The sequence below is a fragment of the Lichenibacterium ramalinae genome (genome assembly GCF_004137085.1).
Taxonomy (GTDB): domain Bacteria; phylum Pseudomonadota; class Alphaproteobacteria; order Rhizobiales; family Beijerinckiaceae; genus Lichenihabitans; species Lichenihabitans ramalinae.
On sequence record NZ_QYBC01000009.1, the window covers coordinates 56,806 to 111,893 of the forward strand.

Sequence of the window (55,088 nt, forward strand, 5' to 3'; positions counted from 1 at the left end):
GAAGGAGCCGATCGGCGTCTGCGGCCTCATCACGCCCTGGAACTGGCCGCTCTACCAGATCACCGCCAAGGTGGCGCCGGCGCTCGCGGCGGGCTGCACGATCGTGCTGAAGCCGAGCGAGCTGTCGCCGTTCAGCGCCCTGCTGTTCGCCGAACTCATGCACGACGCCGGCGTGCCGCCCGGCGTCTTCAACCTCGTCAACGGCACCGGCGAGACCGTCGGGGCGGCGCTGTCGGCCCATCCGGGCGTCGACATGGTGTCCATCACGGGGTCGACCCGGGCGGGGGTGCTGGTCGCGCAGGCGGCGGCGCCGACCGTCAAGCGGGTCGTGCAGGAGCTCGGCGGCAAGTCGCCCAACGTCATCCTCGACGACGCCGACCTCGCGCGATGCATCGGGCCGGGCGTGCTGGCGGCGTTCCGCAACGTCGGCCAGTCCTGCAGCGCGCCGACCCGCATGCTCGTGCCCGCCGGGCGGCTCGCCGAGGTCGAGGCCCTGGCGGCCGAGGCCTGCGCGGCGATCCGGGTCGGCGACCCGCGCCACGAGGCCACCACCATGGGGCCGATCGCCAACGGCGCGCAGTACCGGCGCGTGCAGGAGATGATCGCGGCCGGCATCGCGGACGGCGCGACGCTGGTGGCGGGCGGGCTCGGCCGGCCGGCGCCGCTCGAGCGTGGCTTCTTCGCCAGGCCGACGATCTTCTCGGATGTGACGCCGGGGATGCGGATCGCCCGCGAGGAGATCTTCGGCCCGGTGCTGTCGATCATGCCCTACCGCGACGACGCGGAAGCGCTGCGGCTCGCCAACGACACCGTCTACGGGCTCGGCGCCCACGTGCAGTCGGGCGACCTCGGCCGCGCCCGGCGCTTCGCCGCCGGCATCAGGGCCGGCCAGGTCCTCATCAACAACCCGGTCTGGGACGGCGAGGCGGCCTTCGGGGGCTACAAGCGCTCGGGGAACGGCCGCGAATTCGGCGTGGCGGGCCTGGAGGAATATCTCGAGACCAAGGCCATCGTGGGCTACGGCCCGGCCTGAGCCGACCCCGCGGACCAGGACATCGACCCTGGCGACCCGAGTCCGGAGCCCTGCGCGGTTCCCACCGGGAGTCGACAGGCATCCGCAGTCTCTGTCCCATGGATCGTTGCGGTCGGGCCGCGCACGCGCGCCCCACCGGCGACACCTTCGCCGTCACGGTGCAGAAGCCGTTCCAGGCCGGCGCCATCCCGGCCGCCATGCTGCGCCACGCCAATGCGCTGAGGCCGCACCTCGCCCGTTCCATCCTGTTCTCGGCCCGCATCGGCCTCGACCGCGCCCGCGCCGCCGCCGACGCGCCCGAGGTCGTCGGGCTGCCGGCCGCCGTGCTGGGGGCGAACGGCCGTCCGCTCGCCGCCAACGCCCTGTTCGAGGCCCTGATGCCGGCGGTCGCGGTCGAGCGCCGGACGCGCATCGGGCTGGCCGACCGGCGGGCCGACAGCGGCACGCGATCGGTCCCGGTGCGATCGACGGAAGGCGCGGCCGCGGTGATCGCCCACCTCATCCCGGTGCGCCGCTCCGCCTTCGACGTCTTCGTCGGGGCCGCATCGGTGCTGCTGCTCGCCCCGGTGGCGGCGCGCGGGCCGGTGGATGCCCGCGTGCTCGAAGGTCTCTTCGACCTGACGCCGGCTGAAACCCAGCTGTGCCGGGTCATCGGCGACGGCCGGCTGACCCTGCCGGAGACGGCCCGCACCTTGAGCATCTCCTACATAACCGCAAGGGTCCACCTGCGGGCCATCTTCGACAAGACCGGCACGGCGCGCCAGGCCGAACTGGTCGGCCTGCTGTCCGCCATGCTGCCTTGAAGCGCCTTCACCTTCGGCGCATGCGCTTCAGCTCCGCGTCGAGCGCGGTCCCGTCGGCTTGCGACGGCCGAGCCGATGCCGGGACAGCCGACACCGGCTACCGCACGCGAGCCTGTTCCAAGCTGAAGACGAAGCGCCGGTTCGACGACAGCGCGACAGGTCCTTGGGGGATGTGACCGGGTCTGTGCGCGATGTCAGATTGCGTAAACCAGTTATCTTTGGCCCTCCGTCAACCAAAAGCAACTTTTGTGATTGCCGCCGAGGTCGAGCCTGCCTTACAGCAATATGGGTTTCCTGGGGTCGCCTCGGCGGTTCCAAGTCGATGACACTGCTCCCGGTTCCAGGCTGGAGCGAGGTCGCCGCTGGCGAAAGCGCTCCGGCCATCGTGCAGGACAGGAGGTGGCGGATGTCCCTGGTTTGGACTGTCGTCGGGCTCAACCTCGGGGCCCTCGGTGCGCTGGCCTGGCTGCTCTGGGGCCGTTGATCCGCGGCGGCCCGCGAGGGCCGCGGTCGCGCGGTCGGACCCGGCACCGCCCAGGCGCGCATCAGGCCTCGGCCATCAGGCGCTCGTATTCACGCTCCGCGCTGCCGTAGCCGTCCCCCGCGAGGTCCAGCAGCTTGTCGCGGTCCCGGATTTCGATGTGGCCGCGCTTGTTGCGGATCGCCCCCGTCCCTTCCAGGACATGGCTGGCGACGGTCACGCCGGGGCGGCGGACGCCCAGCATGGCGGACAGGAACTCGTGGGTCAGGTACAGGTCCTGGCCGCCCATGCGATCCTGCATCATCAGGAGCCAGCGGGCGAGCCGGGCCTCGATGTCGAACAGGGCGTTGACATAGGCGGTCTGGGCGATCTGGACCATCAGCGCCTGGGTGTAGAGCCCCAGCGGCCTGAAGATCGACGGCCGCTGCGCCAGCGCGGCCCGGAGGTCGCGGGCGGCGATGCTCAGGCCTTCGCCGGCGCCCTGGACCAGGAACGTGCAGGGGATGCGGTCGGTGCCGAGCACGACGGGGAGGCCGACGAGCCCCTCCCGGCCGATGAGCCCGATCTCGATGCGGCCCTCCTCGCTGTCGACGATGGTCGAGACGACGCCGCTTTCGGGGAAGACGACGTCGCGGATCGGCTCGTTCGCCGGGATCAACAGCGACTGGAACCTCAGGGGCACGCGCTCCAGCATCGGCTCGAGCAGGGCGTAATCGTCGGGCGCGAGGGCCGCGAGCAGGCGATTGCGACGGGGAGGCCGACCTGGATGCACGCTTCGATCCCCCGGACGGGAGAGCGCGGGCCTCTCTCGGGCGCCGGCCTCCGTTGGTCCAACCGACGATGGCGGAAGTCTATGGCGGCGGAACCCGTCCCGCACTCACTTAAAGCAGTCTCGCGGGAAAGGGACGGCAGCCGCGGCGCTGCCGGCCCGTCCGGCGGCTTGCCGCGCCCGGACGATGAAACTGCTCTCGACGCGAGAGCGCGAGCGAATTCGCGCGAAGGCGAAGGCGTTCTAGCGGCAGGTAGGCCCGCCGCAGGCCTCGATGCGCATCCATTCGTCGGCGATGCGGTCCGGCAGCAGGAAGCTGCGCTCGTCGATCCGGTCGAGGTGGCGCCGCATCAGCGCGGCGCTGCGCTCGTCGCGGGACAGGCCGCCGGGGCGGAAGTGGCGCTCGTCCTCGGCGGCCGCATAGGCCTCCTCGGTCATGGCGTGGTAGAGGATCGCGCAATCGGACCGCGACAGCCGGCACGCCGCGTCGGCGGCCTGCCCGAGGGACGGGACCGCCGCGAGCGCGGCAGCGGCCAGCACGGCGCGCGCGACGCAGGCCGGCCTGACGAATGTTCGCGCGTCGATGGATCGCATCCTGAAACTCCCCGCCCCGTCACTGTCGAGCGGTCCGTCCGCACTGTGTCGTGGAAGACTCACCCGAGATGGAACGCGGACGAATGCGGGGTTCATCCTGGCACCAGTCCGATGAGACGGCATGAGTTCAGGCTAGCGCATCTCGGAACAACATTCGATGGCCTGCTCCGATCTCGACAAGCCGGAAGCCGTTCCGGTGCCGGTGTCGCCGGACTGGATCCGGTGGATCCGCCTGGCTTCGGCCCGGCCGGCCCGGCCCTGTCGCGACGCGCCGGCCCGGCCCGCGCCTCGGCTGCTCCCGGCCTTCCCGGGCACCGGCGGCGCCAAGAGCCTCTGACGGGGCGGGCCAGGGAACGGCGGGCGGCCACGGCATGGGCGGGCGGCCGCGAGGCCGACCGTCACGGCGCGCCGAGCCCGTCGAGGTTGGCGAGCGCCAACGGGCGGCGGCCCTCCTCGATGGCGTGGATGCGCCCCACGATGGCGGCCGTGACGGGCGTCGGCAGGCCGTGCCGCGCCCCGATCGTCACGACGGGCCCGAGCTGCGCGTCGACCTCGGTGCGGCGCTTGCGCACCGCGAGGTCGCGCCAGATGCCCGAATGGGATTTCAGCGAGCGCCGGTTGTGCGCCACCATGTCGTCGAAGGAGCGGGCCGTGCGCTCGGGCGGCGCTTCGGGCGCGAAGGCCGACGGGTCGAAGCCGTCGAAACCCTCGAGGCTCACGCCCTCGGCCCGCGCCACCGCCACGACCTCGTGGGCGAGGCGGGTCAGCGTCGGGCGGTGCTCCGGCATGGCGAGGACGTCGGCGATGGAGGCGTCCGTCAGCGCGGTGGCGAAGAGCATGCCGCCGTAGATCAGCTTGGCCCACAGGTATCCCCAGATGTTGGGGGTGGCGATGGCGGCGGGGTCGAAATGCCGGAACAGGCCGTGCAGCTCGCGCAGCCGCGGCGTGTCGGCCCCGTCGATCTCGCCCAGCACCACGGCGCCGCGGCCGCCGTAGAGCACGGTGCCGGGCGCCAGGGTGTCGGCGCCGAAATTGACGAAGCAGCCCATCGTGCGGGCGGGGCCGACCCGCGCCGCGATGACGGTCTCGTTGAGCCCGTTCTGCGCCGACACCACGAAGCCGTCCTCGGCCACATGCGGCGCCAGGGCCGCGACGGCCTCCTCCGTGTGATGCGCCTTCACGGCGAGGATGCAGCGCCGGAACGTGCCGGCGAGGCCGTCGGGCGTGACGGCGGGCGCCCGGACGCGCCCCGGCGCCACCGGCCCGGTGATCTCGAGGCCCGCCGACGCGATGGCGGCGACGTGGTCGGCCGCCGTGTCGACGAAGACCACCGCCTCGCCGGCGCGCAGGAAGGCGGCGCCGAGCGCCCCGCCGATGGCGCCCGCGCCCCATACGAGGATCGGGTCGCGGCCGATGCCGGTCGCGGCGTCGCCCACGGCATGGCTCATGACCAGGGCCCTTCCAGCACGGCGCGGGTTTCGGCCACCGCCACGTCCCAGATGGCCAGCATGTCGGCGTCGGGCCGCGCGTAGAGCCCGCCGAAATTGCCGTCGCCGAGCAGCGCGCGGACCCCCTCCGGCGCCATCACCCGCATGCGGTCGAAGTCCACCATGGGCTTTTGCGTCTCGGGCTGGACCACGCCCGGCAGGCGCGTCCAGGGGAAGTTCTCCATCCAGGAGGCGTGGCTGGCGACGGGGTCGATCTCCTGCACCTTGGCGAAGGTCTTCGGCGCGCTCCACCAATTGTGGAACTTGACGGCCGTGCCGGGATGGTCGGCCATCCATTCGGTGGCGAGCGCGCCGGCCGGGGCGTTGCCGCCGTGGCCGTTGACCAGGAGGATGCGGCGGAAGCCCTGGCCGTGCAGGCTGTCGAGCACGTCGCGCACCAGCGCGAGGTAGGTCGAGACCCGCAGGCTGACCGAGCCCGGATAGGCCAGGAAATAGGGCGTGACGCCGTAGGGCTGGGCCGGGAAGACCGGCACGCCCAGGGGCGCCGCGGCCTCGGTGGCGACCCGCTCCGACAGGATGGAATCGACCGACAGACTCAGGCCGGCATGCTGCTCGGTGGAGCCCAGCGGCAGCACGGCGCGGTCGTCCCCGGCGAGGTAGCCTTCCACCTGGGACCAGTTCATGGCGCTGATCGTCACGCGACATCCTCCTGTGCGGCCGCGGCCTCGGCGAGCAGCGGCCGCACGATGCGGTCGATGTCGCCGGGGTCCGGGCTGTGGCGGTATTCGATGGCGGCGGCGCCGCGCGGCAGCCGGTCCAGCACGGCTTCGGCGCCGGTGGCGTAGACCACCACGTCCGAGGCCCCGAGCCGCGCGTCGAGGTCCGGGTCGTCGAGGAGCGCGACCGCGACGCGCGCCACATGCGGGGCGAAGCGCCCGACGCCCGGGCGCATCAGGGGCAGGAACTCGGGAAAGCGCGACACGGCCAGCACCCGGGCGCGGGGGTCGAGCGAGGCGAGGGCGCGGCGCGTCGCCTCGGCCGGGATGAAGCTGATCGTGGCGAGCCGGCTGCGCGGCAGCAGCGCCGCCACGTCCCGCCGGCGGTGCGCCATGACGAGCACGAGGTCGGCGGCCCCGGCGCGCCGCAGCGCGGCGGGGTCGCGGGCGAGTTCGTCGAGCGTGACGCCCTCCACGGTCGCGGCCGGCCCCAGGGCCTCGGCCACGGCGCGGGCATAGGCGGCGGTGGCGGAGGGGAAGATGCCCACGAGGGCGAGGCGCCGGCCGGCGCGGCCGGACCGGCGCGCCGACAGCCGGGCCGCCACCAGCCCGGCGATGTCGCCCGCCGCCATGCCGAGCCCGAGGCCGTCGTCGATCAGCCGGTCGACCCGGCGGTGGAAGGCCAGCAGCCGCTCGCCCGGGCCTTCGAGGCCGCCGCGCCGCGCCACGAAGGTGCCGGAGCCCGCCCGGCCCTCGATCAGCCCGGCATGCTTCAGGTCGCGGTAGACCTGGCTCACCGTCATGGGGGCGACGCCCGCCTCCCCGGCGAGATCCCGCACCGAGGGCAGCCGGTCCCCGACCCGGAACTCGCCGCAGGCGATGCCGTAGGCGATGAGGCCGCGCAACTGCAGGCCGAGCGGCACCGGCAGGCTGCGATCGAGGGTGAGGCGGATGAAGGCGGAGGTCATCTGTGCTGAAAGGCTAGCACGGTGGCGCGACGCTCCACAATCGGCTCTCCTGCATGAAATAGCGGCGTTGTTGCCGCTAATCTATGCGGGGATCGACATTGACGCGAGAGAAACGTCACGGTTATTCTGCGTCGGCAGTATCGGGGCCGGACGGGATCGTCACTGCGACGACATCCTGCCGAAGCCGCTCGGCTTTCGAACCGCAGGCGCCGTCGCCGGAGGCGAAAGCGCTCTAGCGCCGTAGAACACACCACCACGGGAACGATGCCGATGACGATGCGCCCCCGCTTCAGGACGGTCCTGGCCCTCTCGACCTGCCTGGGGGCCTCGCTGGCCGGCGCCGCGGGGGCCGGCGCCGTGACCCGCGGCGGCATCATGACCTACGGGCGCTACGCCGACAGCCTGTTCCTCGATCCCGTCCTCAACGACGCCAACGTCGACATCTGGATCCTGTCGAACCTTTACGACACGCTGCTGCTGCCGACCGACGACGGCAAGGGCGTGCAGCCCGGCCTCGCCTCGGCCTATGCGGTGGCGGCGGACGGCAAGTCGATCACGCTGACGCTGCGCGACGGCATCATGTTCTCGGACGGCTCGCCCATCACGGCCGAGGACGTGAAATGGTCGCTCGACCGGGCCCGCGACCCCAAGGAGGGCATCTGGAACTTCATCGACGAGTCGATCGGCTCCGTCGACGTCAAGGATCCCAAGACCGTGGTGCTGACGCTGAAGCACCCCGACCCCGCCATCGTGGCGGGCCTCAGCGTCTTCAACAACGGCATCATGCCGAAGAAGCTCGTCGAGGCCATGCCGGGCGCGACGCTCGACGACAAGGCCAAGGCCTTCGCCGAGCACCCCGTCGGCTCCGGCCCCTTCGCCTTCGCGTCGTGGAGCCGCGGCCAGACGATGAAGCTCGTCAAGAACCAGCACTATTGGCGCCCGGGTGCCGACGGCAAGCCGCTGCCCTACCTCGACGGCGTCACCTTCGAGGTCCTGCCCGACGACGCGACGCGGCTGCTCAAGGTGCAGTCGGGCGAACTCGACGGCGCGGAATTCGTGCCCTTCAGCCGCGTCGAGGAGCTCAAGGCCGACCCCAAGCTCGACATGGCGCTGTTCCCCTCCACCAAGGTGGCCTACGGCACGTTCAACGTGCGGCCCAAGCTGAAGAGCGGCGCCGACAACCCGCTCGCCAACGTCAAGGTCCGCCAGGCGCTCAACGTCGCCGCCGACAAGGACGCCATCATCGCCATCGTGACCCATGGCGTCGGCACGCCCATGTCGAGCTTCATGTCGAGCGCGACGCCGCTCCACGCCGGCACCGGCACGGAATTCCCGGCCGACCCCGCCAAGGCCAAGGCGTTGATGAAGGAGGCGGGCTTCGAGAAGGGCTTCGGCTTCCCCGTCCTGGTCCTGGCCGGCAACGTCGACGAGATCGGCATCGCCACGGCGCTTCAGCAGATGTGGGCGGACCTCGGCGTGACGCTGGAGATCCAGCAGGTCGACAATGCCACGCTGACGGCGCGCTTCCGCGAGGGCGACTTCTCGATGCGGCTCGGCTACTGGACGGACGACATCGCCGATCCGAGCGAGATCGCCTCCTACTTCGGCTACTACCCCAACATCCAGGCCCAGCATTCGGGCTGGAACGACCCGGCCTTCAACACGCTGTTCGAGGCCTCGCAGCAGGAACTCGACCCCGCCAAGCGCGCCGACCAATATGCCAGGATGCAGGCCATCTACCGCGACGGCCCGACCCTGCCGCTCTACGAATCGCCCTATCCCGTTGTGCTGAAGAAGAGCGTGCACGGCTTCCTGCAGATCCCGCTCGGCAACAACATCTTCTCGGGCGCGTCGCTCGAGAAGTGAGCCCGCGCGTCCCGCATCCCCCGGCCCGCGCGGTCCCCCGCGCGGCGCCCCGCACCGGCCTCGCCCCGTGCTGAGCGCCGGCTACGTCCTGCGCCGCGTCCTCCAGATGGTGCCGACGCTCGTCTTCATCCTGGTCGTCACCTTCGTGCTGGTGCGGCTGCTGCCGGGCGACCCGCTGAGCGCCATCGGGGGCGATCACGTCACGGACGCCCAGGTGGCGCAGGCCCGGGCCGCCTACGGGCTCGACCAGCCGCTTTTCGCCCAGTTCCTGCTCTACGTCCGCCGCGTCGTCACCGGGGACCTCGGCCGGTCCATCGTGGTGCAGGTGCCGGTGTGGTCGCTGGTGGGCGAGCGCCTGCCCCCCACCATGCTGCTGTCCGGCATGGCGGTCGCCATCGGGGTCGGCCTCGCGGTGCCGCTCGCCTTCGCGTCGGCGCTGCGGCGCGGCCGTGCCACGGACCTCGCCATCCGGGCGGGCGCCCAGGTGGGCCTGTCCATGCCGGTCTTCTACATCGGCCTCGTGCTGCTCACGGTCTTCTCGGCGCATCTGCGCTGGTTCCCGGTGGGGGGCTACGGCGACGGCTGGGGCGACCGCGTCTACCACCTGTTCCTGCCGGCGCTGACGCTGGGCGTCAGCCTCGCCGCCGTGCTGATGCGCAGCCTGCGCGCCGCCATCGTCGACGTGCTGGGCGCCGAATACGTGGATTTCGCCCGCGCCAAGGGGCTCCCGACGCGCGTCATCCTGCTGCGCCACGTGCTGCGCAACGCCCTCATCTCGACGCTGGCGCTGCTCGGCCCCACGGTGGGCTCGCTGCTCGGCGGCGCCGTCATCACGGAATCGGTCTTCGCCATCCCCGGCGTCGGCCGGCTGATGATCGAGAGCATCTACGGGCGCGACTACCCGGTGATCCAGGGGCTGACGCTGTCGCTCGCCGTGACGGTGTCGCTGGCCTTCCTGGTGACGGACCTGATCCAGGCCTCGCTCGACCCGCGGGTGGCGCGGTGACGGCCGCCGAAGACCTGCTGTCACGGCGGCGGCCCGCGCCGCGGCGCTTCCGCCCCCCGTCCCTGCCGCGCCCGTCCCCGGCGCTGGCGGGCGGCCTCGCCATCCTGGCCGCCCTCTTGGTGCTGGCGCTGGTGCCGGGCCTCGTCGCCCCCTATGCCCCGGCGGCCTTCGACTATCGCGCCATCCTGAAACCCCCGTCCTTCGCCCACCCCTTCGGCACGGACAATTTCGGGCGCGACATCCTGTCCCGCACGGTCTGGGCGACGCGGGTCGACCTGCAGATCGCCCTGTTCGGCACGCTGGTCCCGGTGGTGTTCGGCACGCTGGCGGGGGCGGTCGTGGGCTATTACGGCGGCTGGGTCGAGGCGCTGTTCGGCCGGGTGGTCGACGCGGTCGTGACCTTTCCGTTCCTGGTGCTGGTCATCGCCATCGTGGCGGTGCTGGGGCCCGGGCTGTTCAACCTCTACATCGCCGTCAGCGTCGTCGGCTGGGTTTTCTATGCCCGCATCGTGGCGGCGGGCGTCGCGCTGCAGCGCCGGCTCGACTATGCGGCGGCGGCCCGCGTCATGGGCTATTCGACGCCCCGCATCGTGCTGCGCCACCTGCTGCCCAACGCGGTCTCGGCCGCGATCGTCTATTGGATGACCGACATGGCGCTGTGCATCCTGCTCGGCTCGAGCCTCGGCTATCTCGGGCTCGGCGCCCAGCCGCCGACGGCCGAATGGGGCGTGCTCATCGCCGACGGCAAGAACTACATGAACACCGCCTGGTGGATCTCGATCTTTCCCGGCGTCGCCATCGTCCTGGCGGGGCTCGGCTTCAGCCTGCTCGGCGACGGCCTCGCCGACCTGCTGCGGCCGAAGCGATGACGGGGGTGGCGGACACCCGCCCCGGCGCCCTCGCGGTGCGGGGCCTCAGGACCGTCTTCGCCTCGCCGGCGGGCCCGCTCACGGCCGTCGACGGCGTCGACCTCGACCTCGCGCCGGGCGAGATCCTGGGCCTCGTGGGCGAATCGGGCTCGGGCAAGAGCGTCACGCTGCGCTCGCTGCTGCGCCTCGTGCGTCCGCCGGGCCGCATCGCCGGCGAGGTCCTGTGGGGTGGGCGCGACCTCCTCGGCCTGCGCCCGGGCGAGCTGCGCCGGGTGCGGGGCCGCGAGATCGCCACCGTGTTCCAGGAGCCCATGACGGCGCTGAACCCCGTCCTGACCGTCGGGCGGCAGATCGACGAGAGCCTGCGGGCCCATACCGGGCTCGACGCGCGCGGCCGCCGTGCCCGCGGCGTCGACCTGCTCGACCTCGTCGGCATCCCGGCCCCGGCCACCCGCCTCGCCGACTACCCGCACCAGTTCTCCGGCGGCATGCGCCAGCGCGCCATGATCGCCATCGCGCTGGCGGGCGAGCCCCGGCTGCTGCTCGCCGACGAGCCCACGACGGCGCTCGACGTCACCATCCAGGACCAGATCCTGAAGCTCATCCTGGCGCTGCGGGCGCGGCTCGGCATGGGCGTGATCCTGGTCACGCACGACCTCGGCGTCGTGGCGCAGAGCTGCGACCGCGTCGCCGTCATGTATGCGGGGCGCATCGTCGAGACCGGCCCGGTCGCGGCGCTCTTCGCCGAGCCGCGCCACGCCTATACGCGCGGGCTCATCGGCTCGGTGCCGCGGGCCGGGGGCGAGCGACGCCCGCTGCTGTCCATCGACGGCACCCCGCCCGGCCTCGGGGCGCGGCCGGCGGGCTGCGCCTTCCATCCCCGCTGCGGCTTCGCCACCGACGCTTGCCGGCGCGAAGCGCCGCCCCTCGCCGCGGTGGCGCCTGGCCGCGAAGCGGCTGGCCGCGAAGCGCCTGGCCGCGAAGCGGCCTGTTGGCACCACGCGGCCGTGGCGGCCGCCGGCATCGAAGCGCCCGTCCCGGAGCCCGCATGAGCGCCGCGCCCCTCCTGTCGCTCGAGGACGTCGTGGTGCGGTTCCCCCTGCGCCGCACCGTGATGGACCGCCTGGCGCGACGCCCGGCCCGGGCCGTCCATGCGCTGAACGGCGTGCGGCTCGACCTCCACCGCGGCGAGACGCTGGGGCTGGTCGGCGAATCCGGCTGCGGCAAGTCCACCCTGGCGCGGGCGGTGGTGCGGCTGCTCGACCCCGACGACGGCCGCGTGCGCTTCGAGGGGCAGGACATCGCCGGGCTCGTCGGCGCGGCCCGCCGCGGCTTCAACAAGCGCGTCCAGATGGTCTTCCAGGACCCCTACGGCTCGCTGAACCCGCGCATGACGGTGCGCCAGGTGCTGCACGAGGCCCTGTCGGTCCACCGCATGCGGCCGCGGGCCGCCATCCCGGGGCGCATCGCCGAACTCCTCGACCTCGTGCGCCTGCCGCCCGACAGCGCCGACCGCCTGCCGCACCAGTTCTCGGGCGGGCAGCGCCAGCGCATCGGCATCGCCCGGGCGCTGGCGGTCGAGCCCGACCTGCTGGTCGCCGACGAACTCGTCTCGGCGCTCGACGTCTCGGTCCAGGCGCAGGTGGTGAACCTGCTCCTCGACCTGCAGGGGCGGCTCGGCCTCACGGTGCTGTTCGTGGCCCACGACCTGAGGCTCGTGCGCCACATCTCGCACCGCGTCGCCGTCATGTATCTCGGCTCGGTGATGGAGGTGGGCGACACGGAAGCGCTGTTCTCGGCGCCCCGCCACCCCTACACGCGGGCGCTGCTCGACGCCGCACCCGACCTCGACCCGGCGCGCCGCACCGCGGTGGCGGCGGCCCGCGGCGAACTGCCGAGCCCCCTCGCCGTGCCGTCGGGCTGCCCCTTCCACACCCGCTGCCCCCACGCCTTCGACCGCTGCCGCACCGAACGCCCCGTGCTGGCGCCGCGCGGCCCGGCGGGCCGCGCCGCCTGCCACCTCGAAGGCTTCGGCGCACCGGCCTGAGGGCGGGGTCCGGACCGGCTCCGCGGCCGAACCGTGCTAGAAACGCCGCCGGAACGGCGAGGGGAGGGGACGGCCATGAAGATCCGCGAGTTCGGCGTCGAGATCTGGATGAACCGCCACGAGACCGACTGCGCGCTGAACCTCGCCGAAACCTGCGTCGAGTCCCTGACCGTGGCCGAACTCCTCGCCATGGCGGGCAAGACCGAGACCATCCTGGCCGAACTGCTGCCCCTGAAGCTCACCTACGGCGCGATCGAAGGCAGCGCGCGCCTGCGCGGGCTCATCGCCGACCTTTACGCGGCGCAGGGTCCCGACAACGTCGTCGTCACCCACGGGGCGATCGGCGCCAATGCCCTGGTGTACAGCGCGCTGGTCGAGCCGGGAGACCGCGTCGTGCCGCTGCTGCCCACCTACCAGCAGCATGCGTCGATCCCGCAGAGCCTCGGGGCGGACGTGCAGGCCCTGTGGCTGCGCGAGCAGGACGGCTTCCTGCCCGACCTCGATGCACTGCGCCGCCTGGCGGTGCCGGGCACCAAGCTCATCGCCATCAACAACCCCAACAACCCGACCGGGGCGCTGATGGACGTCGCCCTGCTGCGGGAGGTGGTCGGGATCGCCCGCGGCTGCGGGGCCTGGCTGCTGTGCGACGAGGTGTACCGCGGCACCGACCAGGAGGGCGACGGCACGATGGCATCGGTCGCCGACCTCTACGAGAAGGGGATCAGCACCGGCAGCATGTCCAAGACCTTCTCGCTGGCGGGCCTGCGCCTCGGCTGGATCGCGGCGCCGCCGGCGCTGATCCGGGCCGTCGGCATCCACCGCGACTACAACACCATCAGCGTCGGCGTGCTCGACGACCATTTCGCCGCCATCGCGCTCGAGCACCGCGACAGGATCCTGGCGCGCAGCCGCGCCATCACGCGCCGCAACCTCGCGATCCTCGACGGCTGGGTGACGCGGGAACGGCTGGTGTCGTGGGTGAAGCCGCGGTCCGGCACGACCGCGCTGCTGCGCTACGACCTGCCCGTCCCCTCGGAGGCGCTCTGCCTGAAGCTGCTGGAGCGCACCGGCGTGCTGCTGACCCCGGGCAGCGCCCTCGACATGGAGGGCTGCCTCCGCATCGGCTTCACCAACCCCGAGGACGCGCTGCGCGAGGGCCTCGACCGCCTGGCGACCTTCCTGCGCGAGGAGCGGGCGGCGGTCGGGGCCGCCTGAGCCGGCCCAAGCCCAAGCGGAGCGAGCCGGAGCTCAGGAAGGCGAGCTGACGGCCGCATCGGGGGCGGCCCGCAGCAGCATGCCGAACAGGTCGCGCGGCTCGTCGGGGTCGGCGACGAGGTCGAGGTCCTGGGCGAGGCCGGTGCCGGCGAGGCGGTCGCGCAGGTAGCGCAGCGCCGAAAAGTCCTCGATGGCGAAGCCGACGGAATCGAACAGCGTGATCTGCCGGGCATCGCGCCGGCCCGGCTCGTGGCCCGCCACGACGCGCCACAGGTCGCGCACGGGATGGTCGGCCGGCAGTTGCTGGATCTCGCCCTCGATGCGGGTCTGGGGCGCGTATTCGACAAAGATCTCGGCGCGGCGCAGCACGTCGGCCTGGATCTCGGTCTTGCCCGGGCAGTCCCCGCCCACGGCGTTGATGTGGACGCCGGCACCCACGTGGTTGTCGCCCAGCACGGTGGCGTTGCGCTTGTCCGCCGTCACCGTCGTGATGATCTCGGCCCCCTCCACGGCTTCGGCCACGCTGCCGGCGGCCGCGATGGCGAAGCCGAAGCCCGCGAGGTTGCGGGCGCATTTGCGCGTGGCCTCGGGATCGACGTCGTAGAGCCGCAGGCGGTCGACGCCCAGCACGGCCTTGAAGGCCAGCGCCTGGAACTCCGCTTGGGCGCCGTTGCCGATCAGCGCCATGGTGCGGGCCCCGGCGGGCGCGAGGTGGCGGGCCGCCATGGCGGAGGTGGCGGCGGTGCGCAGCGCCGTGAGGATCGTCATCTCGGACAGCAGCACCGGATAGCCCGAGCGGACGTCGGCCAGCATGCCGAAGGCCGCGACGGTTTGGCGGCCGTGGCGCCCGTTGCCGGGGTGGCCGTTGACGTATTTGAAGGCGTAGAGGCTGCCGTCGCTGGTGGGCATCAGCTCGATCACGCCTTCGCCGCTGTGCGAGGCGAGCCGGGCCGTCTTGTCGAACTGGTCCCAGCGCCGGAAGTCCTCGGCGACCGCGTCGGCGAGGTCGACCAGCACCCGTTCGATGCCGATGCGGTGCACGAGCCGCATCATGGCATCGACGCTGACGAAGGGGACGAGGTTCATGAGGACGCCGGCTCCGGGCCGGACCCGCAGCGGGCCCGGTCCAGCATAGGAGCGTCGCCCCGGCGGAGTGAACCCGCCAGATTGGCAGATCGGCAGGGGCGGTCTACCAGTTCGGTCGGGCGGATCGCGCGGAACGGCGGCCATGGACGACATCGACCGGAGCCTCGTCACCATCCTGCGCCACGACGGGCGCCGCTCCATCTCGGACATCGCGCTCGCACTCGGCCTGTCGCGGGCGACGGTACGGGCCCGCATCGCCCGCATGGAGCGTGACGGCGACATCATCGGCTACACGGTGATGCTGCGGGCCGACGCCGGCGCCATGCCGGTGCGCGGCCTGACGCTGGTCGAGGTCGAGGGCCGGCGCACCGCGCAGGTGATCGACGCCCTGGCGGGCTTCCCGGAGGTCGGCGCCGTCCACACCACCAACGGCCGGTGGGACCTCGTCGCCGAGATCTCCGCCCAGAGCCTCACCGACCTCGACGGCGTGCTGCGCCGCCTCCGGCTCATCCCGGGCATCACGGGTTCCGAGACGAGCCTGCTCCTCGCCACGCCGCGCAGCACGCGGGCGAGGCTGTGAGGCGCCGCCGACCTCAGCCGGCCGCCACCTTGCGGACGTCGGGCGCGGTGCGCAGTTCGCCGACCGGCAGCGTGTTGGCCACCGTCTCGCCGAAGGGCCCGGAATTGCGCGCCCGGCCGCGGTCGATGCCGGTGGTCGCGCGGAGCGGCAGCTTCGGGAAGACCAGTTCGGCGAAGCGGTAGCATTCCTCGAGATGCGGGTAGCCCGACAGGATGAACCGGTCGATGCCGAGCGCCATGTACTCCCTCATGCGGGCCGCCACCTCGTCGGGGTCGCCGACCAGGGCGGTGCCGGCGCCGCCGCGCACGAGGCCCACGCCGGCCCACAGGTTCGGCGCGATCTCGAGCCTGTCGCGCCGCCCCCCATGCAGCGCCGCCATGCGCCGCTGGCCGACGCTGTCGTAGCGGGCGAAGACCTTCTGGGCCTTGGCCACCGCCTCGTCGTCGACGTAGCGGATCAGGTCCTCGGCGGCGGCCCAGGCCTCGCGCGACGTCTCGCGCACGATGACGTGCAGCCGGATGCCGTAGGAGAAGCTGCGGTCGCGCGCCGCCGCGGCGCGCTTGGCGTCGGCGATCTTCGCCGCGACATCGGCGGGCGGCTCGCCCCAGGTGAGGTAGGTGTCGACGTGGTCGGCGGCGACCCTCATGCCGGCCTCCGAGGACCCGCCGAAATACAGCGGCGGGTGGGGCGACTGGACGGGCGGGAACAGCAGCCGCCCGTTCTCGATCCGCAGGTGTTCGCCGTCCCGGGTCACGGTTTCGAGGCCGAGCAGGCGCCGGTAGATGTCGAGGAACTCGTCCGTCACGGCATAGCGGGCATCGTGCGGCAGGAAGATGCCGTCGCCCCTGGCCTCGACGGGATCGCCGCCCGTGACGACGTTGATGAGCAGGCGGCCGTTCGAGATGCGGTCGAGCGTCGCCGTCATGCGGGCCGCGACGGCGGGCTCCTGCAGCCCCGGCCGCACCGCCACGAGGAAGCGGAGCCGCTCGGTCAGCGGCACCAGGGACGAGGCCACGACCCAGGAATCCTCGCAGGACTGGCCGGTCGGCAGCAGCACGCCGAAATAGCCGAGCTCGTCCGCCGCCCGGGCGACCTGGGCGAGGTAGCGATGCGTCACGTGGCGGGCGCCGGTCTCGCTGGCGAGGTGGCGCCCGTCGCCGTGGGTGGGCAGGAACCACAGGACGTCGGTCTCGGTGGCGGGGGCGGGAAGGTCGAGGTCGGGGAAGGCGCTCATCGTCATGGGTCTCGTCGAGGGTTCGGGGAGGGAGGGCGGCGGGCCCTCCCGACAGGATGGCGTCAGGTGCCGGGCTTCCAGACCGCCGCGCCGACGTCGAGCGGCTTGGGGATGAGGCGCAGCTGCAGGAAGGCGTCGGCCTCGGCCTGCTGGCCGGCCGTCACCTCCGGGGTGAGCGGCGCGACCCCGTGGGCCTGCCGGGCGAGCGCCACCGCGACCACGGATTTCGGCAGCCGGACGGCCTCGGCCAGTTCGGCTGCGGCCTCGTCCGGATGGGCGGCTTCCCAATCGTCGACGTCGCGGACCGCGTCGACGATGGCGGCGACGACATTGGGCTCGGCCTTGGCGAAGCCGGCGGCCGCCAGGTAGAACTGGATGTTGCCCACCAGCCCCTCGCCGGTCGCCAGCGTGCGGGCGCCGGTCGCCGCCTGGGCCGCCGCCAGATAGGGGTCCCAGATGGCCCAGGCGTCGACGGCGCCGCGCTCGAAGGCCGCACGGGCATCGGCGGGGGCCAGGAACACCGGCGTGATGTCGCCATAGGCGATCCCCGCCTTCTCCAGGGCCTTCACCAGCAGGAAATGCACGTTGGAACCCTTGTTCAGCGCGACCCGCTTGCCCTTGAGCCCGGCGAGCGAGGCGATGGCGCTGTCCTTCGGCACCAGGATGGCCTCCCCCGCCGGCGCGGGCGGCTCGGCGGCGACGTAGACGAGGTCGGTGCGGCCGGCCTGGGCGAAGATCGGCGGCGCGTCGCCGGTCTGGCCGACGTCGATGGCGCCGGCCCGGACGGCTTCGAGGATGGGCGGGCCGGAGGGGAACTCGGCCCACGCGGCCGTGAAGCCGAGCGGCTTCAGCCGGGCGTCGAGGCCGCCGTGCTGCTTCAGCAGCAGGAAGTTGCCGTACTTCTGGTAGCCGATCCGCACGGAACGCTCGGCCGCGCCGGCGGGGGAGGGGGCGAGGAGGGAGGCGGCGAGGAGGGAAGCAGCGGCGACCGGCAGGCCGGCCAGCAGGAGGGGACGCGATATCGGCATGGGACGGGCACTCGCGATGGCACCGCGCCGGGGTCGCCGCGGTCAGTCCGACATTGAAATTGACTTTGTCTACGGATTTAGTCAACATTCAATGCGCCGGGATGTTCCATGACGCGTGCCGGCCGCCGGAGGTCGCGCAATGCAGGGCAGCATGTCGGAGGTGGAGCGGCGGGCCGCGCCCCCGACCGGGGGAGGATCGGCGTCGCGGGCAGCGGCGCCGGGACGGACGGGCGCCGCCGCGGCCGGGCGCCTGGGGCGGTCGCGCCATGCGGGCTGGCTGCTGCCGGCCGCCGTCGTGGCAGCCTGGCAGGTCGCGAGCAGCGCGGGCGTGCTGTCCGATGCCGTCCTGCCCGCCCCCTCCGCCGTGGCGGCGGCGGGCTGGCAGCTGACGCGCTCGGGAGAGTTGCCGCACCACATGGGCGTGAGCTTCCTGCGCGCCGTGGCGGGGCTGGCGGTGGGCGGCAGCATCGGCTTCGCGCTGGGCCTCGCCAACGGCCTGTCCCGGCTCAGCGACCGGCTGACCGACACGACGCTGCAGATGGCGCGCAACGTGCCCCATCTCGCCCTGATCCCGCTCGTCATCCTGTGGTTCGGCATCGGCGAGGAGGCCAAGCTGGTCCTGGTCGCGCTCGGCGTCTTCTTCCCCGTCTACGTCAACACGCTGCACGGCATCCGCACCGTCGACCCGAAGCTGATCGAGATGGGGCGGTGCTACGGCATGACGCGCTTCGCGCTGTTCCGGCGCATCGTCCTGCCCGGCGCCCTGCCGTCCGTCTTCGTGGGCCTGCGCTTCGCGCTCGGCGTCATGTGGCTGACGCTGATCGTCGCCGAAACCATCGCGGCCCAGTCCGGCATCGGCTACATGGCCATGCAGGCGCGCGACTTCCTGCAGACCGACGTCATCGTGCTGGCCATCGCCATCTATGCGGCGCTGGGCAAGCTCGCCGACGGGGTGACGCGGTCTCTCGAACGGCGCTGCCTCGCCTGGCACCCGGCGTTCCGCGCATGAGCGGCGCCGGATTGCCCGTGACGGCGCGGGGCCTCGCCCGCGGCTTCGGCGGCCCGCCCGTGCTGCGCGGCCTCGACCTGCACGTCCCGGCGGGGCAGTTCCTCGCCGTGGTGGGGCGCAGCGGCTCCGGCAAGAGCACCCTGCTGCGCCTGCTCGGCGGGCTCGACCGGCCCGATGCCGGGCGGGTGACGCGCGGCGGCGGGGACGAGGCCGCCGACGCCCGCACCCGCGTCATGTTCCAGGAGCCCCGCCTGCTCCCCTGGGCCTCGGTGCTCGGCAATGTCGCGGTCGGGCTCGGGGCGAAACCCGGGCCGGACGGCGAGGCCCGGGCGCGCGAGGCGCTGGAGCGCGTCGGCCTCGCCGAACGCGCGTCCGAATGGCCCGAAGGCCTGTCGGGCGGGCAGAAGAGCCGGGTCGCCCTGGCGCGGGCGCTGGTGAGCCGCCCCGGCCTGCTGCTGCTCGACGAGCCGCTCGGCGCGCTCGACGCCCTCACCCGCATCCGGATGCAGGGCCTCGTCGAGGCGGCGTGGCGGCGGGACGGGTTCACGGCCCTGCTGGTCACCCACGACGTGTCGGAGGCCGTGGCCCTGGCCGACCGCATCGTGCTGATCGACGGGGGCGCGGTGGCGCTCGACTTGGCAGTCGACCTGCCCCGACCGCGCCGCCGCGGCAGCGGCGCCGCGCTCGAAAGCGCCATCCTCGATCGCCTGCTCGACCCCTCCGCCCGCCCCGCGTCCTGAGCGGGCCGGTCCCCTCCGGCGCCGCCGCGACGGCGGGGCCGTCACAGGACGATCTGCAGCTTCACGTCGCCGGGGCGTCCCTCGGCGGCGCGCTCGAAGGCCGCGACGCTGTCGTCGAAGGGGAAGGTTTCGGTGATGAGCGGCTTCAGGTCCACCTTGCCGGAAGCGATCATGGCCAGCGCCCGGTCGAACACGTTGGCGTAGCGGAACACGGTCTCGATGCGGATCTCCTTGGCGGCGATCGACGACACGTCGAACCGCACCGGCTCGACCGGCATGCCGATGAGCACGAGGCAGCCGCCGGGCCGCAGCAGGGCCTGGATGCCGTCATAGGCGCGGGGGGCGCCGCTGGCCTCGAAGACGACGTCGGCGCCCCAGCCGCCGGTGGCGGCGGAGACCGCCTCGGCCAGCGAGGCTTCGCGGATGTCGACCGGGGTGACGCCGGGGTAGCGGCCCGCGATGGCGAGCTTCTCGGCCATGAGGTCCGACACGAGGACGCGCGAGCAGCCCCCGGCCAGCGCCGCCAGGGCCGTCATGATGCCGATGGGGCCGGCCCCCGTCACCACGGCGGTGTCGCCGGGCTGGATCCTGGCCTTCACGGCGGCCTGCAGCCCCACGGCGAAGGGTTCCACCATGGCGCCTTCCGCGAAGGACACGCCGTCCGGCAGCCGGTAGGTGAAGGCGGCCGGGTGCACGACCTCGGGGGTGAGCACGCCGTGCACCGGCGGCGTGGCCCAGAAGACCACGTCGGGGTCGACGTTGTAGAGGCCGAGCTTGGAGGCGCGCGAGGCGAGGTCCGGCACGCCGGGCTCCATGCAGACGCGGTCGCCGGGCTTCAGGCCCGTGACGCCCGTGCCGACCTCGACGACCGTGCCGGCCGCCTCGTGGCCCAGCACCATCGGGCTTTCCACCACGAAGGAGCCGATGCGGCCGTGGGTATAGTAATGGACGTCGCTGCCGCAGACCCCCACCGTGTGGATGCGGATCCGGACGTCGCCGGGCCCCACCGTCAGCGGCAGGTCGATGTCACGCAGCTTCAGCTCGTGCTGGCGTTCGAGGACGAGGGCGCGCATGGGTCGGCTCCGATCAGTTGACGAGGAAGCCGCCGTCCACCGGCAGGTCGATGCCGTTGACCATGGCGGCGTCGTCGGACAGCAGGTAGGCGATGGCGGTGGCCACTTCCACGGGCTGCACGAAGCGCCCCAGGGGGATGCGGGACAGCATCGGCCCCGCTTTGGCGGGGTCGCTCCAGGCCTTTTCGGCCATGGGCGTCAGCGTGACGACGGGGTGGACGCCGTTGACCCGGATGCCGCGGCGGCCGAGCTCGTTGGCCATGACGCGCGTCAAGGCGTCGAGCGCGCCCTTGGAGGCGCAATAGGCGGCGTGGTCGGCGAAGCCGATGAAGGACGAGATGCTCGACACGTTGACGATGGCGCCTTTGGCGCCGCGCTCGAGGACGCTGCGGGCATATTCCTGCGCCACGATCAACGGCGCCCGGCAGTTGACCGCCATGATGGCGTCGAAGGTCTCGACCGACAGGTCGAGGACGCTGTCGAGCTCGGTGGTGCCGGCGCAATTGACCAGGAGGTCGACCGGCATGGCGTCGCGGGCGGCGGCGCGCGTCGCCGCGGCGTCGGCGAGGTCGACCGCGATCGTGCGGCAGCCGAGTTCGGCCCCGAGCGCGTCGAGGTCGGCCGAGGCGCGCCCCAGCGCCACCACGGTGGCGCCGCGCTCGGCCAGGAGCTTGGCGGTGGCCCGGCCGATGCCCTTGCCGGCCCCCGTCACCAGGATCGATCGTCCCGCGAACATCATGACGTGATTCTCCCTGCCATCAGAGCGCCCGGCCGTCGGCGTCGAAGAGATAGGCCTGGGCCGGGTCGAAGCCGACCGAGAAGGTTTCGCCCTTGCCCAGCATCCGCCGCCCCGGCACCTGCAGGCTCACGGTCTCGCCGGTGCGCGTCTGCCCGTGGATGAGCGTGCTGCCGCCGAGGCTTTCCGACAGGTCGGCGGTGAGGCCGATCCGGGCGCCGCCGCCCTCGAGCGCGAGGTGCTCGGGGCGCAGGCCCAGCGTGACCTCGGCGCCGGGCACGAGCGCCGCAGCCGTGCCGTGCCGCGCGACGCGCAGCGGGGCCGCCAGGGCGGGATGGCCGACCGTGACGCCCGCGGCGTCGGCGCTTTCCAGCCGGCCCTTGAGGAAGTTCATCTTGGGCGAGCCGATGAACCCCGCCACGAAGGTGTTGGCGGGCCTGTCGTAGAGGTCCTGCGGGGCGCCGATCTGCTCCACCACGCCGCCGCGCAGCACCACGATGCGGTCCGCCAGCGTCATGGCCTCGACCTGGTCGTGCGTGACATAGACCATGGTGACGCCGAGTTCGCGGTGCAGCCGCGCGATCTCCACCCGCATCTGGGCGCGGAGCTCGGCATCGAGGTTCGACAGCGGCTCGTCGAACAGGAACAGCTTCGGGTGGCGCACGATGGCCCGCCCGATGGCGACGCGCTGGCGCTGCCCGCCCGACAGCTGCCGCGGCCTGCGGTCGAGCAGGGGCTCCATCTGCAGGATGCGCGCCGCCTCGGCCACCTGGCGGTCGATCTCGGCCCGGGGCACCTTCGCCATCTTGAGGCCGAAGGCGATGTTCTCGCGCACGCTCATGTGGGGGAACAGCGCGTAGCTCTGGAACACCATGGAGACCTGGCGCTTGGCCGGCTCGGTCTGGGTGACGCGCGCGCCGTCGATGTAGACGTCGCCGCCCGACACCTCCTCGAGCCCGGCGATCATGCGCAGCAGGGTGGACTTGCCGCAGCCCGACGGGCCGACGAAGACCACGAACTCGCCCTTCTCGGCCGCGATGTCGACGCCCCGGATGATGGACACGGGGCCGAAGCGCTTCTCGATCCGTTCGAGACGCAGGTAGCTCATGACGGTGTCCTCGACGATGTCACTTGGTGGCCCCCATGGTGAGGCCCCGGACCATGTGGCGGGACACCAGCAGCGCGAAGATCGTGACGGGCAGCACGATGACGGTGCCGGTGGCCATGATCTTTCCCCACGGCAGCTCGTAGCCCGACATGAAGCTCGTCGCCACGACGGGCGCGGTCTGCACGTCGCGGCGCGTCAGCACCAGCGCGTAGAGCAGCTCGTTCCACGAGAAGATGAAGCCGAAGATGGCCGAGACCGCGATCCCCGGCAGGCCGAGCGGCAGGTAGATGCGCCAGAAGATGGCGAACTGGCTGGCGCCCTCGAGCCGCGCCGCCTCCTCCAGCTCCTTCGGGATCGACCGGAACTGGTCGGTGGCGATCCAGATGACGATCGGCAGGATGAAGGTGATATAGACCAGGATCAGCACGAGATGGGTGTCGAGCAGGCCGAGGTTGCGCGCCAGGATGTAGATCGGCAGCGCCAGCACGATGGGGCTGACGAAGCGGTTGGAGATGAACCAGAACCACAGGTCGGACTTGCCGCGGAAGTCGTAGCGGGCGAGCGCGAAGGCGGCGGGCGTGCCGAGCAGCACCGACAGGCCGGTGCTGAAGACCGCCACGATCAGCGAGTTGACGACCGCGTTCACCACCTTCTGGTCGGCGAAGACGTCGGCGTAGTTGGCGAGCGTCGGGGTGAAGAGCCACACCGGCGGCGAGGCCAGGAGGTCGCTCTGCGTCTTGAACGAGGACGACACCATCCAATAGGTGGGGAACACCGTGACGGCGAAGACCGCGAGCAGGCCGAGGCCGTGCAGCAAGCGGCCGGCGGAGCGGGACGGCATCACTCGATCTCCCGGTAGAAGAAGCGGATGTAGACCCGCGCCAGCACGATGGTGATGACCAGCAGTAGCAGCGCCTGGGCCGAGGCGACGCCGAGGTCGAACACCCGGAAGCCGACGCGCTGGATGTAGATGGAGATAAGTTCGGTGGCGGCGCCCGGGCCGCCGCGCGTCATGGTGAAGACCACGTCGAAGAGCTTGAGCACATCGGCCGAGCGCAGGATCAGCATGGCGGTGAAGCCGGGCAGCAGGTAGGGCAGCTGCACGTGGGTGAGCAGCGCCCAGCGGCTCCCGGTCTCGAGTTGGGCCGCCTCCTCGATCTCGACCGGCACCATCGACAGGCCCGACAGGAAGATCAGCGCGCAGAAGGGCGTCCACTGCCACACGTCCATGATGCAGATGGCGGCGAAGGCGCCGTTGACGTCGCCGAGCCAGTCGAAGGCCGGGAAGCCGAAGAGCCCGATGAGGCTGTTGGCGACGCCGAAGTCGCGGTTGAAGATCAGCCGCCCGAGCAGGCCCACCACGGCGTAGGTGGTGGCGAGCGGGATCACGAGCGACACCCGCGTCAGGGCGCGCAGGAAGTCGAGGCCCGGCCGGTGCAGCAGCAGGGCGATGCCGAGCCCGAAGGCGATCTCGAAGGGCAGGGCGACGCAGAAGAAGGCGCCGGTGCGGCCCAGCGTCTGCCAGAAGGTCGGGTCGGTCAGCACCGTCGCGTAATTGGCGAGGCCCACGAAGGGGAAGCCGTCGCGCACCCGGGCGATGTTGTACTGGCGCAGCGACGTGACGAGCGCGAAGAGCGTCGGGTAGATGCCGATGGCGAAGAGCGCCACCACGGCCGGCAGCAGGAACCAGAGCGGCGTCAGCCGGCCGTAGCCCGGATGGGCGCGCGGCGGTTTCGGCACGGGGACGTCGGTCACGCGGGGGCTCCGGACAGGGACGGCTCGGACGTCGTTAGAAGGCTCGGACTTGGCAAACGGACAGGACTTGGCCTCGATGCCCCCCGGGACCGCCGGGGACGTCCGCTTCGGCTCGGCGAAGAGGACGTTCGTTCACGGAGTCCCAGGGGCTGTCGGCGGGCGGGGGTCGGGTCACCGTCCCCCGCCCGGGGGACCGGATGCCGCCGCTACTGCAGCAGCTTCTTCTTGCCGTCGTAATAGCCGTCCTTCTGCAGCACGGCTTCCATGCGGGTGCCGATCTCCTTCGAGCCCTGCTCGACCGAAACCTCGCCCAGCATGATCTTGGAGCCGAATTCCGCGACGATCTCCGAGATGGCGGGCCAGGACGGGAAGCGCGGGCGGAACTCCGGCACGCCCTTCTGCCAGGAGGCCACCATGGGCTCGACGAAGGAATAGTGCGCCCGGATGGCGGGATCGTCGTAGACGGCGGTCCGGCCCGACACGCCGCCGGCCTCGACGTAGGGCTTGGCGATGGCGTCCGACGTGGCCCACTGGATGAAGATCCAGGCGGCCTTCTGCACCTTCTCGGGGGCCTGGCTGGCGACGGCGAGCGAGAAGCCGCCCAGCGCCGGCAGGCGCCCGGCCGGGCCGGCGGGCTCGGGCGCGACGCCGAGGCAGTCGCCGAGCTTGGAGGTCTTGGGATCGGTCAGGGTCGGGTAGAAGGCCGACCATTCGGTGATCATCGCTACCTGGCCCTGCGCCAGCGCATTGACCGATTCCGCATGGTCCCAGCTGACGATGCCGGGCGGCATGTACTTCATCAGCTTCTGGCGGAAGTCGAGCCCGGCCTGGCTCTCCTTGCTCATCAGGTTGGAATGAAAGGTCTTGTCGAGGAGCGAGCCGCCGAACGGCCACAGCATGCGCATGAAACTGTCGGCCGACTGCGTTTCGCCGCGCAGCGACTGCAGCGCGTAGCCATACTGCTTCTTGGCGGGGTCGGTCAGCTTGGGCGCATAGGTGGTCATCACCTCGTCCCAGGTGGCCGGCGGCTTGTCGAAGCCCGCGCTCTTCAGCATGCACTTGTTGTAGAACAGCAGGCCCGAGTAATTGTCGAACGGCAGGCCGTAGGTGGTGCCGCCCCAGGTGCCGAAGGCGTCGAGCAGGAGGGGGAAGAAGCCCTTGAGGTTCAGGTTGGGGTCGGTGATGCTGGCGTCGCCCGAGAACTTCGAGACGGGCTGGATCCAGCCGTTTTCGGCGAACTCGCCGATCCACACGAGGTCCACGAGGGCGATCGACAGGTCTCCCTGGCCGTTGAAGTTGAGGACTTCCTTCTCGCGCGTGTTCTCGTAGGGGACGATCTCGTAACTGACCTTGATGCCGGTCTGCTTCTCGAACTCGGGCAGGAGCTTGATGATGGCGCGATAGCCCGGCCGATCGAGGAAGATCACGTGGAGTTCGGTGCCCTTGTAGGGGGCGGCGGCCTTGGCGATGTCCCAAGCCTCGGCCTTGGCGGGCGCGGGCCCGAGCGCGGCGGTGGCCAGAGCCAGCGCCACAGCGCCGGCGGCGTGTCGAAGCAACCTCATGGTTCGCCCTCCCGTGATCGATCTGTTCAACGTCGACCTCGGCGGCGAGTGTAAGGGCGGCGGCGGCGCGGTCTAGCGGTCACCAAGCGCCGGACCGGTGATATCTTGCATGCTGCAGCGCAGCGAAGACTTGCCGAAACCTAAGACGCCGCAAGACAGCATCGGCCCGGGCCGTCGCCCGCCGCCGGGGCCCGCCGGCGGTTGCGGGCCAGCCGCCGGTAGGCGGAGGGGGTCAGGCCGCGCTGCAGGCGGAAGACGCGGTTGAAGTTCGACACGTTGCCGTAGCCGATCTCGAAGCAGACGTCGGTGACGGGCAGGTCGGTCTCCGACAGGAGCTTGCAGGCATGGCCGATCCGCAGTTGCGCCAGCATGTCGGTGAAGCTGTTGCCGCAGGTCTTCTTCAGGAAGCGCGAGCAGGCCCATTCGCTCATGCCGAGGTGGCAGGCGAGGTCGCCGAGGCGGATGTCGGTGCGGAAGTTCTCGACGATGAAGCCGGAGGCCGCGGCGGCGGCGTCGAGCGCGCGATGGTCGGTGCTGGGCGTGAAGCCGTCGGAGGACAGGAACTGCCGCTCCCCGCCCGACGCCAGCGTCCGGAGCAGCCGCAGGAACAGGGCCAGCCGGTCGAGCCCGGCGGCGCCCTCCATGGCCTCCATCAGCTCGGCCCCCCGGCGCCGCGTTTCGCCGTGGAAGGCGAGGCCGCGGGCCGCTTCCGTCAGCAGCCGGTCGATCTCCGCCATCTCGGGCAGGAGGGCGGCGGCGGCGCGCAGGCGCCCCGGCAGGAACTGCACCACGATGTCGCGGCCGCGGATCACCTCGCCGGGGCGCGTTGGCGTGACCCAGTCGTGCGGCAGGCCGCCGCCCACCAGGGCGAGATGCCCCGGCTCGAAGGCCCCGATATGGTCGCCGACCAGCGCCACCCCGGCAGCGTGGCGCACGAGGTGGATCTCGATCTCGGGGTGGACGTTCCAGACGTTGCGTTCCCACGGGTAGTCGTCGCAACGCCACAGGAAGGTTTCCGCTTCCCCGGTGACCACGCGTTCGTAGACCGGCGTGCCGGCAGCACGCCCCGAAGCCTCCACGCTGCCGCGGCGGCGCCCCTCGCTCCTCACCCCGCCCCTCCCGCCGGCCGTTCCGAGCGGCCGCTGCGGCATGGTGGACCGGGGCCGGCGCCACGTCCAGCCCGCCGACGGCGTGGTGGTGTTTCAGTTCGGATTTCTTGAGTGAGGTCGTGATCGGCCTCTCACGAAGAGCGGGATCGCATACCCGCCAAGCAGTATCGGCTTCTCCGAGTCGCCTTGGCAAATCCAAGCCAATCGAACTGCTCTCGATTCGAGGTTGGAGCGAATTCGTTGAAGGCAAAAGTGCTATACTGCGTCAGATGAAGGGCACGCCGCAACGGCAGAAGCTCTTGGAAAATTGTTGAAACTGCTCTAACAACGCATCGGCAGGACGGTCGATACATCGAGTCCACAATGCCTTTTCGATATGCCTTTGCTGTGGTTCGTCTCATCTCTGAGCTTTGCCTATTCCTTCATCTCCAGCCTATCCAAAGGGGAGGGTCGATCGCAGGGCGCGTCGACGTCAGTCCTCACCGGAATAACTTCAGACCTCCCTATTGTTTCGCTATTGTTCCGTGTCTGGTAGTGACAGGCTTGTGTCACGTCACTTCGAGGCCTTCTTCAATGCGGCAAGACATGATCCATGTTCGCGTCGACGTTCCGGTCACCACCGGCGGCTTTCGCCGACCCGAAGACATGATAGCCCTGGGAAGTCCCGGAGTCGTTGTGAGCCAGGCCGAGACCGACGGAGGACTGGCCTCGATCGAACGCGAGTCCGAGGCGACACTGGCCTCACCCGGCACGGTTGCCGGGATCATCGCGGCGGAGCACGAGGGCGTCGATGCCGTGGCGATCGATTGCATGGAGGATCCCGGCCTGCGCCAGGGCTGCGGAACGGTCTCTGTCCCGGTGCTCGGCCCTGGGCAGACCGGCATGTTCGTCGCCGCGATGCTCGGTCACAATTTCAGTGTCGTCACCGAGCTTTCTCGTCCGCGGCCGAGGCTTGAGAAGACTGCGGCGCTGGCGGGTCGTCCACCAGGCTTGCCTCCGTGCGCGCGGTCGACATCCCCGCGCCGGCACTGGACGTCGACCTCGAGCGAACCGAGCCGATGCTGGTCGCGGAAGCCGTCGAAGCCGTCAAGCAAGACGGGGCCGAGGCGATCCTCTTCGGAGGCCCGGGGCTGCTCGGTTGCGCAACCGCTGTGCGGGAAGGATCGCTGGCCCACGGCATCGGTGAGACCGTCATTGATCCGATTGCCAACGCCGTGGCGGTCGCAGCCGCCATGACGCGCGTGGGTCTCGCGCAAAGCAGGCCGACTTACGCGATGCCTCCCGCAAAGGGGTCTGTCGGGTACCCCGGCATCGCGTTGCCCTTCGGCATCGGCGGCCGGCATGTTCGCCATCGTGCTCGTGGCCCTGTCCACGATCGCGACCTCCCGCCTCATCAGCTTCAAGCGCATGTTCGGCGCCTGAGCGTCCCGTCCACCGGAGCCTGCCCATGACCGAGAGCACGATGCCCCCGTGTTTCAGCCGCCGTCGGGCGCTCAAGCTGGGGGCCGGCACGATAGCCGCCCTGCCACTCTTCAACATCAACCATGCCTGGTCGGCGGACGTGACCTATGATGGCGGCATCTTCGACGCCGGTGGGGCAACGCTGAACGTCGCGGAATGGGGCGGCTTCTGGCAGGAGTTGGTCCGCAAGCTGATGGTCAACGACTTCGAGAAGCAGTTCAACTGCAAGGTCGCCTGGGATTCGGCCTTTCCCTGGTTCCCCAAATTCGTGGCGAACCCACGGGATAAGCCGCCCTTCGCGATCGTGAACTGGAACTATGCGGAAATGTTCAGGATCGCCAAGGCGGGCGACTACTTCATGCCGTTGGGCGAAGTCATGGCGAACGTACCCAACAGTCAGAACGTGTGGCCCTTCGCGACGGCCAACAAGGTCGGCATCACCTGGGCCTATGCGCGCTATTGTTACGCCTACGGCACCGACATGGCGGCCCCGCCGCCCACCAGATTCGCTGACTTCTGGGACGCGCGTTACGCCGGCAAGCGCGGCACCTACATCACGTCCAATACGCTGCAGATGGATTTTTTCCTCGCCGCCTGCAAAGTCTTCGGCAAGGACCAGTACGATCTCGACGCCGGCTACGACGCCATGAAGCGGGCCTCGCCGTTGAAGATCAGCGATTTCACGGGCAACATGCAGGCGCTGCTGGAGCGTGGCGAGGTCGCCATCGCGATGCAGGACGATGGCGAGGCCTACCTGCAGGCCAAGAAGGGCATCAAGGTCGCCGCCATGGTGTGGGACGAAGTGAAGCCGATCCTCACCCAAACGAAGACGGTCAGCCGCTACGCCGACCCGGTGCAGAAGAAGCTGGCCTTGGCCTACCTCAACCGCACGCTCGACCCGAGCTTCCTCAACGCGTTCGCGGAAGCCTTCCATTACGCGCCCGTCACCAAGGACGCCGTGATCCCCGCGACACACTACCATTCATACCGGACCACCTAGAGCCGTCGCCGCTCGCCTTGGCTCGCGACTTCAGCCCTAATGCCCTGTTTTTGCGAGCATCTTCACGCGATCAGGTGACTCGACCTGATCGCGATCTGCTCTAGTGGGGGCCGATCACCGCCACGAAGGCGCGGGCGCGGGCGACGTCGGCGTCGGTCAGCCCGTGGCCGGCCGGCAGCACCGCGTGCTCGACCTCGGCCCCTGCCGCCGCGAGGTCCCGGGCGAGCCGCTCCGCCTGGGCCGCCGGCACGATGGGATCGGCCCGCCCCGACAGGATCAGCACGGGCGTGCCGGCGAGGGCGGCGGTCGGCGTCTCGGCGAAGGGCACCATCGGCCGCAGCAGCACGGCCCCCGCCAGGGTCCCGGGCGAGAGCAGCAGCGTGGCGGCCGCGATGTTGGCGCCGTTGGAGAAGCCGAGCGCCAGCGGCGCCGGGATGCCGTAGCGCCCTCGCGCCGCCGCCACGAAGCCGGCGAGGTCGAGGGCGCGCCGGCGCAGGTCCGCCTCGTCGAAGACGCCCTCGGCCAGGCGGCGGAAGAAGCGCGGCATGCCGTTCTCCAGCACGGCGCCGCGCGGCGACAGCAGCGCCGCGCCCGGCGCCACGGCGCGGCCGAGGGGCAGGAGGTCGGTCTCGTCGCCGCCGGTGCCGTGCAGCAGCAGCAGGGGGCGGGTCCCGTCACCGGGCTCGAACTGGTGGAGGAGGCCAAGGGTGTCAAGGGTCATGGCGGGCTCCCGAAACGATGGCGCAGGGGCCCGGCGCGACAGGCCGCGCCGGGGGTGGGTCGTGTCAGGCGACCGCGGGCAGCGCCGTCTCGATGCGGGCGCGGTGCGGCTCCAGGCCGGGCGGCAGCTTCAAGGCTTCGCCCAGCGCCTCCACGGGCTCGTCCACGGCGAAGCCGGGCGCGTCCGTGGCGATCTCGAACAGCACGCCGCCGGGCTCGCGGAAGTAGATCGAGCGGAAATACTGCCGGTCGCGCTGCTCGGTGGCGACGAGGCCGTGCGCTTCGGACAGGCGGCGCGCCATGGCGGCCTGGGCGGCGTCGTCGGCCGCCCGGAAGGCGATGTGGTGGACGGATCCCGCCCCGGTCCGGCCGGGAAGGAACTCACCCACGGCGCGCAGCGTCACGACGGCGCCGAGGGGGGCGGTGCCGGCATAGCGGGTGGCGGAGCCCTCGCGGCCGGCTGCGACGAGGCCGAGAACGTCCGTCAGCACCGCGGCGGTCGGGCCCGCCTCGGCGAGCAGCAGCGTGACGCCGTGCAGGCCGCGGATGGCGTGTTCGGCCGGCACGTCGCCGCCGCCCCGGGCCGAGGCCTCGCCGCCATCCGTGCCCCCATCCGTGCTCCCAGCGACGCCGACCAGCGCCAGCGCCATGCCGTCCGGGTCGCGGAAGCGCAGGGTGGGTTCCCCGAAGACCTGCACGAGGGCCTCGTGCGGCACGCCCCGCGACACGAGGCGGTGCGTCCACCAGCCGATGGCGGCGCGCGGCACGCGGAAGGCGGTCTCCTGCGTCTCGCCGAGCCCGACGCGGCCGGGCGCCGCGTGCTCGACCGGGAAGAAGGTCAGGATGGTGCCGGGGCGGCCGGTCTCGTCGCCGTAATACAGGTGATAGGTGCCGGGGTCGTCGAAGTTGACGGTCTTCTTGACGAGGCGGAGCCCGAGGACGCGCCTGTAGAAGTCGAGGTTGCGGGCGACCGGGCCGGAGAAGGCCGTGACGTGGTGGAGGCCGGATGCGGACATGGTGACAGCTCCTGGACGGCGAGGGCGGCGCACCGCGCCTCGCCCGTGACGGCAATCTGGGGCTTGCCGGCCCGTTCGAAAACCGAAACGATGGAAACTCATCGTTTCCCGGACCGACCATGCGCCTGCCCGACTTCGATGCCTGGGCCATCTTCGCCAAGGTCGCCGAGACCGGCTCCTTCGGCCGGGCCGCCGCCGACCTCGGCCTGTCGAAGGGGACGGTGTCGAAGGCCGTGGGGCGGCTCGAGGCGCGGATCGGCGCCCGCCTGTTCCACCGCACCTCGCGCAAGCTCGCCCTCACGGTCGCCGGCGAGGAGGCCCGCGAGGGCGCGGCCCGCCTGCTCGCCGCGGGGGAAGCCGCCGAGGCGCGGGCCACGGCGGCCAGCGCGGCGCCGCGCGGGCTCGTTCGGCTCGCCGCCCCCATGTCGTTCGGCGTGCAGCATGTGGCGCCGCTGCTGCCGGACTTCCTGGCCCGCCACCCCGCCGTCTCGGTCGACCTCCACCTCAGCGATGCCGTCGTCGACCTCGTGGGCGAGGGTTTCGACATCGGCCTGCGCATCGGGGCGCTGCCGGATTCCTCGCTGCGCGCCCGCCGCCTCTGCGCGGTGCGCCGCTCGCTGGTGGCGACGCCCGGCTACCTCGCCCGGCACGGCCGGCCCGCCCGCCCGGAGGACCTCGCCGGCCATGCCTGCCTGGGCTACGCCTACCTGCCCGAGCCCGACCGCTGGCGCTTCCGCGACCCTGCCGGCGTCGAGGCCCTGGTGGTGCCGCGGGGGCCGATGCGGGCCAACAACGCCGACGCCCTGGCCCCGGCGGTGCTGGCCGGGCTCGGCCTCGCCGTGCAGCCCGACTTCCTGACCTGGGCCGACCTCGAGGCCGGGCGGCTGGAGCGCGTCCTGCCGGGCTGGTCGCTGCCCCCGATCGCCCTCAACCTCGTGACCCCGCCCGGCGAGCCCCGGCCCGCCCGCGTCACGGCGCTCCTGGCCTTCCTCGGCCAGGCGCTCGCGGCGGCGCCCTGGGCGGCCCCGCAGGAGGGGTGAGGGAGCCTGCCCGGTCCCCGGCTCCGAAACGGGAAACGCCGGCCGGACCTCCATGGGGGAGATCCGGCCGGCGTCATGGGCGGGCCGATGGCCGGGCTGACAGCCCGGGCCCGTCGTCCTACTCGGCGGCCTGGCGCAGCGCGCTGCCGGTGGGCACCTCGGAGATCGTCTTCAGGATCTGCGAGGCGATCTGGTAGGGGTCCCCTTGGGAGTTCGGGCGGCGATCCTCGAGATAGCCCTTGTAGCTGTTGTTGACGAAGCTATGGGGCACGCGGATCGATGCGCCGCGGTCCGCCACGCCGTAGGAGAACTTGTTCCAGGGCGCCGTCTCGTGCTTGCCGGTCAGCCGCTTGTCGTTGTCGGGGCCGTAGACGGCGATGTGGTCGTGGAGGTTCTTGTCGAAGGCCTTCATCAGGGCCTCGAAATAGTCCTTGCCGCCGACCGTGCGCATGTACTCGGTCGAGAAGTTGGCATGCATGCCCGACCCGTTCCAGTCCGTGTCGCCGAGCGGCTTGCAATGGTACTCGACGTCGATGCCGTAGCCTTCGCAGAGGCGCTGCAGCAGGTAGCGGGCGACCCACATCTCGTCGGCGGCGCGCTTGGAGCCCTTGCCGAAGATCTGGAACTCCCACTGGCCCTTGGCCACCTCGGCGTTGATGCCCTCGTGGTTGATGCCGGCGTCGAGGCACAGGTCGAGGTGCTTCTCGACGATCTCGCGCGCGACCGGGCCGACGTTGGAATAGCCGACGCCCGTGTAGTAGGGGCCCTGCGGTGCCGGATAGCCGCTCTCCGGGAAGCCGAGCGGGCGACCGTCCTTGTAGAAGAAATATTCCTGCTCGAAGCCGAACCAGGCGCCCTCGTCGTCGAGGATGGTGGCGCGCTTGTTGGACTCGTGCGGCGACCCGTCCGGCAGCATGACCTCGCACATCACGAGGATGCCGTTCTTGCGGGTGCTGTCGGGGAAATGGCTGACGGGCTTGAGGACGCAGTCGGAGCTGCCGCCCGGGGCCTGCTTGGTGGACGAGCCGTCGAAGCCCCACAGCGGGAGCTGATCGAGCGTCGGGAAGGCGTCGAAGTCCTTGAGCTGCGTCTTGCCGCGGAGGTTCGGGACCGGCGTGTAACCATCGAGCCAGAGGTATTCCAGCTTGTACTTCGTCATTGCGTTCCTCTCATCGGTGCGACGCAGCGGGGCCAGAGGCGGGCTGCCGAGGCGATCGGCCTCTTCAGGGCGTGAGCGCCTAAGCATCTCCTATGCCAGATGCCCGGCGGGCGGCCCGCCGGCGACCGTGTCCGGCCGCCGCCCATCCTCGACCGTCGACGGCCGGCGCCCCCCGCCGCGTCGCCGGGCACCGGCCCGCGGCTGGCGGGCGGGCAGAAGCGCCGCGCCGGCGCCGCGCGACCGGGCAGGCCGCGCGAGTTTTGCACACGAAATGGGCAGAATGCCCGCGGTCAGCCGAAGATCGACCATCCCATGCGCCGGGCGAGGCGCTCCAGCGCGATCCGGCCGAGATGCGAATTGCCGGCGGCGTCGAGGCCCGGCGCCCAGACGGCGATGGAGGCCCGGCCCGGCGCCACCGCCAGGATGCCGCCGCCGACGCCGCTCTTGCCCGGCAGGCCCACGCGATAGGCGAACTCGCCCGAGCCGTCGTAATGGCCGCAGGTCAGCATCAGGGCATTGATGCGGCGGGCCCGCTCGGCCGACACGACCGAGAAGCCGGTCTCGGGGTCCCGCCCGCCATGGGCGAGGAACAGCCCCGCGGTGGCGAGCTGCCGGCACGACATGGCGATGGCGCAATGGTGGAAATACACGCCGAGCGTGAAGTCGACCGGGTTCTCGGTGACGCCGAAGGACCGCATGTAGTTGGCGAGGGCCGTGTTGCGGAAGCCGGTGCGCTTCTCGGAGGCCGCCACGGCGGCGTCGATGGTGACAGTGGCGTCGCGCGACAGGAACTGCATGAAGCGCAGGATCTCGCCGAGCGATTCGCGCGGCTGGTGGCCCGAAACGATGACGTCCGTGACGGCGATGGCGCCGGCATTGATGAATGGGTTGCGCGGCACCCCGCGTTCCCGCTCGAGCTGGACGATGGAGTTGAACGGGTTGCCGGAGGGCTCGCGGCCGACGCGCCGCCACAGCCGGTCGCCGATCATGCCGAGCGCCAGCGTGAGGGTGAAGACCTTCGAGATGCTTTGGATCGAGAAGGGCAGGTCGCCGTCCCCCGCGACCGCGGCCGCGCCGTCCGTCCCCACCACGGCGATGCCGAACTGGCCGGGATCGACGCGGGCGAGTTCGGGGATGTAATGGGCCACCTCGCCCCGGTCGCTCCGCTGCGCCATCTCGGCGGCGATCTCCTGGACGACGGCATCGAGGTCGGGCACGCGATTCACCTGGAGCCGGAGGGCAGGGCGGCGCCATGCTCGGCTGCGGCGGCGAGGCGCGTCAATCCCGGCGGCGGCGGGGCCTCGGCCCCGCCGCGCCTCCGGGCCCGGGCGGGGCGCTTGTCGTCGGCCCACCCGCGTCAGCCCGGCGCCGTCGTCACCCCATGGCGTGGCCGGCGAGCAGCTTCTCGATCTGGGGGATCGGGTGGTGGGTGTAGTCCTTGGGGATCTCGCACACGACGCGCTTCTGCGCTTCCGGCGACAGGTCGCGGCGGATCTCGGCGAGGCACTTGGGCGGCGCCACGATGACGATCTCCTTGAAGCCGTTCTCCTGCGCGGCGGCGTTGATGCGCCCGGCCACGTGGGCGGCGAAGCGATCCTCCTCGACCTGGTGGAAATCGGTGCCGCCCATCGAGCCGCCGCGGTTTCCCATTGGCGAATGGCCCCGTCCCGGCGCGTCGCTGCCCTGGTCGCGGGTCGCCGGGTTGTGCTTCTCCTCCACGTCGAGGCGGCGCAGGTTCATCAGTTCGTCGTCGCCCTCGTTGTGCAGGAAGAGGGCCTTCTTGCCGTCGCCGACCATGACCCAGGCGCCGTAATGGACCTTGAGCGTCGTCATCTCCGACCTCGTCTCGGGTTGGGCCGAGGCGCCGTCGCGGGGGCCAAAACCCCTCCGGCGCCGCCTCCTGCCGTTGCGGGTAGGCCACCAACGGCCGGCCGCGACGATTGTTCACCCGGGGCCCGGCCGTCACCCGGCCGTCGCCCGGCCGTCACGGGCGGCGTCGCGCCCCGACCGGGCCGGCGACGCCCTCCGAGGCGCCGGGAACGAGCTCGCACCACAGCACGCGCGCCGCATCCACGGGGCCGGGCATCTGCAGGCGCCCGGGCGGGACGCGGGTGAAGCCGAAGCGGCGGTAGTAGGGCTCGTCGCCCACCAGCAGCACCAGGGCGTGGCCGGCGGCGCGGGCGGCCTCGAGCGAGCGCGTCACGAGCCCGGCCGCGATGCCGCGCCCGCGGAACGCCGGATCCACCGTCAGCGGCCCCAGCATCAGCGCCGGCGTGTCGCCGATGCCGAGCGGCGTCATGCGGTTGGCCCCGACGAGCAACGTCGACACCCGGGCGACGCAGCACAGGTCCCAGTCGGGCGCGGCGATCTCGCGCAGGCGATAGGCGGTGCGGGCGAAGCGGCCGGGCCCGAAGGCCCGTTCGGCCAGGCGCTCGACGGCGGGCGCGTCCCCGGCGGCTTCGCGCACGACGACGACGGACAGGCTGAGGGACGGCTCGGTCATGGTCCGCTTATACAGCGCCGGGAAGCGTCGTCGAGCGTCGGGCATTTTAGCAAGCGTCGATTAAGCCTCACACCGCAAACATCTACGGCCCGCCGTCCTGCCCTGCTATACGGCAGCATGAATGTGTCACCGCCGAGAGAGCCACCATGCATGCTCAAGTCGAGGCGGTTCGGACCCCGCGTATCGCCGGCGCCGACGCCGGCGTTCGACCGGTGGCGTTCGCCGCCGTCTGCCTTGCGGCGATGCTCGTTCTTGCCATCAAATACTATCCCCTGAGACCGACGACCTTCGTCCTCGGCCAATATTTGTGGACCCTCGAGGTCGGCAATATCCGCCGCACCGTGGTGTCGACGCTGGCCGGGCTGGCCTGGGGCCACGACCCCGCGCGGTTCCTGCCTGTCGTCGACCTCGTGTCGCTGGTCGAGATGGCGGGCCTCGCCGTGGCGCTCGCCTGGGGGGCGCTGCGGCTGGCCGGCCGACCGGTCGCCAGGCTGGCGCTGCTGCTCGTCCTGTGCTCGGGCGCCGCGTCCCACCTGCTGGCGACGCGCGGCTCGCAGGACGGTTTCGCCGTGCTGGTGCTGGTCGGCTTCGCGGCGGCGCTCCATGCCCGCCATGCGCTCGCGGCGGCGCTGCTCGGCGCGCTGGCGGTGGCGGTCCACGAGGCCTCGATCGTCTACATCCTGTCGCTCTGCGGGCTCCACCTGCTGCTCAGCGATGTCGGCCCGCGCACGGGCTGGCGCGAGATGGCGTGGCGCTTCGCCGATCCCGACATCCGGCCCACGCTGGCGGGAGCCGGAGCGGCGGCCGCCATGGTGGTGGCCGTCATGGCCGGGACCCATCTCCCGGCGGCCCTCGTCGACGAGGTGTGCCGCGCCAATGCCTGGATCGCCTCCGCCGGAAGCCTCGACACGGTCCGCAACGTGCCTGCCGAGACCCGGGCGCAGGACTGGGCGGAGAGCTGCGGGCTGCAGTTCAAGGCCTTCGCCAGCACGCCGGGCTTCGTGCTGCGCTCCGTTCCCATCGGTGCGCTCTTCGCCCCCGTGGCGCTGGTCGCGCTGGCGCTGACGCTCCGGGCCAGGTTGACGGCGACGCTGCGGCTCGGCATCGCGGCGAGCCTGTTCCTGCCGGCGCTCCTGCCCTTCGTCGCCACCGACGTCACCCGGTTCTGGAGCTACATGAACCTCACGGCGCTCTATGCCGTGGTGCTGCTGGAGCCCCACCTGCAGGGCTTCGGCCGGGTGTCGCCCCGCGCGCTCGTCGGCGGCGTCCTGGCGCTCTGGACGCTGGTCGCCATCGGCATCGACCAATGGCCCACCGGCTGGCCGCAGCCGCCGAGCGCCCTGCCGGAGGCCGTGGCCCTGCGCCTGCCGACCTTCCGCGACGCGCTCTGCGCGGCCTCGCAGCGGGGCGTCTGCGGGCGGCCCGTGACGGATTTCCGCTGAGATGACCCGAACCGCCGCCGCCGGACGGGACCCAATCGAGAAGGACCGTTCCATGCCCCAGCCCGCGATCCTGCCGGCCGCCACGCGGAGGGGACACTACGTCGCCGTCCTCTACGTGCTCTTCGCCCTGCTCTCGACCGCCATGAACCTCGGCACGCAGCAGATCGCCGTGATGGCGCTGACGGGCCGGGTCGGCCCCGTCCTGCCCCTCTCGCTCCTGGCCGGCACGGCGACGGGCTTCGTGGCCAAATACCTCCTCGACAAGCACTTCATCTTCTTCGACCAGTCGTCGGACGGCCGGGAAGAGGCCCGCAAGGTCGTGCTCTACGGCCTCTTCAGCGTCTTCACGACGCTGCTGTTCTGGGGCATGGAGATCGGCTTCCTCAGGCTCTTCGGCACCGTCGCGGCCAAATACACCGGCGCCGTCGTCGGCATCGCCCTGGGCTACGCGGTGAAGTTCCTGCTCGACCGCCGCTTCACCTTCACGGGCGCGCAGCGCTGAACCGCCGCCGCGCTACCAGTGCGGCGCGGGGGGACGGCCGTCGCGCATCTCGGCCAGCCGGGCCCGCGTCGCCGTCGTGGTTCCGGCCGGCAGGGCGTCGAGCGGGTGGAAGCCGGCCTCGTCGATCTCGAGATCGGGCGCGCGGAGCCCCAGCACCCTGAAGTCCCGCACGCGGAACACCGCGACATGGTCGCGCCGCGAGCCCGCGCGGTTGAAATAAAGGCCGAAGAGCTCCGGTGCCCCGGCGATCTCGACCGCGCATTCTTCCCGCACCTCCCGCACCACCGCCTCGCCGACGGTTTCGCCGGCCTCGACGCCGCCGCCCGGCAGGTGCCAGCCCGGCACGTAGGAATGGCGCACCAGGAACACCTCGGGCCCGCCGATGCCGTCCCGCAGCAGCGCGGCCCGCACGCCGAGCGTCAGCGGCCGGGTGAAGCGCGCGCCCGCATGGATCAGCCAGGGCATCATCCGCTGCGCCAGGGGCGGCAACCGCATGCTCCATCCCATGACCACCCTTCCCGCGATTCGCCCGATGGCGCGATGGTGGACCATCGCGTGGGTGCCCGCCAGGGCGGGTGGGGCGGTGGGGCGATGCGCTTCGCGGCTTGACGGGGCCGGGGGCACGGGCGACAGGGTGGCGCCGTGAGCTATCTCCTCGCCCATCTCTCCGACGCCCATATCGGGCCCCTGCCGCGACCGCGGACGCGCGATCTCCTGGGCAAGCGCATCACCGGCTTCGTCAACTGGCGCAAGCGCGGGCGGCTGCACGACATGGCGGTGCTGGCCGCGATCGTCGCCGACCTCAAGGCGCAGACGCCCGACCACGTCGCCATGACGGGCGACATCCTCAACCTCGGCCTGCCGAGCGAATTCCCCTTCGCCCGGGCCTGGCTGGAGCAGCTGGGCCCCACCGGGGACGTCAGCTTCGTGCCCGGCAACCACGACGCCTACGTGCGCTCCTCCATGCCGCATCTCGCCACCACCTTCGCGCCCTGGGTGGCGGAGGTCGGGGTGGTCGACGGCATGCCGTTCGCCTTCCCGTACCTGCGGCGGCGCGGACCCCTGGCGCTGATCGGCCTGACCTCGGCCATCCCGACGGCGCCGCTGCTGGCGTCGGGAGCGCTCGGGGCGGCGCAGCGGGACGGGTTGGCCCGGCTCCTCGACGAGGCCGGGGCGGCGGGCCTGGTCCGCGTCGTGATGATCCACCATCCGCCGCACGTGCGGGGCGCCAAGCGCGGCCGCGGCCTGCGCGACGCCGGCGCGCTCGAGGCCATCATCGCCCGCCACGGCGCCGAACTCATCCTGCACGGCCACAACCACCGCAGCTCGGTGGCGCACCTGCCCGGGCCGGGCGGCCCCGTGCCGGTCGTGGGCGTGCCGTCCTGCTCGGCCGTGCCGGGCACGCACGGCCATCTCGCCGCCTACCACCTCTACAGCTTCGCGCCGCGGCCGGACGGCGGCTTCGCCGTCACGGCGGAGCGCCGGGGCCTCGCGGCGGGGCGGGACGGCATCGGCCCGCTCGGCTCCCTGCCGCTGTGACGCGCGCCGGCCCTCGCCGGGCCGGCGTCAGATGAAGTCGAAGTCCAGAGCCTCGAAGCGGGACACGGCGAGCGGGGCGACGGGCTCGGCCCGCAGATCGCGCGTCTGCAGCACCATGGGCGAGGGCCGCAGCCGTTCCGGCAGCAGCAGGCCCGGCCGCGGCACGGTCCCGTTGAGCCCGGCATAGACGAAGAGCGGTCGGCCGTGCAGCCGACACGCCGCCGACACCGCCGCCGCGACCTCGCCGCGCCGCGGCACCGTTCCGGGCCGTGCCAGCAGGGCGCAGATCATCGTGTGGGGCGCCCGGCCCTGCCGCCGCGGGGCCGACACCAGGAGCAGGTTCCGCCCGGCATGCACGGCATAATCCGCCCCCGGCTTGCCGATGCGCGCCCAGAGCCGGAGCGCGGTCCACAGAAGGCCGTCCCCGTCGCCGCCGCAGAAGGGCTCCAGGATGGCCCGGCCGCGGTCCGGGTCGAGCTCCGCCACCCTGTGGCTGGCGACGCCGTGCCAGGGGCGCGGCAGGCCCGCCAAGCCGACCCGGATGTCGAGCCGGGCCGCCTCGGCGAGCTTGAGGTAGCGGGTGTTGACGCCCGCCGCCTTCACGTTCGGGACCGCGACGATGAAGCCGATGCCGCGTTCGAGGCAGAAGGCCTCGACGGCGCCGTAGAGCGCCGCCATGGCGGCGCGGGAGCGGAAGGCCTTGAGGATGAAGAGGTCGACCAGCGCCACGGCGCTTTCGCGGCGCCCCGCCACCACCAGCGTCTGGTGGACCAGGGCGATGTGGCCGACCTTGCGGGCGCCCGCATGGGCGGCCAGCACCGTGGTGCCGTCGGAGAAGGCGGTCTCGTAGAGCCAGCGCAGCACGTCGGCCCGGAAGGCGCCGGGCGCGACGCCGAAGCCTTCGGCGGCCAGGGCGGCCGTCTCGTCGTAATCGCGGGCCGTCTCCAGCGCGATGGCGAGGTCCGCCGGGCGCGGCCGCCGTCCTCGCCCCGTCGCCGCTTGCCCCGTCGTCTCCTGCCCCGTCGCTTCCTGCCCGGTCGCTTCCTGCCCGGCCGACCCGCGATCGTCCGGCGCATCGGTGGCGGCGGTCCGGCCCGCCGGGCCGGTGCGGCCCTCGATGCCCATGGGGCCCTTGGTGCCGATGAGGCCCTTGGTGCCGATGAGGCCGGCGGGCAAAAATCGCGCGAAACGGCCGGGCTCCAGCCCGGCGGCGCGGCTCGGTGAAGGCGACATCCTCCGCAACCCCCATCGCGCCTCGAATCTCGATCGGGGCGGGCGCGTCGTCGGCCGATAAGTCACCCTGCCGGATTCGACTGAAGGATTGTTGAACGCCGGCGCGCATTCCGCCGTCGATGCGGCCCGCAGGTCCCAGCAGGTCGCCGCAGGCCGGTCAGAGCCGTCCGAAGACCTGGTTGAACGCCAGCCAGGCGAGCGCGCCGAGCGTCACCAGCCCGAAGCCGTCGACGACGAGGCGCAGCCCCGCCGAGGCGACACGCAGGGCCCGGCGGGCGGGCCGCGGGCGTGGTGCGCCGGGCCCGGCGCGTCGCGGGGCGGGCGCAGGAGCCTCGGGGTGGGCCAGCGAGGCGAGGAACTGTTCGCGCTCGACCAGGCGGCGCGCCACATAGGCGGTGACGGCCGCCACCGTGGCGGTGACGCCGTCGCCTTCGTGCAGCACGGTCCGGGCGTGCCGCCGGTCCTGCACGAAGCGGTAGGTGCGCCGGTCCCGGCCCATCTCGACGAAGGCCACCATGTCGATGAAGAGCCGGGGGTGGTCGCCCGGCACGAGCCCGGCGTCGAAGAGCTCCACCTCGGGCGGCACCGCCGCCAGCACCGGCTCCAGCATCTCGCGCAGGAGTTCGAGCCGGGCGATCTCGGCCTCCCTCAGGTCCCCGAGCGCCTGGGCGCGGTCTGCCACCTCCACCCGCGCGGCCCGGATCGCCGCCGCCAGGCAGGGCGACGTGGGGCCTCCCAGGCCCGGCTCGTTCTTCCCGAACGGAAAGGCGGGCCGGAGCGGCAGGGCGGGATCGCGCTGGCCGTTCGACGCGCCCCCGCTCGGGCGCGACGGGTCGGCGTCGCGGGCGTCCGTCCTGTCCGCTTCGGCGCCACGCTCGTCCATGCCGGTCCCCTGGCGACGCCTCGGCCCGCCGACGACGGCGCGTCGGCTGGCCCTTCCGGGCGCCAGCCTATCACGGTCCCGCGGGTGGGCGTCAGCTTCGGCGGCGCGTCAGCCCGCCGCCACCGCCGCCAGCAGGTCCTTCAGCGTCGCCGCCGCGCCCCGGTCCTTGATGGAGGCGCGGTAGGCGGCGTAATCGGCGACGAAGCCCGGGTGTTCGGCCACGCCCCAGCCCTTGAAGGCACCGAGGCCGAGGCCCTTGGCGAGGTCCGGGTCGGCGGCGAGGGCGCGGTCGGCCTCGCCCACCATGGGCTCCACCACGGGGAAGTGCTCGCCCTTGTCGTCGACGCCGCGCAGATATTCGGTGAAGCAGGCGAGCAGGAAGGCGATGCGCCGGTGGTCGCCGCCGGCCTTCACCACGTCGCGCGCCGTGTCCTGCACGAATTGCGGGAGCTTGGAGGCGCCGTCGGAGGCGATGCGCAGCAGCTGGTCGCCGATGGCGGGGTTGCGGTAGCGGCTGAGCAGCTGGTCCTTGTACTGGCCGACCGACATGGAGGGCGGCGCGTCGAGCAGCGGGCCGGCGTCGCGCGACAGGAACTGTTCCAGCAGCGTGTCGACCAGCGGGTCCTGCATGGCGAGGTGGACGATGCGGTGGCCGAGCAGGATGCCCGGGAAGGTCATCATGGAATGGGACGCGTTGAGCATCCGGAGCTTGACCTGCTCGTAGGCGTCGACGGCGTCGGTGAACTCCACGCCGACCCGCTCCAGTTCCGGGCGGCCGTTGCAGAACCGATCCTCGACGACCCACTGGATGAAGTCCTCGGCGAAGATCGGGGCGGCGTCGTCGAGCCCGGTCTCGGCGTTGAGCCGCGCCTTGTCGGCCGGGCCGACCGCCGGGGTGATGCGGTCCACCATGCAGGACGGGAAGGCGACCTCGGCCTCGATCCAGCCGGCGAGGTCGGCGTCCTTGGCGCGGGCGTAGCTGAGCAACGCGTTCTTCACCACGCCGCCGTTGTGGCGCAGGTTGTCGCAGGACAGGACCGTGAAGGGTCTGGTGCCGGCGGCGCGGCGGCGGCGCAGCGCTTCCGTCATCACGCCGAAGGAGGTGGCGGGCAGGCCGCCGGCGAGGTCCCGGGCGACGGCCGGGTCGTCGAGCTTGAAGCGGCCCTTCTCGTCGATGTTGTAGCCGCCTTCCGTCACCGTGAGGGTGACGATGCGGATGGCGGGATCGGCGAGGCGCGCCAGCACGGCCTCGGGGTCGGCGGGGGCGTGGAGGTATTCGACGATGGAGCCGACGACCGCCACCTCGGGCGTGCCCTCGGGCGGATAGGCGACGAGCGAATAGAGCCCCTTCTGGCCCTGCAGGGCCTGCGCCTTGGCGCGCTCGCCCTCGACGTCCATCAGGCCGATGCCGAGGATGCCCCAGCCCTCGTGGCCCGGCAGCGCCAGCACCTTGTCCATGTAGACGGCCTGGTGGGCGCGGTGGAAGTTGCCGACGCTGAGATGGGCGATGCCGGCCGTGACCTTGGACCGGTCATAGGCGGGGCGCCCGACCGAGGCCGGCAGGGACGACAGGGTGGCGGGATCGATCACGTGGGCCTCGCTCGACGGGCGTCGGGGACGCGGCGCGACGGGCCGGTCATGATCCTCGCCGGCCCCGCCGCGTCCCCGCGCGGATTGGGCCGGGAGAGTGCATCGCGGGACGGGCGCGCGCAAGGGAGGCGGTCGAGCGGTCGAGGCTACTTTTCCCTCGCCGGGCGCCCGCCGGGACCGCTAGGAATGGCTGGGCCTTCCCGACCGACCCGGGCGGACGAGGGGGTGACGATAGGGAGCTTTGCCTTGAACACCGTCGAGATCGACAAAGCTGTATCGACGCCCGCCGAGCAGCATATCGGCCGCTACTTCCATGATGATGACGGCCGCCCGCAGAGCTCATTCGAAGCCTACAACTCGATGTCGACAGCTTGCCAGGGGACGAAACAGGCCAGGTCGGCACTGTGACCCTCGGTGGGGGCGGTACGGCCGATACCCGCACAGCGGCGCTCATCGACGACTTGCGAAAGTTACCGGCGGAGACCTCGTGGGTCGAGTTCAAGGAGAACAACACCGATCCACAGATGATCGGGAAGCTGATCTCCGCTCTTTCGAACGCGGCGCGTCTAGCCGACCAGCACTTCGCCTATCTGATATGGGGCGTTCGGGATGAGGATCACGCGGTTGCTGGAACGAGCTTCGAGCCCACCCGCCAGATGCAGCAAGGGCAGCCACTCGAACTCTGGTTGGGTCAGCGCCTCCAGCCTGACATCGCGTTTTCCTTCAGGTCGGTTCATCACGATGGGGCGAGGCTCGTCCTGCTGGAAATTCCGGCGGCGGGGACCAGCCCGGTCGAATTCGAGCGCATTGCTTACATCCGCATCGGCAGCGCGACGCCCCGGCTCTCCGACCATCCGGAGCGCCTGAAGGCGCTTTGGGCGAAGCTGCAGCCCTATGTCTGGGAGAGCGGGGACACGGTGCAGTTTCTCACTGGTGACGAGGTTCTGGCGCGGTTGGACTACCCGGTCTACTTCGAACTGATGGGACAGCCGCTGCCGGACAACCGGAACGGCATCTTCGACAGGCTCGTGGCCGACCGCCTCGTGCGCAAGGACGTCGGCGGCCACTGGAACATCACCAACCTCGGCGCCATCCTTTTTGCGAGGCGGTTGGGCGAATTTCCGCCCGCGATAGCTCGCAAGGCGGTCCGTCTCGTTGCCTATGGTGGGCTGAATCGAGCCGCGACGGTGACGCACAGGCTGGATGGACAGAAAGGATATGCCAGCGGCTTCGATGGCCTGCGTGACCATATTGATGGGTTGCTGCCGCAGAACGAAAGGATCGGCAAAGCCTTCCGTGAGGCGGTACCGCTCTACCCATCGATCGCCATACGCGAACTTATCGCGAATGCCCTGATCCACCAGGATATGACGATCACCGGTGCCGGCCCGTTGGTCGAGTTGTTCGCGGACCGCGTCGAGATTACCAATCCGGGGCGGTCCCTGATCCCTCCCGAACGGTTTCTGGACTCCCCTCCACGTTCTCGCAACGAGGCGCTCGCATCCCTGATGCGCCGCATGAACATTTGCGAGGAACAGGGAACCGGGATCGACAAGGTGCTCGTCGCTGTCGAACAGCATCACCTGCCGCCGCCCGACTTTCGCAACGAGGGCGAAGCCGTGCGGGTCGTGCTCTATGCACCCCGGCGCTTCGCCGACATGACACCAGAGGAACGCGTCCGTGCCTGCTACCAGCATGCGGGCCTGAGGTATGTCAGCGGCCAGCGCATGAAGAACGCGACGCTCTGTGAGCGCTTTGGCATCGATCCACACAATGCCGCCCAGGCTTCGGGCGTCATCCGACAGTCGCTCGACGCCGGCCTCATCCGTCCTGCCGATGCGGCGCATCCGAGGGCGGGCTACGTGCCATCCTGGGCCTAGATCGCCAGGGCACGGGTTCTTGACCGGGTTTTGACGATTGGCGGCGGGCAACACGGAGGACATCAATCGAACCTGCGCCAAATCAATGGCTTATGCCGCCGTGATGATCCCCTTTGTTCTTGATCGTGTTTTGATCGTCGGCCGAGAGCCGGCCGTCCGTCCGGTACGAGGGCCGCCCGGAGTTCACTCCATCCCGGCGATCCGCCATATCGCCGAGGTCGTGTGGTCCCATCTGTGGAGCCTGTCGCCGATCTTGCTGCAGCACGCGTCGGGCGACATGGACCCGGTGTCGACCTCCAGGTCGTAGAGCCCCGGATCATGCACCTCCGTCTGCCAGGCGAGAATCGACGCCGGGATGCCGCCGTCGCTGCAGGCCCGGTCGTAGACGCCCTCCTGTCCGGCCTCTGGATCGGCCCGACGCTCCAGGATCGCGGGCCGCGGACACCGACGAGCAGCACGGGCAGGCCGACCAGCCGGCGGGCACTGTGCTGCAGGATGTGGAGGCGTTCCGAATGGGCGTCGTGATGGCCGATGTCGACCACGACGTCGAGGCCGACGCGGCTATGGGCAGCGATGGATTCGTAGAGCCCCGCAAAGAGCAGCGGCAGGTGACGTTCGATGTCTCGCCGTTCCCCGCCAGGACGGAGGCCGATCGCGGGTTGCAGCCAGTCCGGTGCGGCGTGGCGATAGATGTCTACGCCGAGGTTGATCCAGACCCCGTCGAGCCGGCGCTGGATGGCTCGGGCGATGCTGGTCTTCCCCGAGCGGGGTGCGCCGTTGAGAATGACGATGCGTCCCGCCATGTCGTCTTCCCCGGCCGCATCGGGCGCAAGGGCCCTCGACGGGGCTCGGCGCCGGTCCCCGCATCATCGGCAGTCTCGGCCTCATGACAAGGAGTGACGGCCCTGTCGTGCCAAGCCTGCCGTCATGGGCGCTTCGCATCCTGATCGCATCGCCGTGGCGGCCCGAACCCGGTGCGCCGGCGGGGCCGCCCGTCCCGTCCCGGCCCCCTCACCCTTCGAGGTCGTGCTCGATGTTGGCGAATTCCTGCGGCGCGGTCTTCTTCAAGTAGAGGAACCACGCCCCGCCGCCCCCCATGTAGAGGGCGAAGAGGTAGGGCAGCAGGTTCATCGGATAGTCCGGCACGGGGTAGAGGCTGCCCCAGATGACGAAGAGCATCAACACCACGCCCACGACGCTCGACACCACATGTTGCGCCTTGAGTTCGCCGCTGCGCCTGAGATCGAGCGGCGCCACGATGCAGACCAGCAGGTAGACGACCAGGAAGCCGAAGGTCGCCACCGTGCCGGCGTCGCCGAAGGCGTCGATGGGGCTCAGCGGCGTCAGGGCGAGCGTGATGGCGAGCGTCGCCAGCAGGCCGACCAGCACGGCGCGGTGCGGGGTCCGGTGCTCGGCATGGACCTCGCCCACCGCCGCGCCGAAGAACCGGAAGCGGCCCATGCTGAAGATCAGCCGGGAGCCGGCGTTGATGCAGGCGAGCGCGCAGGCGAAGCCGCTGATCATGGCGGCGGCATAGACGATCGTGGCGGCCCACGGCATGCCGGCATGCGCCGTGATCTCGGCGAAGGGCGAACTCGATTTGGCGATGATGTCGGCGTTGCCGTCGAGCGCCAGCACCATGAAGTAGCTGGCCAGCACGAAGAACGATCCGACCAGGGCCGCGCTGAGCATCACGGCGCGCGGCACGTTGCGGCCGGGGTCGGCGGTCTCCTTGGCCAGCGTCGCCGAACTCTCGAAGCCCACGAAGCTGAAGACCGCGAAGGTGAGGGCCGAGGTCACGCCGCCGAGATGGATGTTGGCGGGGGCGAGTTGCGTCGCGTCGAGGAGGCTGCCGTGGCGGGCCGTCACGACCGCGATGATGACGACGATGATGGCGATCGACAGGCCTTCGAGGTAGAGGCCGATCCGCGACGACAGCTTGATGTCGCGATAGGCCGAATAGCCCACCAGGGCCAGGAAGGCCGGCATCAGGATCCAGGCCGGGGGCGTGAGCCCGGCGAGCCCGAGTCCGGCCAGGACGTTGCCGAGGAAGATGCCGAGGCTGATGGTGACGGCCACCGCCGTGAGCAGGTAGGCGGCGATCATCGACCAGCCCGCCATGACGCCCGCGAAGGGGCCGAGCGTCCTGCCGATGTAGATGAAGAACGAACCCGACAGCGCGTGGCGCCGGGCCAGCACGTTGATGTTCGCCGCCACGACGAGCATCGCCACGGTGGCGACGAGATAGGCCAGCCAGGACGACGGCCCGGCCAGGCCCGCCACGACCGTGATGTTGATGGCCGGGGTCAGCGTGGGGGCGATGTTGGCGATGGATTGGCTGAGGCTCTCGAGCGGCGTCAGCGTGCCCTGCCGCAGACCCGCCCGGAGCGGGGCGGCCGGCGCGAAGGCGAGGGTCTCGGTGCTCGAACTCATGGCTCTCGTCTCCCTGCGGGTGGGGATCAGCTCTTGCGGCAGCAGGAGGCGGCCGCCTCCGCGCCGTGGAGGCGGCTCGCCGCATTGACCTCGGGGGCGAGGTCGATGGCGGGGTTGGCGTCGAAGAAACCGGACGGCATCAGCTTGAAGCCGGCGTTGATGCAGGGCTGCACCGGGAAGTCCTCGGGCCGCGGCAGGTGGTGCAGGCCGAAGACGTGCCAGAGCACCAGGCGCTGGTCCGCGATGGATCGGCCGCGGGCCGCCATGTCGGGCAGGCCGCCCGCGCCCGTGGAGCGGTTCATGAACTCGCCGCCGGGGTAGCGCTCCTCGGGATCGTAGGCCGTGACCCAGAGGTGGTTTTCCATGAAGGCCGCCCGCCGCCCGGAGGGCGAATCGGGCCGGACGAAGGGCGTGATGACGCTGGTGGGGGCCAGCTTGTAGCCGACGGGCCGCCCCACGGCGTTCGTTCGGGACGGGTTGACGACGCGCCAGTAGCGCTGGCGGGCGAAATCTGCGCGACGGCCCCCGTCCCGCCCGTCCTCCAGCGGCCGTTCGCGCACGAAGAAGGCGTTTCCGTAGGGGTTGGCGTCGTCGGCCTCGGCGAAGGTGTCGCATTCCAGCACGGTGTTGTTCGGGCCGTCGAGCGCCGGCTCCAGCCGCGCCACGAAGGCGTGCTGGTGGATCTGCCCTTCGACGCCGGGCGCGACCTCGGCACCGTATTTCGACGGCGCACCGGGATGGCATGCCACCGTGTTGACGATGCCGGTGGCCTTCATCTCGAATTCGATCTCGCCGTCCTGGCGGAACGACCAGTAGGAGGCGTATTCGTAGTTCCCGACCGTGCAGATGCAGGAGACGACGAGGCGGCGGCCGCGGCGCGTCTCGGCGCGCTCTGTGCGGAAGTCCCAGTGCTTCCAGAGCAGGCCCGCGTCTTCCTCGTGGATGCAGATGGCCTTCTCGATCGTCACCACGTCTCCCCGCATGGTGCCGAGGTGGGCGTCGAGATAGGCGATGTGGCCGAGGCAGTCGCAGCCGAGCTTCAAGGAATTGGCGAGCTTGCCGAGCCCGTATTCGCCGATGTCGAAGACGTTCTTGCGATGGTGGGCATTGTGGGGGGAGCCGTAGGGCACCACCATCTCGACCAGCGAGGCACGGTTGAAGAGCGGCCTGCCGTCGTAGCGGATGTCGTGCAGCGTGATGGCCTCGCGGGCGTTGAAGCCGATCGCCATCGACCACTTGTCCCAGGCGATCGCGTGACCCTCGAGCGTGAAGCTCGCGCCCTCGGGCTGGACGACGTCGAGGGGTTTCAGCCCGGGGCGGAACGCCGTCCGGAACTGGCTCTCGTAGTTCACCTCGCCCATCGGCACCGGCACGACGCCGTAGTCGTCGACCCGCAGCACGCGCTCCGCCTTGAGGTCGACGACGGCGTTGAGCCCTTCGATGGGATGGGCGTAGAGGTTGTCGTTCTCGCGGGTGCGCAGCCAGCAGAACGTGTGGGCCAGATGGAGCCCGTCCTCGTCCGGCGGGCCTGCACTGCCGGCCGACCAGGGATCGACGCAGACGAGGCTCATGTCGGCGATGCCGCGCTTGGCGCAGGCCGCGACGAAGCGGGGGTCGGCGCAGACCAGCGCCTCGATCGTCATGAACTGTTCCAGCTGGATCATGGGCCGGGCCCCGGCCGCGAAGCGCCGGGTCATGACCTGTCCCGCGTCGAGCGAGACCGTCAGCTGCCACACCCCGTGCTCGCTGTTGCGGAAGATGTTGACCCGCGCCGACCGCGAGGGCGCCGGGTCATCGACCTGCGGTTCCTGGAGCTCGATCGTCTCGAAGAGGACGTCGTCGCCGAATTCGGCGTCCCGCCGCACGATGGCGACCGCGCGCCGGAGTTCGGCCGGCGTCAGTGGGGCGAAGGGGTGACGATGCGGGATGCGCGCGCCATCCGGCTCCACCGGGCGGTCCAGAACCTGATCCATGTCGGCCTCGATCGTCGTTCCCGTCACCGATGCCGCAACGAAGCGGCGGCTTCGGCTCGTGGACAGCTTCGTGTCGCGGAGCGCCATACATTCGGCATCGGCCCGCCCTGGAAGGACGGACCGGAGCGCGATCCGACTGCACACTAGACCCGTCTCGACCCCGTCGACTTGACATTTTGCACGCCTCTTGCATGGCGTGCTCTACCGAAGACAGTAGAGGCGATGGTGGCGCGGCTCGATCGGGAGGCATGATCGATGACGATTTGGGCATTACAGCGAGAGCTATGGCGTTGTTCTCGGCATGCTGCCTGCGGCCGCCACCCCGTCGAGCCGAGATCCGGGCGCCGCCGAGGCCCGTGGCAGGGCGCGTGGCAGGACGCGTGGCAGCCGCGGCAGGGCGCGACCGCGGCCCCTGGCCGGCGATGACGAGGGCCGTGGCAGCCGCACCCGCCGATGCGGGCCCGCGGGTCAGGGCCGCCGCCACTGCCGGGCTCTGCGCCGCGATCCGCCGGGCGGGTGCCGAGCCGGGGCCGCTGCTCGACCCGCTCAGCGTGTCGGAAAGCGCCATCGATGCCGAGCCGCTGTCCTGGCTCGACCTCGCCGGCTACTGCCAGCTGCTGGAGCAGGCGGCGAACCGCTGCGGCAACGCCACGCTGGGCTGGGACCTCGGCCTCGCGCAGGGGGGCGGCCTGCTCGGCGAGGTGGCGGAGGTCGTCGACACGGCCCCGACCCTGGCGGCGGGCCTCGCCATGGCGGCGCACTGCTTCGCCGCCCTGCAGGAGCAGACGCTGGTGGCGTTGGAGCATCGGAACGGCGGGGCCGTCCTGTCCTACCAGATCCGGGACGGGCGCATCCTCCGCCGGCGCCAGGACGCCGAGCTGAGCCTCGGCGCGTTGATCGGGCTGGTGCGCCGCACGCTCGGCCCGCACTGGCGACCCGAGGAGATCCACCTCGAACACGACGCGCAGGGCGGGCGGGTGTGGCCGGCCAGCCTGCACGCCACGCCCGTCTATGGGGCCCAGCGCGTCAACGCCATCGTGCTGTCGGGGCAGGCCCTCGCCACCGTCATGCCGGGGGCGGATCCTTGCCGCCAGGCCATGGCGCTGCGGCGCATCGCGGGGCGGCTGCGGGAGCAGCGGCAGGAGGACTTCATCGGCCTGGTCCTCCAGCAGATCAGGGACGCCCTGGTCGACGGCAAGCCCGGCATCGCGCCCGTCGCCCGCCGTCTGGGCCTGTCGGGCCCGGCGCTCTACCGCAAACTGTCCGCCTGCGGGGTCGACTATTCCGATCTGCAGCGCGACCTGCGGCGGGAACTCGCCCTCGGCCGCCTCGCCGAACCGAGCGTTCCCCTGACCGACATCGCGCTCCGCCTCGGATACTCCGAGCTCAGCGCCTTCAGCCGGGCCTTCCGGTGCTGGACGGGCCTGTCGCCCCAGGCCTACCGTCATCGGGGCTTCGCGTCGTGATGGCATCGCGGCGGCGGCCCGACACCGAGAAGCCGGCCGCGCCGCCCGTCCCACCCCGGAGCCTGCCCTGACCCGCCCCATCCTGCGCGACACCGTCCCGCACCTGCCGCTGCCCGACGCCGCGCTCGTCGCCGAGGCCCTGGAGGGCGAGGGCACGCGGGACCGCCACGATGCGCTGGCGGCGCGCATGCCGGCGCTGCGGCTCGTCGAGGCCCGCCAGCCGCCCGGTCCCGACGGGCCGCCGCCGGCCGCGCTGCGGGTCGCGGCCTGGAACCTCGAGCGCTGCACGGCCGTCGAGGCCTCGGCGGCGCTGCTGCGGCGCGTGGGGGCCGAGGTGGCGCTGTTGAGCGAGATGGATCTCGGCATGGCGCGCTCGGACAATCGCCACACCACACGGGACCTCGCGGCGGCGCTCGGGGCCGGCCATGCCTTCGGGGTGGAGTTCGTCGAACTCGGCCACGGCCTGGGCCGGGAACTGGAACGCTTCGCCGGGCAGGCCAACCGCGGTCCCCTGCACGGCAACGCGCTGGTGTCGCGCCGGCCGTTCCGCGACGCCGTCGTGGTGCCGCTCGACGACGGCGGCGCCTGGTTCGACCTCGATTGGCACCACCGGCGCATCGGGGGCCGCATGGCCATCGGCGCCACGGTCGACCTCGCGTCGGGCCCGGTGCTGGTCGTGAGCCTCCACCTCGAGAACCGCTCGACGCCGGACGAGCGCCGCCGCGCGGTGGAGCGGCTGCTCGCCGCCCTGCCGCCGGGCGCCCCGGCCGTGCTGGCGGGCGACCTCAACGTCGCGGCGCTGCCGAAGGGCGCGGAGCGCGCGGCCTCCGACTGGTTCGCCCGGCCCGACGCGCATGAACCGCTCTTCGCCGCGATGCGCGACGCCGGCTTCGACTGGCTGCGCTGCAACACGCCCGACCAGACGCGCCGCGCCATTCCGGACGGGCGGCCGGCACCCTGGGTCCAGCGCATCGACTGGTTCTTCACGCGCGGCGTCGCGGCCTCGAACCCCAGGACCTGGGCGGCGGTCGGCGAGGACGGGGCGGCCCTGTCCGATCACGAACTCATCACGGTGGACATCGGCTGAGACGCCGTGAGCGCATGCTCGTCGGGCCGGAACGACGATGGAGGCGTCGAAGTCGTGGGCGGGCATCCGGGCACGAGTTCGAGACGTCCCCAGGCACCGAGCGCGGTTGTCGCGTCGGCGCCGGCCGGCCGGGGGCCGCGAAAACGCCCCCGATCGAAACGGCGCGGAAACGGCACAGTCAAAGCTTCCGCGCCGGCCTCCCCTAGACCGGTGCCGTCGACGCAGTCTCGGGATCGCGCCGGCGCCGCGGCTCCGTCGCCCGCCCCCACGACCGGCGGGGCCGCGGCTCCCGCGCTGGAGCCTGTCGGCGTCCGGCCGGGGACCCGCGACCGGTGCCGCCCGGGGGGCTGGAGCAGTATCGGCTTTCTCCGAGTCGCCTTGGCGACTCCAGGCCGATGGAACTGCTCTCGATTCGGAACCGGAGCGAATTCGCCGAAGGCGAAAGCGCTCGAGGTCGCACGACGATTCTGGAGGAAGCGATGTCGGCAATGCTGGGCCTGGGACTGTCCGTGATCCTCACCGTCGCGCTTCTGGGCTGGCTCATGGCCCAGGATCATTGAGCGAGGCGGCCGGGCGCCGGCGCTCCCAGCGTCACGGCCCGGGCAGGCTGGCGTCGAGCAGCGCCAGCCGCCGCGCGGGGTCGGGCGGGAAGCCGGCCGCCGCATAGGCGGCCCTGAACCGCGCCAGCGTTTCGCCGACCGCCGGCCCCTTGAGGCCGCGGGCGAGCAGGTCCCGCCCCGTGAAGGGCATCTCCGGCACGGGCGTCTCGGCGGCGGCGCGCAGCGCCGCATCCCACCCGGCCTCGTCTCCCCCAGCCTCGTCTCCCCCAGCGTCTTGCACCCCGGCGCGGCTCCGCGCCAGCACCAGCGCGTCGCGCGTCGCCGGTGCGCCATGCGCGAACAGCAGGGCCGCGACCGCGGCCGCGTCGGGCGCCGCCGCCGCCGGGTCCAGGACCGCGAGCGCCGCCAGCATCCTGTCGCGTTCGGCGTTGGACAGGCGCAGCGCGTCGCGCAGCCGCTCGACGTCGGCCGCGTCCCGCACCGCCAGTCCCATCAGCCCCAGCACCGGGTCGGCCACGCCGGCGGCGGCCAGCCGGGCGAAGCGGCCCGGGTCGGCCGGGCCGGCGAGGACGCGGTCGAGGATGCCGGTCCCGGCGAGGGTGTCGAGCACCCCGGCGGCCCCCGGCGCGCCCAGGAGCTTCATCGTTTCGGCCCGCACCCGCTCGCGCGACAGGCGCTCCAGCCCCGCCGCGCCCGCCACCGCCGCCGCGAGCCCGTCGGGGTCGAGCGGCCCGAGGCCGTAGGTGGCGTGGAAGCGGAAGAAGCGCAGGATCCTGAGGTAGTCCTCGCGGATGCGCGTCGCGGCATCGCCGATGAAGCGCAGGCGCCCGGCCGCGAGGTCGTCCGTGCCGCCGGTCGTGTCGTGCAGGCGGCCGTCGCGCCCCACCGACAGGGCGTTGACGGTGAAGTCGCGGCGCTCGGCATCGCGCGCGAAGTCCCGGCCGAACTTCACCACGGCGTGGCGCCCGTCCGTCTCGACGTCCTCGCGCAACGTCGTCACCTCCACGGGCAGGCCGCCGCTCACCAGCGTCACGGTGCCGTGGTCGATGCCGGTGGGGATGGCCCTGACCTTGGCGGATTTCGCCCGGGCCAGCACCACCTCCGGCGTCGCGGTCGTGGCGAGGTCGATGTCGCCGGGCGGCAGGCCGAGCAGGGCGTTGCGCACGGCGCCGCCGACGATGCGGGTTTCCTCGCCGTCGCCGTCGAGGAGCCGCAGCACCCGGGCGAGGCGGGGCTCGTCGAGCAGGGGGACGGCGTCGAGCCGGCCGTCGCCGGCGATACGGAGGCGGCGCGGGCTCACGCGGCGGGCGCCGCGGTCGGGGGAAGCAGCATGACGAGCTTGTGATCCGGGTGGGCGGCGGGGACGAGCGTGACCTGGTCATAGGCCAGCAGGCCGTCGTCGGGATGACGGAAGCGGCGCCCCCCGCCGTCGCGCGTCGCGACCGCGTGGGCGTCCCACAGCCGGGCGAAGTCGGGGCTGTCGGCGCGCAGGCCCGCCACGAGCGTCGCCAGGCCGGCATCCGCGGGCGCGCGGGCGGTGTCGGCCCGGAACTCCGCGATGACGCGGCGGGCGCGCTCCTCCCAGTCGACGATGAAGTCGCGCGCCGCGGGGTCGCGGAACACGAAGGCGAGCAGGCAAGGGTCGCCGCCTTCGAGCCAGGGGCCGAACAGCCGCGCCGCGGCCGCGTTCCAGGCCCGGGCGCGCCACAGCCCGTCGAGCAGGTAGGCGGGCGCCGTCACGGCCTCGACGGCGGCGGCGAGGTCCGGCGGCAGCGTCGCGCCGTCGCCCGCCTCGGGCCCCGGGGCGGGGTCGCGCTGCAGCGCGAGCGCGAAAAGGTAGGCGCGCTCCGCCACGGTGAGCCGCAGCGCTTCGGCGAGGCGGCCGAGGGTCCCGGGCGAGAGCGCGATGTCGCGGCCCTGCTCGACCCAGCTGTACCAGGCCGTGGAGATGCCGCAGCGCTGCGCCACCTCCTCGCGGCGCAGGCCGGGCGTGCGGCGGCGGCCCTCCGCGGGCGGGGTCAGGGCTTCGCGGCGGGAGCGCACGAAGGCCCCGAGCAGGCGCCGTCTCTCGGCCGGGAGCAGCATGGGTGTGAGCGTCGATACCAGGATAAGGTGTGGCCTTATACCGGCCGGCGGCGCCGGGCAGAAGGGGCGGGCTTCAGGAGGAGGATCCATCGTGGACAGCACGCAGAACGCATTCACGGCCGGCCATTACGCGGCCCGCGCCCAGGCCTACGTCGACAGCCGCGATCACAGCCAGGGCGCCGACCTCGACGAGATGGAGGCGGTGCTCCGCGGCGCCGGGGCGGCGGGCTGGCGCGTGCTCGACCTCGGCTGCGGCGGCGGCCACGTCTCCTACCGGGCGGCCCCCCATGTCGACGCCGTGGTGGCCTGCGACGTCACCGCCACCATGCTGGAAGCCGTGGCCCGCACGGCGGCGGCGCGCGGCCTCGCCAACGTCACCACGCAGCAGGCCGCGGCCGAGCGCCTGCCCTTCGCGGCGGGCAGCTTCGACGCCGTCCTCTGCCGCTTCACCGCGCATCACTGGGGCGCGGTGGAGGCGGGGCTGCGCGAAGCGCGCCGCGTCGTGCGGCCGGGCGGCCTCGCCGTCTTCATGGATGTCGTGGCGCCGCCGGACCGGGCCGCCGACAGCCACCTCCAGGCTATGGAGCTGCTGCGCGACGCCTCGCACGTGCGCGACTACAGCGTGGCGGAATGGCTCGCCATGCTGTCGGGCGCGGGATTCGCCGTCGAGACCGCGACGCC

Annotated in this window: 55 protein-coding genes and 2 pseudogenes (2 of these 57 only partly in view); 27 read left to right on the plus strand and 30 right to left on the minus strand. The window is 71.9% G+C overall.

The window, feature by feature from the left end; translation table 11 throughout:
• The 3 genes from D3272_RS11925 to D3272_RS27285 form a co-directional block, all read left to right on the plus strand.
• On the plus strand, positions 1-1,033 hold the 3' portion of the coding sequence (locus D3272_RS11925) for an aldehyde dehydrogenase family protein (protein ID WP_129219403.1). It extends 404 nt beyond the left edge of the window; 1,033 of the gene's 1,437 nt are visible here — the last part of the coding sequence; the start codon falls outside the window, past its left edge; its stop codon occupies positions 1,031-1,033.
• A 98-nt stretch (positions 1,034-1,131) separates the two neighbouring features.
• Entirely contained in the window at positions 1,132-1,836 is a 705-nt protein-coding gene (locus tag D3272_RS11930; RefSeq protein WP_129219404.1) for a helix-turn-helix transcriptional regulator, read from the plus strand.
• Between the two features lie 322 nt (positions 1,837-2,158).
• Complete coding sequence (locus tag D3272_RS27285) at positions 2,159-2,320, plus strand: hypothetical protein (RefSeq protein WP_165361324.1); 162 nt, start codon at positions 2,159-2,161, stop codon at positions 2,318-2,320.
• Positions 2,321-2,381: 61 nt separating this feature from the next.
• Here D3272_RS27285 and D3272_RS11935 read toward each other — a convergent pair whose 3' ends face one another.
• Together D3272_RS11935 and D3272_RS11940 are read right to left on the minus strand one after the other, a co-directional pair.
• Complete coding sequence (locus tag D3272_RS11935; protein WP_245496514.1) at positions 2,382-3,089, minus strand: Crp/Fnr family transcriptional regulator; 708 nt, start codon at positions 3,087-3,089, stop codon at positions 2,382-2,384.
• A gap of 240 nt (positions 3,090-3,329) precedes the next feature.
• Entirely contained in the window at positions 3,330-3,680 is a 351-nt protein-coding gene (locus D3272_RS11940; protein ID WP_129219405.1) for a hypothetical protein, read from the minus strand.
• Positions 3,681-3,837: 157 nt separating this feature from the next.
• Here D3272_RS11940 and D3272_RS11945 point away from each other — a divergent pair, with 157 nt between their 5' ends.
• Positions 3,838-4,017: a hypothetical protein gene (locus D3272_RS11945; protein WP_129219406.1), complete on the plus strand. Its 180-nt coding sequence runs from the start codon at positions 3,838-3,840 to the stop codon at positions 4,015-4,017.
• Between the two features lie 61 nt (positions 4,018-4,078).
• Here D3272_RS11945 and D3272_RS11950 read toward each other — a convergent pair whose 3' ends face one another.
• From D3272_RS11950 to D3272_RS11960, 3 genes are read right to left on the minus strand one after another with little or no spacing between them, the layout of a single operon-like run.
• A complete protein-coding gene (locus D3272_RS11950) occupies positions 4,079-5,128 on the minus strand; it encodes a ketopantoate reductase family protein (protein WP_129219407.1) in 1,050 nt (349 codons plus the stop codon).
• On the minus strand, positions 5,125-5,826 hold the full coding sequence (locus tag D3272_RS11955; protein ID WP_129219408.1) for a creatininase family protein: 702 nt from the start codon (positions 5,824-5,826) through the stop codon (positions 5,125-5,127). The genes D3272_RS11950 and D3272_RS11955 overlap by 4 nt, the downstream gene beginning before the upstream one ends.
• Complete coding sequence (locus tag D3272_RS11960; RefSeq protein WP_129219409.1) at positions 5,823-6,812, minus strand: GntR family transcriptional regulator; 990 nt, start codon at positions 6,810-6,812, stop codon at positions 5,823-5,825. The genes D3272_RS11955 and D3272_RS11960 overlap by 4 nt, the downstream gene beginning before the upstream one ends.
• Before the next feature lie 270 nt (positions 6,813-7,082).
• On the opposite strand from D3272_RS11960, the gene D3272_RS11965 reads away from it, so the two are divergent.
• From D3272_RS11965 to D3272_RS11990, 6 genes are all read left to right on the plus strand, one after another.
• A complete protein-coding gene (locus D3272_RS11965) occupies positions 7,083-8,678 on the plus strand; it encodes an ABC transporter substrate-binding protein (RefSeq protein ID WP_129219410.1) in 1,596 nt (531 codons plus the stop codon).
• Between the two features lie 67 nt (positions 8,679-8,745).
• Entirely contained in the window at positions 8,746-9,684 is a 939-nt protein-coding gene (locus D3272_RS11970) for an ABC transporter permease (protein WP_245496515.1), read from the plus strand.
• Positions 9,681-10,553 (plus strand): ABC transporter permease, encoded by an 873-nt coding sequence (locus tag D3272_RS11975; protein ID WP_245496516.1) that lies wholly within the window; start codon positions 9,681-9,683, stop codon positions 10,551-10,553. The genes D3272_RS11970 and D3272_RS11975 overlap by 4 nt, the downstream gene beginning before the upstream one ends.
• On the plus strand, positions 10,550-11,605 hold the full coding sequence (locus D3272_RS11980; protein ID WP_129219411.1) for an ABC transporter ATP-binding protein: 1,056 nt from the start codon (positions 10,550-10,552) through the stop codon (positions 11,603-11,605). Before D3272_RS11975 ends, D3272_RS11980 begins: the two co-directional genes overlap by 4 nt.
• Positions 11,602-12,600, plus strand: a complete 999-nt coding sequence (locus D3272_RS11985; protein WP_129219412.1) for an ABC transporter ATP-binding protein — start codon at positions 11,602-11,604, stop codon at positions 12,598-12,600. The genes D3272_RS11980 and D3272_RS11985 overlap by 4 nt, the downstream gene beginning before the upstream one ends.
• Before the next feature lie 75 nt (positions 12,601-12,675).
• A complete protein-coding gene (locus tag D3272_RS11990) occupies positions 12,676-13,815 on the plus strand; it encodes an aminotransferase (RefSeq protein ID WP_129219413.1) in 1,140 nt (379 codons plus the stop codon).
• A gap of 33 nt (positions 13,816-13,848) precedes the next feature.
• Here the strand turns inward: D3272_RS11990 and D3272_RS11995 are convergent, their stop codons facing one another.
• On the minus strand, positions 13,849-14,901 hold the full coding sequence (locus D3272_RS11995; RefSeq protein ID WP_129219414.1) for an ornithine cyclodeaminase: 1,053 nt from the start codon (positions 14,899-14,901) through the stop codon (positions 13,849-13,851).
• Positions 14,902-15,043: 142 nt separating this feature from the next.
• Between D3272_RS11995 and D3272_RS12000 the strand changes: the two genes are divergently transcribed.
• On the plus strand, positions 15,044-15,481 hold the full coding sequence (locus tag D3272_RS12000) for an Lrp/AsnC family transcriptional regulator (protein ID WP_129219415.1): 438 nt from the start codon (positions 15,044-15,046) through the stop codon (positions 15,479-15,481).
• Positions 15,482-15,494: 13 nt separating this feature from the next.
• Here D3272_RS12000 and ssuD read toward each other — a convergent pair whose 3' ends face one another.
• A complete protein-coding gene (ssuD, locus tag D3272_RS12005; RefSeq protein ID WP_207210197.1) occupies positions 15,495-16,715 on the minus strand; it encodes an FMNH2-dependent alkanesulfonate monooxygenase in 1,221 nt (406 codons plus the stop codon).
• A 62-nt stretch (positions 16,716-16,777) separates the two neighbouring features.
• Entirely contained in the window at positions 16,778-17,743 is a 966-nt protein-coding gene (locus tag D3272_RS12010) for an aliphatic sulfonate ABC transporter substrate-binding protein (protein WP_129219417.1), read from the minus strand.
• A gap of 139 nt (positions 17,744-17,882) precedes the next feature.
• Between D3272_RS12010 and ssuC the strand changes: the two genes are divergently transcribed.
• Both ssuC and D3272_RS12020 read left to right on the plus strand, forming a co-directional pair.
• The gene (gene ssuC / locus D3272_RS12015; RefSeq protein WP_245496517.1) at positions 17,883-18,752 is read left to right on the plus strand and encodes an aliphatic sulfonate ABC transporter permease SsuC; all 870 of its coding nucleotides are present in this window, start codon (positions 17,883-17,885) and stop codon (positions 18,750-18,752) included.
• Positions 18,749-19,492 carry an ATP-binding cassette domain-containing protein gene (locus tag D3272_RS12020; protein ID WP_129219418.1) on the plus strand — a complete coding sequence of 248 codons (744 nt, stop codon included), beginning with the start codon at positions 18,749-18,751 and terminating at the stop codon, positions 19,490-19,492. The genes ssuC and D3272_RS12020 overlap by 4 nt, the downstream gene beginning before the upstream one ends.
• 41 nt (positions 19,493-19,533) lie before the next feature.
• On the opposite strand, the gene D3272_RS12025 is transcribed toward D3272_RS12020, so the two are convergent.
• The 7 genes from D3272_RS12025 to D3272_RS12055 form a co-directional block, all read right to left on the minus strand.
• Entirely contained in the window at positions 19,534-20,565 is a 1,032-nt protein-coding gene (locus D3272_RS12025; RefSeq protein ID WP_129219419.1) for an NAD(P)-dependent alcohol dehydrogenase, read from the minus strand.
• Positions 20,566-20,578: 13 nt separating this feature from the next.
• Complete coding sequence (locus tag D3272_RS12030) at positions 20,579-21,304, minus strand: SDR family oxidoreductase (protein WP_129219420.1); 726 nt, start codon at positions 21,302-21,304, stop codon at positions 20,579-20,581.
• Positions 21,305-21,323: 19 nt separating this feature from the next.
• Positions 21,324-22,409: an ABC transporter ATP-binding protein gene (locus tag D3272_RS12035; protein WP_129219421.1), complete on the minus strand. Its 1,086-nt coding sequence runs from the start codon at positions 22,407-22,409 to the stop codon at positions 21,324-21,326.
• 19 nt (positions 22,410-22,428) lie between these two features.
• The gene (locus D3272_RS12040) at positions 22,429-23,250 is read right to left on the minus strand and encodes a carbohydrate ABC transporter permease (RefSeq protein WP_129219422.1); all 822 of its coding nucleotides are present in this window, start codon (positions 23,248-23,250) and stop codon (positions 22,429-22,431) included.
• Positions 23,250-24,164 carry a carbohydrate ABC transporter permease gene (locus D3272_RS12045; protein WP_129219423.1) on the minus strand — a complete coding sequence of 305 codons (915 nt, stop codon included), beginning with the start codon at positions 24,162-24,164 and terminating at the stop codon, positions 23,250-23,252. The genes D3272_RS12040 and D3272_RS12045 overlap by 1 nt, the downstream gene beginning before the upstream one ends.
• A 206-nt stretch (positions 24,165-24,370) precedes the next feature.
• The gene (locus D3272_RS12050; RefSeq protein WP_129219424.1) at positions 24,371-25,726 is read right to left on the minus strand and encodes an ABC transporter substrate-binding protein; all 1,356 of its coding nucleotides are present in this window, start codon (positions 25,724-25,726) and stop codon (positions 24,371-24,373) included.
• 140 nt (positions 25,727-25,866) lie between these two features.
• Complete coding sequence (locus D3272_RS12055; protein ID WP_245496518.1) at positions 25,867-26,835, minus strand: AraC family transcriptional regulator; 969 nt, start codon at positions 26,833-26,835, stop codon at positions 25,867-25,869.
• A 645-nt stretch (positions 26,836-27,480) separates the two neighbouring features.
• On the opposite strand from D3272_RS12055, the pseudogene D3272_RS27920 reads away from it, so the two are divergent.
• The 3 genes and pseudogenes from D3272_RS27920 to D3272_RS12065 form a co-directional block, all read left to right on the plus strand.
• Positions 27,481-27,747, plus strand: a pseudogene (locus D3272_RS27920) (aspartate/glutamate racemase family protein); the annotation flags it as partial.
• 86 nt (positions 27,748-27,833) lie between these two features.
• A complete protein-coding gene (locus D3272_RS27925; protein WP_245496534.1) occupies positions 27,834-28,286 on the plus strand; it encodes a hypothetical protein in 453 nt (150 codons plus the stop codon).
• Positions 28,283-29,296, plus strand: a complete 1,014-nt coding sequence (locus D3272_RS12065) for a type 2 periplasmic-binding domain-containing protein (RefSeq protein ID WP_129219426.1) — start codon at positions 28,283-28,285, stop codon at positions 29,294-29,296. Before D3272_RS27925 ends, D3272_RS12065 begins: the two co-directional genes overlap by 4 nt.
• A 100-nt stretch (positions 29,297-29,396) precedes the next feature.
• Here D3272_RS12065 and D3272_RS12070 read toward each other — a convergent pair whose 3' ends face one another.
• Both D3272_RS12070 and D3272_RS12075 read right to left on the minus strand, forming a co-directional pair.
• Positions 29,397-30,017: an alpha/beta hydrolase gene (locus D3272_RS12070; protein ID WP_129219427.1), complete on the minus strand. Its 621-nt coding sequence runs from the start codon at positions 30,015-30,017 to the stop codon at positions 29,397-29,399.
• 64 nt (positions 30,018-30,081) lie between these two features.
• On the minus strand, positions 30,082-31,032 hold the full coding sequence (locus D3272_RS12075; protein WP_129219428.1) for a VOC family protein: 951 nt from the start codon (positions 31,030-31,032) through the stop codon (positions 30,082-30,084).
• Between the two features lie 119 nt (positions 31,033-31,151).
• On the opposite strand from D3272_RS12075, the gene D3272_RS12080 reads away from it, so the two are divergent.
• Positions 31,152-32,072: a LysR family transcriptional regulator gene (locus tag D3272_RS12080; protein WP_129219429.1), complete on the plus strand. Its 921-nt coding sequence runs from the start codon at positions 31,152-31,154 to the stop codon at positions 32,070-32,072.
• A gap of 118 nt (positions 32,073-32,190) precedes the next feature.
• Here the strand turns inward: D3272_RS12080 and D3272_RS12085 are convergent, their stop codons facing one another.
• From D3272_RS12085 to D3272_RS12100, 4 genes are all read right to left on the minus strand, one after another.
• A complete protein-coding gene (locus tag D3272_RS12085; RefSeq protein WP_129219430.1) occupies positions 32,191-33,231 on the minus strand; it encodes a glutamine synthetase beta-grasp domain-containing protein in 1,041 nt (346 codons plus the stop codon).
• A gap of 290 nt (positions 33,232-33,521) precedes the next feature.
• The gene (locus D3272_RS12090; RefSeq protein ID WP_129219431.1) at positions 33,522-34,448 is read right to left on the minus strand and encodes a glutaminase; all 927 of its coding nucleotides are present in this window, start codon (positions 34,446-34,448) and stop codon (positions 33,522-33,524) included.
• Positions 34,449-34,605: 157 nt separating this feature from the next.
• Entirely contained in the window at positions 34,606-35,064 is a 459-nt protein-coding gene (locus D3272_RS12095) for a host attachment family protein (RefSeq protein ID WP_129219432.1), read from the minus strand.
• A gap of 151 nt (positions 35,065-35,215) precedes the next feature.
• Entirely contained in the window at positions 35,216-35,734 is a 519-nt protein-coding gene (locus D3272_RS12100) for a GNAT family N-acetyltransferase (protein WP_129219433.1), read from the minus strand.
• Positions 35,735-35,976: 242 nt separating this feature from the next.
• On the opposite strand from D3272_RS12100, the gene D3272_RS12105 reads away from it, so the two are divergent.
• Both D3272_RS12105 and D3272_RS12110 read left to right on the plus strand, forming a co-directional pair.
• The gene (locus D3272_RS12105) at positions 35,977-37,176 is read left to right on the plus strand and encodes a hypothetical protein (RefSeq protein ID WP_129219434.1); all 1,200 of its coding nucleotides are present in this window, start codon (positions 35,977-35,979) and stop codon (positions 37,174-37,176) included.
• Between the two features lie 52 nt (positions 37,177-37,228).
• On the plus strand, positions 37,229-37,678 hold the full coding sequence (locus D3272_RS12110; RefSeq protein WP_129219435.1) for a GtrA family protein: 450 nt from the start codon (positions 37,229-37,231) through the stop codon (positions 37,676-37,678).
• Positions 37,679-37,690: 12 nt separating this feature from the next.
• Here D3272_RS12110 and D3272_RS12115 read toward each other — a convergent pair whose 3' ends face one another.
• Entirely contained in the window at positions 37,691-38,173 is a 483-nt protein-coding gene (locus D3272_RS12115) for an NUDIX domain-containing protein (protein ID WP_129219436.1), read from the minus strand.
• 147 nt (positions 38,174-38,320) lie between these two features.
• Here D3272_RS12115 and D3272_RS12120 point away from each other — a divergent pair, with 147 nt between their 5' ends.
• The gene (locus tag D3272_RS12120; protein ID WP_129219437.1) at positions 38,321-39,217 is read left to right on the plus strand and encodes a metallophosphoesterase family protein; all 897 of its coding nucleotides are present in this window, start codon (positions 38,321-38,323) and stop codon (positions 39,215-39,217) included.
• Positions 39,218-39,244: 27 nt separating this feature from the next.
• Here the strand turns inward: D3272_RS12120 and D3272_RS12125 are convergent, their stop codons facing one another.
• The 3 genes from D3272_RS12125 to D3272_RS12135 form a co-directional block, all read right to left on the minus strand.
• Complete coding sequence (locus D3272_RS12125; RefSeq protein WP_129219438.1) at positions 39,245-40,450, minus strand: hypothetical protein; 1,206 nt, start codon at positions 40,448-40,450, stop codon at positions 39,245-39,247.
• A gap of 157 nt (positions 40,451-40,607) precedes the next feature.
• Positions 40,608-41,333, minus strand: coding sequence for a hypothetical protein (locus tag D3272_RS12130; protein WP_129219439.1), 726 nt, complete (start codon positions 41,331-41,333; stop codon positions 40,608-40,610).
• 108 nt (positions 41,334-41,441) lie between these two features.
• On the minus strand, positions 41,442-42,923 hold the full coding sequence (locus D3272_RS12135; RefSeq protein WP_129219440.1) for a mannitol dehydrogenase family protein: 1,482 nt from the start codon (positions 42,921-42,923) through the stop codon (positions 41,442-41,444).
• 246 nt (positions 42,924-43,169) lie between these two features.
• Between D3272_RS12135 and D3272_RS27290 the strand changes: the two genes are divergently transcribed.
• Genes D3272_RS27290 through D3272_RS28300 form a run of 3 tightly spaced genes read left to right on the plus strand, consistent with a single transcriptional unit; the run spans position 43,170 to position 45,110 of the window.
• Entirely contained in the window at positions 43,170-43,331 is a 162-nt protein-coding gene (locus tag D3272_RS27290) for a hypothetical protein (protein WP_165361325.1), read from the plus strand.
• On the plus strand, positions 43,328-44,803 hold the full coding sequence (locus D3272_RS12140) for an ATP-binding protein (RefSeq protein ID WP_129219441.1): 1,476 nt from the start codon (positions 43,328-43,330) through the stop codon (positions 44,801-44,803). Before D3272_RS27290 ends, D3272_RS12140 begins: the two co-directional genes overlap by 4 nt.
• Before the next feature lie 37 nt (positions 44,804-44,840).
• On the plus strand, positions 44,841-45,110 hold the full coding sequence (locus tag D3272_RS28300; protein ID WP_342634177.1) for a hypothetical protein: 270 nt from the start codon (positions 44,841-44,843) through the stop codon (positions 45,108-45,110).
• Positions 45,111-45,136: 26 nt separating this feature from the next.
• Here D3272_RS28300 and D3272_RS28400 read toward each other — a convergent pair.
• From D3272_RS28400 to D3272_RS12155, 3 genes and pseudogenes are all read right to left on the minus strand, one after another.
• Positions 45,137-45,606: pseudogene (locus tag D3272_RS28400) on the minus strand (phosphotransferase-like protein); the annotation flags it as partial.
• Positions 45,607-45,814: 208 nt separating this feature from the next.
• Complete coding sequence (locus D3272_RS12150; protein ID WP_129219442.1) at positions 45,815-47,236, minus strand: APC family permease; 1,422 nt, start codon at positions 47,234-47,236, stop codon at positions 45,815-45,817.
• Between the two features lie 26 nt (positions 47,237-47,262).
• Positions 47,263-49,209, minus strand: coding sequence for a primary-amine oxidase (locus D3272_RS12155; RefSeq protein WP_129219443.1), 1,947 nt, complete (start codon positions 49,207-49,209; stop codon positions 47,263-47,265).
• Between the two features lie 434 nt (positions 49,210-49,643).
• Here D3272_RS12155 and D3272_RS12160 point away from each other — a divergent pair, with 434 nt between their 5' ends.
• The 3 genes from D3272_RS12160 to D3272_RS27295 all read left to right on the plus strand — a co-directional run bounded on the left by D3272_RS12160 (position 49,644) and on the right by D3272_RS27295 (position 52,322).
• A complete protein-coding gene (locus tag D3272_RS12160) occupies positions 49,644-50,675 on the plus strand; it encodes a helix-turn-helix domain-containing protein (protein WP_165361326.1) in 1,032 nt (343 codons plus the stop codon).
• Positions 50,676-50,862: 187 nt separating this feature from the next.
• On the plus strand, positions 50,863-51,762 hold the full coding sequence (locus D3272_RS12165; RefSeq protein WP_245496519.1) for an endonuclease/exonuclease/phosphatase family protein: 900 nt from the start codon (positions 50,863-50,865) through the stop codon (positions 51,760-51,762).
• 395 nt (positions 51,763-52,157) lie between these two features.
• Positions 52,158-52,322 carry a hypothetical protein gene (locus tag D3272_RS27295; RefSeq protein WP_165361327.1) on the plus strand — a complete coding sequence of 55 codons (165 nt, stop codon included), beginning with the start codon at positions 52,158-52,160 and terminating at the stop codon, positions 52,320-52,322.
• Positions 52,323-52,353: 31 nt separating this feature from the next.
• On the opposite strand, the gene D3272_RS12170 is transcribed toward D3272_RS27295, so the two are convergent.
• Entirely contained in the window at positions 52,354-53,622 is a 1,269-nt protein-coding gene (locus D3272_RS12170) for a CCA tRNA nucleotidyltransferase (protein WP_245496520.1), read from the minus strand.
• Complete coding sequence (locus D3272_RS12175) at positions 53,619-54,407, minus strand: helix-turn-helix domain-containing protein (protein ID WP_129219446.1); 789 nt, start codon at positions 54,405-54,407, stop codon at positions 53,619-53,621. The genes D3272_RS12170 and D3272_RS12175 overlap by 4 nt, the downstream gene beginning before the upstream one ends.
• A 91-nt stretch (positions 54,408-54,498) precedes the next feature.
• Between D3272_RS12175 and D3272_RS12180 the strand changes: the two genes are divergently transcribed.
• On the plus strand, positions 54,499-55,088 hold the 5' portion of the coding sequence (locus tag D3272_RS12180; protein WP_342634179.1) for a class I SAM-dependent methyltransferase. Its footprint extends 181 nt past the window's final position; 590 of the gene's 771 nt are visible here — the first part of the coding sequence; the start codon lies at positions 54,499-54,501; its stop codon lies off the right edge, out of view.

Coding starts and splice junctions, on each gene's coding strand:
- D3272_RS11960 (WP_129219409.1), bottom strand. CDS start 6,812: ATGACCTCCGCCTTCATCCGCCTCACCCTCGATCGCAGCCTGCCGGTG.
- D3272_RS11990 (WP_129219413.1), top strand. CDS start 12,676: ATGAAGATCCGCGAGTTCGGCGTCGAGATCTGGATGAACCGCCACGAG.
- D3272_RS27285 (WP_165361324.1), top strand. CDS start 2,159: ATGACACTGCTCCCGGTTCCAGGCTGGAGCGAGGTCGCCGCTGGCGAA.
- D3272_RS11995 (WP_129219414.1), bottom strand. CDS start 14,901: ATGAACCTCGTCCCCTTCGTCAGCGTCGATGCCATGATGCGGCTCGTG.
- D3272_RS12075 (WP_129219428.1), bottom strand. CDS start 31,032: ATGTCCGCATCCGGCCTCCACCACGTCACGGCCTTCTCCGGCCCGGTC.
- D3272_RS12065 (WP_129219426.1), top strand. CDS start 28,283: ATGACCGAGAGCACGATGCCCCCGTGTTTCAGCCGCCGTCGGGCGCTC.
- D3272_RS12130 (WP_129219439.1), bottom strand. CDS start 41,333: ATGGACGAGCGTGGCGCCGAAGCGGACAGGACGGACGCCCGCGACGCC.
- D3272_RS12150 (WP_129219442.1), bottom strand. CDS start 47,236: ATGAGTTCGAGCACCGAGACCCTCGCCTTCGCGCCGGCCGCCCCGCTC.
- D3272_RS11980 (WP_129219411.1), top strand. CDS start 10,550: ATGACGGGGGTGGCGGACACCCGCCCCGGCGCCCTCGCGGTGCGGGGC.
- D3272_RS12035 (WP_129219421.1), bottom strand. CDS start 22,409: ATGAGCTACCTGCGTCTCGAACGGATCGAGAAGCGCTTCGGCCCCGTG.
- D3272_RS12025 (WP_129219419.1), bottom strand. CDS start 20,565: ATGCGCGCCCTCGTCCTCGAACGCCAGCACGAGCTGAAGCTGCGTGAC.
- D3272_RS12095 (WP_129219432.1), bottom strand. CDS start 35,064: ATGACGACGCTCAAGGTCCATTACGGCGCCTGGGTCATGGTCGGCGAC.
- D3272_RS12100 (WP_129219433.1), bottom strand. CDS start 35,734: ATGACCGAGCCGTCCCTCAGCCTGTCCGTCGTCGTCGTGCGCGAAGCC.
- D3272_RS12020 (WP_129219418.1), top strand. CDS start 18,749: ATGAGCGGCGCCGGATTGCCCGTGACGGCGCGGGGCCTCGCCCGCGGC.
- D3272_RS11950 (WP_129219407.1), bottom strand. CDS start 5,128: ATGAGCCATGCCGTGGGCGACGCCGCGACCGGCATCGGCCGCGACCCG.
- D3272_RS11940 (WP_129219405.1), bottom strand. CDS start 3,680: ATGCGATCCATCGACGCGCGAACATTCGTCAGGCCGGCCTGCGTCGCG.
- D3272_RS12155 (WP_129219443.1), bottom strand. CDS start 49,209: ATGGATCAGGTTCTGGACCGCCCGGTGGAGCCGGATGGCGCGCGCATC.
- D3272_RS12125 (WP_129219438.1), bottom strand. CDS start 40,450: ATGTCGCCTTCACCGAGCCGCGCCGCCGGGCTGGAGCCCGGCCGTTTC.
- D3272_RS11985 (WP_129219412.1), top strand. CDS start 11,602: ATGAGCGCCGCGCCCCTCCTGTCGCTCGAGGACGTCGTGGTGCGGTTC.
- D3272_RS12175 (WP_129219446.1), bottom strand. CDS start 54,407: ATGCTGCTCCCGGCCGAGAGACGGCGCCTGCTCGGGGCCTTCGTGCGC.
- D3272_RS12165 (WP_245496519.1), top strand. CDS start 50,863: ATGCCGGCGCTGCGGCTCGTCGAGGCCCGCCAGCCGCCCGGTCCCGAC.
- D3272_RS11930 (WP_129219404.1), top strand. CDS start 1,132: ATGGATCGTTGCGGTCGGGCCGCGCACGCGCGCCCCACCGGCGACACC.
- D3272_RS12050 (WP_129219424.1), bottom strand. CDS start 25,726: ATGAGGTTGCTTCGACACGCCGCCGGCGCTGTGGCGCTGGCTCTGGCC.
- ssuD (WP_207210197.1), bottom strand. CDS start 16,715: ATGAGCGCCTTCCCCGACCTCGACCTTCCCGCCCCCGCCACCGAGACC.
- D3272_RS12105 (WP_129219434.1), top strand. CDS start 35,977: ATGCTCGTTCTTGCCATCAAATACTATCCCCTGAGACCGACGACCTTC.
- D3272_RS12010 (WP_129219417.1), bottom strand. CDS start 17,743: ATGCCGATATCGCGTCCCCTCCTGCTGGCCGGCCTGCCGGTCGCCGCT.
- D3272_RS12110 (WP_129219435.1), top strand. CDS start 37,229: ATGCCCCAGCCCGCGATCCTGCCGGCCGCCACGCGGAGGGGACACTAC.
- D3272_RS11965 (WP_129219410.1), top strand. CDS start 7,083: ATGACGATGCGCCCCCGCTTCAGGACGGTCCTGGCCCTCTCGACCTGC.
- ssuC (WP_245496517.1), top strand. CDS start 17,883: ATGCAGGGCAGCATGTCGGAGGTGGAGCGGCGGGCCGCGCCCCCGACC.
- D3272_RS12030 (WP_129219420.1), bottom strand. CDS start 21,304: ATGATGTTCGCGGGACGATCGATCCTGGTGACGGGGGCCGGCAAGGGC.
- D3272_RS12040 (WP_129219422.1), bottom strand. CDS start 23,250: ATGCCGTCCCGCTCCGCCGGCCGCTTGCTGCACGGCCTCGGCCTGCTC.
- D3272_RS12085 (WP_129219430.1), bottom strand. CDS start 33,231: ATGACGAAGTACAAGCTGGAATACCTCTGGCTCGATGGTTACACGCCG.
- D3272_RS27295 (WP_165361327.1), top strand. CDS start 52,158: ATGGAACTGCTCTCGATTCGGAACCGGAGCGAATTCGCCGAAGGCGAA.
- D3272_RS12115 (WP_129219436.1), bottom strand. CDS start 38,173: ATGCGGTTGCCGCCCCTGGCGCAGCGGATGATGCCCTGGCTGATCCAT.
- D3272_RS12080 (WP_129219429.1), top strand. CDS start 31,152: ATGCGCCTGCCCGACTTCGATGCCTGGGCCATCTTCGCCAAGGTCGCC.
- D3272_RS11945 (WP_129219406.1), top strand. CDS start 3,838: ATGGCCTGCTCCGATCTCGACAAGCCGGAAGCCGTTCCGGTGCCGGTG.
- D3272_RS12070 (WP_129219427.1), bottom strand. CDS start 30,017: ATGACCCTTGACACCCTTGGCCTCCTCCACCAGTTCGAGCCCGGTGAC.
- D3272_RS12000 (WP_129219415.1), top strand. CDS start 15,044: ATGGACGACATCGACCGGAGCCTCGTCACCATCCTGCGCCACGACGGG.